Origin of the sequence: Nitratireductor mangrovi (assembly GCF_007922615.2) — a bacterium.
GTDB lineage: Bacteria > Pseudomonadota > Alphaproteobacteria > Rhizobiales > Rhizobiaceae > Mangrovimarina > Mangrovimarina mangrovi.
This window is the reverse complement of sequence record NZ_CP042301.2, coordinates 3,604,001-3,659,020: the sequence shown is the minus strand read 5'-3', so window position 1 is coordinate 3,659,020 and position 55,020 is coordinate 3,604,001. Positions and strand designations below refer to the sequence as shown.

56 protein-coding genes (2 of these 56 only partly in view) are annotated in these 55,020 nt (G+C 64.9%); 25 read left to right on the top strand and 31 right to left on the bottom strand.

The window, feature by feature from the left end; genetic code table 11:
- Positions 1–321 carry the 5' portion of a methyltransferase family protein gene (locus tag FQ775_RS17850; protein WP_146298729.1) on the bottom strand. Its footprint begins 126 nt before the window's first position, so the window shows 321 of its 447 coding nt (coding positions 1–321); it begins with the start codon at positions 319–321; its stop codon lies beyond the left edge, outside the window.
- 165 nt (positions 322–486) lie between these two features.
- Here FQ775_RS17850 and rlmN point away from each other — a divergent pair, with 165 nt between their 5' ends.
- The 3 genes from rlmN to FQ775_RS17835 all read left to right on the top strand — a co-directional run bounded on the left by rlmN (position 487) and on the right by FQ775_RS17835 (position 4,591).
- Positions 487–1,722, top strand: a complete 1,236-nt coding sequence (gene rlmN, locus FQ775_RS17845; protein ID WP_146298728.1) for a dual-specificity RNA methyltransferase RlmN — start codon at positions 487–489, stop codon at positions 1,720–1,722.
- Positions 1,719–2,192: a hypothetical protein gene (locus FQ775_RS17840; protein WP_146298727.1), complete on the top strand. Its 474-nt coding sequence runs from the start codon at positions 1,719–1,721 to the stop codon at positions 2,190–2,192. The genes rlmN and FQ775_RS17840 overlap by 4 nt, the downstream gene beginning before the upstream one ends.
- 98 nt (positions 2,193–2,290) lie before the next feature.
- A complete protein-coding gene (locus FQ775_RS17835; RefSeq protein WP_146298726.1) occupies positions 2,291–4,591 on the top strand; it encodes a mechanosensitive ion channel family protein in 2,301 nt (766 codons plus the stop codon).
- Here the strand turns inward: FQ775_RS17835 and FQ775_RS17830 are convergent.
- Positions 4,572–5,213, bottom strand: a complete 642-nt coding sequence (locus FQ775_RS17830) for a LysE family translocator (RefSeq protein WP_146298725.1) — start codon at positions 5,211–5,213, stop codon at positions 4,572–4,574. The two genes, FQ775_RS17835 and FQ775_RS17830, sit on opposite strands and share 20 nt — an antisense overlap.
- Positions 5,214–5,398: 185 nt before the next feature.
- Here FQ775_RS17830 and FQ775_RS17825 point away from each other — a divergent pair, with 185 nt between their 5' ends.
- The 4 genes from FQ775_RS17825 to FQ775_RS17810 all read left to right on the top strand — a co-directional run bounded on the left by FQ775_RS17825 (position 5,399) and on the right by FQ775_RS17810 (position 8,805).
- On the top strand, positions 5,399–6,523 hold the full coding sequence (locus FQ775_RS17825; protein WP_146298724.1) for a TRAP transporter substrate-binding protein: 1,125 nt from the start codon (positions 5,399–5,401) through the stop codon (positions 6,521–6,523).
- Between the two features lie 97 nt (positions 6,524–6,620).
- Positions 6,621–7,241 (top strand): TRAP transporter small permease subunit, encoded by a 621-nt coding sequence (locus FQ775_RS17820; RefSeq protein ID WP_146298723.1) that lies wholly within the window; start codon positions 6,621–6,623, stop codon positions 7,239–7,241.
- A complete protein-coding gene (locus tag FQ775_RS17815; RefSeq protein ID WP_146298722.1) occupies positions 7,238–8,590 on the top strand; it encodes a TRAP transporter large permease in 1,353 nt (450 codons plus the stop codon). The genes FQ775_RS17820 and FQ775_RS17815 overlap by 4 nt, the downstream gene beginning before the upstream one ends.
- 41 nt (positions 8,591–8,631) lie before the next feature.
- Entirely contained in the window at positions 8,632–8,805 is a 174-nt protein-coding gene (locus FQ775_RS17810; protein ID WP_167812705.1) for a hypothetical protein, read from the top strand.
- A gap of 7 nt (positions 8,806–8,812) precedes the next feature.
- On the opposite strand, the gene FQ775_RS17805 is transcribed toward FQ775_RS17810, so the two are convergent.
- Positions 8,813–9,637, bottom strand: coding sequence for a hypothetical protein (locus FQ775_RS17805; protein WP_146298721.1), 825 nt, complete (start codon positions 9,635–9,637; stop codon positions 8,813–8,815).
- 282 nt (positions 9,638–9,919) lie between these two features.
- On the opposite strand from FQ775_RS17805, the gene FQ775_RS17800 reads away from it, so the two are divergent.
- Together FQ775_RS17800 and FQ775_RS17795 are read left to right on the top strand one after the other, a co-directional pair.
- Positions 9,920–11,143 (top strand): argininosuccinate synthase, encoded by a 1,224-nt coding sequence (locus tag FQ775_RS17800; protein ID WP_146298720.1) that lies wholly within the window; start codon positions 9,920–9,922, stop codon positions 11,141–11,143.
- A gap of 102 nt (positions 11,144–11,245) precedes the next feature.
- Positions 11,246–12,433, top strand: a complete 1,188-nt coding sequence (locus FQ775_RS17795; protein WP_246730166.1) for an MFS transporter — start codon at positions 11,246–11,248, stop codon at positions 12,431–12,433.
- Here FQ775_RS17795 and FQ775_RS17790 read toward each other — a convergent pair.
- Complete coding sequence (locus FQ775_RS17790) at positions 12,418–13,305, bottom strand: LysR family transcriptional regulator (RefSeq protein ID WP_146298719.1); 888 nt, start codon at positions 13,303–13,305, stop codon at positions 12,418–12,420. The two genes, FQ775_RS17795 and FQ775_RS17790, sit on opposite strands and share 16 nt — an antisense overlap.
- 101 nt (positions 13,306–13,406) lie before the next feature.
- Between FQ775_RS17790 and FQ775_RS17785 the strand changes: the two genes are divergently transcribed.
- Entirely contained in the window at positions 13,407–14,363 is a 957-nt protein-coding gene (locus tag FQ775_RS17785; RefSeq protein ID WP_167813038.1) for an NmrA family NAD(P)-binding protein, read from the top strand.
- A 4-nt stretch (positions 14,364–14,367) separates the two neighbouring features.
- On the opposite strand, the gene FQ775_RS17780 is transcribed toward FQ775_RS17785, so the two are convergent.
- From FQ775_RS17780 to FQ775_RS17755, 6 genes are all read right to left on the bottom strand, one after another.
- Complete coding sequence (locus tag FQ775_RS17780) at positions 14,368–14,526, bottom strand: DUF3309 family protein (RefSeq protein ID WP_146298717.1); 159 nt, start codon at positions 14,524–14,526, stop codon at positions 14,368–14,370.
- A 93-nt stretch (positions 14,527–14,619) separates the two neighbouring features.
- Positions 14,620–17,787 (bottom strand): efflux RND transporter permease subunit, encoded by a 3,168-nt coding sequence (locus FQ775_RS17775; protein WP_146298716.1) that lies wholly within the window; start codon positions 17,785–17,787, stop codon positions 14,620–14,622.
- A gap of 10 nt (positions 17,788–17,797) precedes the next feature.
- Positions 17,798–18,937: an efflux RND transporter periplasmic adaptor subunit gene (locus FQ775_RS17770; protein WP_146298715.1), complete on the bottom strand. Its 1,140-nt coding sequence runs from the start codon at positions 18,935–18,937 to the stop codon at positions 17,798–17,800.
- A 193-nt stretch (positions 18,938–19,130) separates the two neighbouring features.
- Complete coding sequence (locus FQ775_RS17765) at positions 19,131–19,718, bottom strand: hypothetical protein (RefSeq protein ID WP_246730165.1); 588 nt, start codon at positions 19,716–19,718, stop codon at positions 19,131–19,133.
- A 14-nt stretch (positions 19,719–19,732) separates the two neighbouring features.
- The gene (locus tag FQ775_RS17760; RefSeq protein WP_146298713.1) at positions 19,733–22,009 is read right to left on the bottom strand and encodes a xanthine dehydrogenase family protein molybdopterin-binding subunit; all 2,277 of its coding nucleotides are present in this window, start codon (positions 22,007–22,009) and stop codon (positions 19,733–19,735) included.
- A 3-nt stretch (positions 22,010–22,012) separates the two neighbouring features.
- Positions 22,013–22,477, bottom strand: coding sequence for a (2Fe-2S)-binding protein (locus FQ775_RS17755; RefSeq protein ID WP_146298712.1), 465 nt, complete (start codon positions 22,475–22,477; stop codon positions 22,013–22,015).
- A gap of 109 nt (positions 22,478–22,586) precedes the next feature.
- On the opposite strand from FQ775_RS17755, the gene FQ775_RS17750 reads away from it, so the two are divergent.
- Entirely contained in the window at positions 22,587–23,183 is a 597-nt protein-coding gene (locus tag FQ775_RS17750) for a TetR/AcrR family transcriptional regulator (RefSeq protein WP_246730164.1), read from the top strand.
- On the opposite strand, the gene FQ775_RS17745 is transcribed toward FQ775_RS17750, so the two are convergent.
- Together FQ775_RS17745 and FQ775_RS17740 are read right to left on the bottom strand one after the other, a co-directional pair.
- Positions 23,174–24,304 carry a patatin-like phospholipase family protein gene (locus FQ775_RS17745; protein WP_146298711.1) on the bottom strand — a complete coding sequence of 377 codons (1,131 nt, stop codon included), beginning with the start codon at positions 24,302–24,304 and terminating at the stop codon, positions 23,174–23,176. The two genes, FQ775_RS17750 and FQ775_RS17745, sit on opposite strands and share 10 nt — an antisense overlap.
- Before the next feature lie 36 nt (positions 24,305–24,340).
- Complete coding sequence (locus tag FQ775_RS17740; RefSeq protein ID WP_146298710.1) at positions 24,341–25,120, bottom strand: 3-hydroxybutyrate dehydrogenase; 780 nt, start codon at positions 25,118–25,120, stop codon at positions 24,341–24,343.
- 176 nt (positions 25,121–25,296) lie between these two features.
- On the opposite strand from FQ775_RS17740, the gene ispG reads away from it, so the two are divergent.
- Complete coding sequence (ispG, locus tag FQ775_RS17735) at positions 25,297–26,550, top strand: flavodoxin-dependent (E)-4-hydroxy-3-methylbut-2-enyl-diphosphate synthase (RefSeq protein WP_146298709.1); 1,254 nt, start codon at positions 25,297–25,299, stop codon at positions 26,548–26,550.
- Positions 26,504–27,397, top strand: coding sequence for a lytic transglycosylase domain-containing protein (locus tag FQ775_RS17730; RefSeq protein ID WP_146298708.1), 894 nt, complete (start codon positions 26,504–26,506; stop codon positions 27,395–27,397). Before ispG ends, FQ775_RS17730 begins: the two co-directional genes overlap by 47 nt.
- Before the next feature lie 6 nt (positions 27,398–27,403).
- On the opposite strand, the gene FQ775_RS17725 is transcribed toward FQ775_RS17730, so the two are convergent.
- Both FQ775_RS17725 and FQ775_RS17720 read right to left on the bottom strand, forming a co-directional pair.
- The gene (locus FQ775_RS17725) at positions 27,404–29,935 is read right to left on the bottom strand and encodes a response regulator (RefSeq protein WP_246730163.1); all 2,532 of its coding nucleotides are present in this window, start codon (positions 29,933–29,935) and stop codon (positions 27,404–27,406) included.
- An 80-nt stretch (positions 29,936–30,015) separates the two neighbouring features.
- Positions 30,016–30,933: a polyprenyl synthetase family protein gene (locus FQ775_RS17720; RefSeq protein WP_146298707.1), complete on the bottom strand. Its 918-nt coding sequence runs from the start codon at positions 30,931–30,933 to the stop codon at positions 30,016–30,018.
- 140 nt (positions 30,934–31,073) lie between these two features.
- Between FQ775_RS17720 and FQ775_RS17715 the strand changes: the two genes are divergently transcribed.
- The 3 genes from FQ775_RS17715 (at position 31,074) to FQ775_RS17705 (ending at position 32,637) form a co-directional block, all read left to right on the top strand.
- Positions 31,074–31,775 (top strand): biosynthetic peptidoglycan transglycosylase, encoded by a 702-nt coding sequence (locus tag FQ775_RS17715; RefSeq protein ID WP_146298706.1) that lies wholly within the window; start codon positions 31,074–31,076, stop codon positions 31,773–31,775.
- 146 nt (positions 31,776–31,921) lie between these two features.
- Positions 31,922–32,104 carry a 50S ribosomal protein L32 gene (rpmF, locus tag FQ775_RS17710; protein ID WP_146298705.1) on the top strand — a complete coding sequence of 61 codons (183 nt, stop codon included), beginning with the start codon at positions 31,922–31,924 and terminating at the stop codon, positions 32,102–32,104.
- 131 nt (positions 32,105–32,235) lie between these two features.
- The gene (locus tag FQ775_RS17705; RefSeq protein ID WP_146298704.1) at positions 32,236–32,637 is read left to right on the top strand and encodes a hypothetical protein; all 402 of its coding nucleotides are present in this window, start codon (positions 32,236–32,238) and stop codon (positions 32,635–32,637) included.
- 4 nt (positions 32,638–32,641) lie between these two features.
- Here the strand turns inward: FQ775_RS17705 and FQ775_RS17700 are convergent, their stop codons facing one another.
- Positions 32,642–33,073 (bottom strand): GlcG/HbpS family heme-binding protein, encoded by a 432-nt coding sequence (locus FQ775_RS17700; protein WP_146298703.1) that lies wholly within the window; start codon positions 33,071–33,073, stop codon positions 32,642–32,644.
- 109 nt (positions 33,074–33,182) lie between these two features.
- On the opposite strand from FQ775_RS17700, the gene FQ775_RS17695 reads away from it, so the two are divergent.
- Positions 33,183–34,772, top strand: coding sequence for a gamma-glutamyltransferase family protein (locus FQ775_RS17695; protein WP_349291486.1), 1,590 nt, complete (start codon positions 33,183–33,185; stop codon positions 34,770–34,772).
- A gap of 4 nt (positions 34,773–34,776) precedes the next feature.
- On the opposite strand, the gene phaR is transcribed toward FQ775_RS17695, so the two are convergent.
- Positions 34,777–35,388 (bottom strand): polyhydroxyalkanoate synthesis repressor PhaR, encoded by a 612-nt coding sequence (gene phaR / locus FQ775_RS17690; protein ID WP_146298702.1) that lies wholly within the window; start codon positions 35,386–35,388, stop codon positions 34,777–34,779.
- A gap of 267 nt (positions 35,389–35,655) precedes the next feature.
- Here phaR and FQ775_RS17685 point away from each other — a divergent pair, with 267 nt between their 5' ends.
- Both FQ775_RS17685 and phbB read left to right on the top strand, forming a co-directional pair.
- Positions 35,656–36,843: an acetyl-CoA C-acetyltransferase gene (locus FQ775_RS17685; protein ID WP_146298701.1), complete on the top strand. Its 1,188-nt coding sequence runs from the start codon at positions 35,656–35,658 to the stop codon at positions 36,841–36,843.
- Between the two features lie 111 nt (positions 36,844–36,954).
- Positions 36,955–37,677 carry an acetoacetyl-CoA reductase gene (gene phbB, locus FQ775_RS17680; RefSeq protein ID WP_146298700.1) on the top strand — a complete coding sequence of 241 codons (723 nt, stop codon included), beginning with the start codon at positions 36,955–36,957 and terminating at the stop codon, positions 37,675–37,677.
- A 27-nt stretch (positions 37,678–37,704) separates the two neighbouring features.
- On the opposite strand, the gene FQ775_RS17675 is transcribed toward phbB, so the two are convergent.
- On the bottom strand, positions 37,705–38,238 hold the full coding sequence (locus tag FQ775_RS17675) for a DUF922 domain-containing protein (protein ID WP_167813035.1): 534 nt from the start codon (positions 38,236–38,238) through the stop codon (positions 37,705–37,707).
- Positions 38,239–38,425: 187 nt separating this feature from the next.
- Positions 38,426–39,115, bottom strand: a complete 690-nt coding sequence (aqpZ, locus tag FQ775_RS17670) for an aquaporin Z (RefSeq protein ID WP_146298698.1) — start codon at positions 39,113–39,115, stop codon at positions 38,426–38,428.
- 399 nt (positions 39,116–39,514) lie between these two features.
- On the opposite strand from aqpZ, the gene FQ775_RS17665 reads away from it, so the two are divergent.
- The 3 genes from FQ775_RS17665 (at position 39,515) to FQ775_RS17650 (ending at position 44,721) form a co-directional block, all read left to right on the top strand.
- Positions 39,515–43,222, top strand: a complete 3,708-nt coding sequence (locus FQ775_RS17665) for a S4 domain-containing protein (RefSeq protein ID WP_146298697.1) — start codon at positions 39,515–39,517, stop codon at positions 43,220–43,222.
- Positions 43,223–43,441: 219 nt separating this feature from the next.
- Entirely contained in the window at positions 43,442–43,780 is a 339-nt protein-coding gene (gene fdxA / locus FQ775_RS17655) for a ferredoxin FdxA (RefSeq protein WP_146298695.1), read from the top strand.
- Positions 43,781–44,148: 368 nt separating this feature from the next.
- Positions 44,149–44,721, top strand: a complete 573-nt coding sequence (locus FQ775_RS17650; protein WP_146298694.1) for a CarD family transcriptional regulator — start codon at positions 44,149–44,151, stop codon at positions 44,719–44,721.
- 298 nt (positions 44,722–45,019) lie between these two features.
- Here the strand turns inward: FQ775_RS17650 and FQ775_RS17645 are convergent, their stop codons facing one another.
- Positions 45,020–45,325 (bottom strand): DUF1244 domain-containing protein, encoded by a 306-nt coding sequence (locus FQ775_RS17645; RefSeq protein WP_146298693.1) that lies wholly within the window; start codon positions 45,323–45,325, stop codon positions 45,020–45,022.
- 17 nt (positions 45,326–45,342) lie between these two features.
- On the bottom strand, positions 45,343–46,140 hold the full coding sequence (locus FQ775_RS17640; protein ID WP_146298692.1) for an N-formylglutamate amidohydrolase: 798 nt from the start codon (positions 46,138–46,140) through the stop codon (positions 45,343–45,345).
- 236 nt (positions 46,141–46,376) lie between these two features.
- Here FQ775_RS17640 and FQ775_RS17635 point away from each other — a divergent pair, with 236 nt between their 5' ends.
- Both FQ775_RS17635 and pyk read left to right on the top strand, forming a co-directional pair.
- Positions 46,377–46,865: a DUF1036 domain-containing protein gene (locus tag FQ775_RS17635; protein ID WP_146301856.1), complete on the top strand. Its 489-nt coding sequence runs from the start codon at positions 46,377–46,379 to the stop codon at positions 46,863–46,865.
- Positions 46,862–48,298, top strand: a complete 1,437-nt coding sequence (gene pyk / locus FQ775_RS17630) for a pyruvate kinase (RefSeq protein ID WP_146298691.1) — start codon at positions 46,862–46,864, stop codon at positions 48,296–48,298. The genes FQ775_RS17635 and pyk overlap by 4 nt, the downstream gene beginning before the upstream one ends.
- 57 nt (positions 48,299–48,355) lie before the next feature.
- Here pyk and FQ775_RS17625 read toward each other — a convergent pair whose 3' ends face one another.
- The 9 genes from FQ775_RS17625 to FQ775_RS17585 form a co-directional block, all read right to left on the bottom strand.
- Positions 48,356–48,757: a hypothetical protein gene (locus tag FQ775_RS17625; protein ID WP_146298690.1), complete on the bottom strand. Its 402-nt coding sequence runs from the start codon at positions 48,755–48,757 to the stop codon at positions 48,356–48,358.
- A 142-nt stretch (positions 48,758–48,899) separates the two neighbouring features.
- Positions 48,900–49,316, bottom strand: coding sequence for a hypothetical protein (locus FQ775_RS17620; protein WP_146298689.1), 417 nt, complete (start codon positions 49,314–49,316; stop codon positions 48,900–48,902).
- A 21-nt stretch (positions 49,317–49,337) separates the two neighbouring features.
- The gene (locus tag FQ775_RS17615; RefSeq protein WP_146298688.1) at positions 49,338–49,532 is read right to left on the bottom strand and encodes a hypothetical protein; all 195 of its coding nucleotides are present in this window, start codon (positions 49,530–49,532) and stop codon (positions 49,338–49,340) included.
- Between the two features lie 525 nt (positions 49,533–50,057).
- Positions 50,058–51,131 carry an alpha/beta fold hydrolase gene (locus FQ775_RS17610; protein ID WP_146298687.1) on the bottom strand — a complete coding sequence of 358 codons (1,074 nt, stop codon included), beginning with the start codon at positions 51,129–51,131 and terminating at the stop codon, positions 50,058–50,060.
- Positions 51,132–51,192: 61 nt separating this feature from the next.
- Positions 51,193–51,777 carry a tetratricopeptide repeat protein gene (locus tag FQ775_RS17605; RefSeq protein WP_146298686.1) on the bottom strand — a complete coding sequence of 195 codons (585 nt, stop codon included), beginning with the start codon at positions 51,775–51,777 and terminating at the stop codon, positions 51,193–51,195.
- Positions 51,778–51,845: 68 nt separating this feature from the next.
- Positions 51,846–51,971, bottom strand: a complete 126-nt coding sequence (gene ykgO, locus FQ775_RS17600) for a type B 50S ribosomal protein L36 (protein ID WP_106570116.1) — start codon at positions 51,969–51,971, stop codon at positions 51,846–51,848.
- A gap of 113 nt (positions 51,972–52,084) precedes the next feature.
- Positions 52,085–53,173 (bottom strand): 5-(carboxyamino)imidazole ribonucleotide synthase, encoded by a 1,089-nt coding sequence (locus FQ775_RS17595; RefSeq protein WP_146298685.1) that lies wholly within the window; start codon positions 53,171–53,173, stop codon positions 52,085–52,087.
- Positions 53,170–53,667 carry a 5-(carboxyamino)imidazole ribonucleotide mutase gene (gene purE / locus FQ775_RS17590; RefSeq protein ID WP_146298684.1) on the bottom strand — a complete coding sequence of 166 codons (498 nt, stop codon included), beginning with the start codon at positions 53,665–53,667 and terminating at the stop codon, positions 53,170–53,172. Before purE ends, FQ775_RS17595 begins: the two co-directional genes overlap by 4 nt.
- Positions 53,668–53,750: 83 nt before the next feature.
- On the bottom strand, positions 53,751–53,954 hold the full coding sequence (locus FQ775_RS17585) for a YdcH family protein (protein ID WP_146298683.1): 204 nt from the start codon (positions 53,952–53,954) through the stop codon (positions 53,751–53,753).
- Between the two features lie 219 nt (positions 53,955–54,173).
- On the opposite strand from FQ775_RS17585, the gene FQ775_RS17580 reads away from it, so the two are divergent.
- A complete protein-coding gene (locus FQ775_RS17580; protein ID WP_146298682.1) occupies positions 54,174–54,350 on the top strand; it encodes a YdcH family protein in 177 nt (58 codons plus the stop codon).
- A gap of 39 nt (positions 54,351–54,389) precedes the next feature.
- On the opposite strand, the gene FQ775_RS17575 is transcribed toward FQ775_RS17580, so the two are convergent.
- Both FQ775_RS17575 and FQ775_RS17570 read right to left on the bottom strand, forming a co-directional pair.
- Positions 54,390–54,653 (bottom strand): ArsR/SmtB family transcription factor, encoded by a 264-nt coding sequence (locus FQ775_RS17575; protein ID WP_146298681.1) that lies wholly within the window; start codon positions 54,651–54,653, stop codon positions 54,390–54,392.
- A 135-nt stretch (positions 54,654–54,788) separates the two neighbouring features.
- Positions 54,789–55,020: the end of an MFS transporter gene (locus FQ775_RS17570; protein ID WP_146298680.1), read on the bottom strand. It continues 1,079 nt past the right edge of the window; 232 of the gene's 1,311 nt are visible here — the last part of the coding sequence; its start codon lies beyond the right edge, outside the window; its stop codon occupies positions 54,789–54,791.

Below are 55,020 nucleotides of genomic sequence, written 5' to 3'. Positions count from 1 at the left end.
CAGATTGGCCGGCGTGTTGAGCTTCACGGCGAAGCCTGCCAGCGCCAGCGCGAAACCCAGATACATCGGATTGCGGCTGATGGAGAACATTCCGTCGGTCACCAGCACGTCGGGCCGGCGAAAGGTGTGGATATTGGTGTTGGCGCGACGGAAACGGTGCGAGCCGGCGAAGGCGAGACCGAGGCCGGCTGCGACGAGCGGAAGGCCGATCAGATAATTGAACGGCTCCGGCAGCATTCGCCATTCAGGCAGCCCGCGGAAGAGAGCGATCATGACCGCGACGACGATCACGAGCAGGACAGGAGGTATCAGCCATTTCATTTCGAAATCCCCTTCGTTTGAAGTCAATTGTGAAAAATGCCTGCTATTATTATTTATTATGAAACAAGGTTGAGGGCAATCTTGGTGCGTGACGGCAATGCGATCTTCTGATATGGCGCGCCCCTAACTGGAAATCGGCCGCCGCCGACCATATCCTTTCCGCCCATGAGCATTTCGATAGACCTCACCTCTCCGGACCAGCGCGCCGCGCTCGCCCAGCGCCATGGGGCGGGCGACAAGCTGACGCTGATCGGCCTGACCCGGACCGAGCTCGCTGCAACGCTGGTGGAGGCCGGCATCGTGCCGCAGCGCCAGGCCAGGATGCGCGCGCAGCAGCTCTGGCACTGGCTCTATGTACGCGGCGTGTCAGACTTCGCCGACATGACCAACATCTCACGCGAGTTGCGCGCCGAACTGGACCGCAATTTCACGGTGACGCGGCCGGAGATCGTCGAAGAGCAGATCTCCGGTGACGGAACCCGCAAATGGCTGTTCCGCTTTCCGCCGCGCGGCGCCGGGCGGCCGGTCGAGATCGAGACCGTCTACATCCCCGAGGAGGGCCGCGGAACGCTTTGCGTTTCCTCGCAGGTCGGCTGCACGCTCACCTGTTCGTTCTGCCACACCGGCACGCAGAAGCTGGTTCGCAACCTGACCTCTGAAGAGATCCTGTCGCAGCTGCTGACGGCGCGTGACCGGCTGGGCGACTTTCCCGACCGGGAGACCCCGATGGGGGCGATCGTGCCGGCCGAGGGCCGCAAGGTCTCAAACATCGTGATGATGGGCATGGGTGAGCCGCTCTACAATTTCGACAACGTCAAGAAGGCGCTGCTGATCGCCTCGGATGGCGACGGGCTCTCATTGTCGAAGCGCCGCATCACCCTGTCGACGTCGGGCGTGGTGCCGGAAATCTACCGCACCGGCGAGGAAATCGGCGTCATGCTGGCGATCTCGCTGCACGCGGTGCGCGACGATCTGCGCGACATGCTGGTGCCGATCAACAAGAAGTACCCGCTGAAGGACCTGCTCGATGCCTGCCGGGCCTATCCGGGCCTGTCGAATGCGCGGCGTATCACCTTCGAATATGTGATGCTGAAGGACGTCAACGACAGCCTCGCAGACGCCAGGGAACTGGTGCGGCTGCTCAGGGGCATTCCGGCCAAGATCAACCTGATCCCGTTCAACCCGTGGCCAGGCTCCAATTACCAGTGCTCGGACTGGGAGACGATCGAAATCTTCGCCGACTACGTCAACCAGGCCGGCTATGCGTCGCCGATCCGCACGCCGCGCGGCCGCGACATTCTGGCCGCCTGCGGCCAGCTGAAGTCGGAATCGGAGCGGCTGAAGAAGTCCGAGCGCCTGGCGCTCGAGGCGATGATGATCGCCGGGCACGGCGAGGCTTGAGCCAGACTTTTGCGATCCTGATCAGGTTTTCGGCGATCATCTTGGGGTTCGCCGCCGCTGCCCTGGCAGCGAGCGCCTTCCTGCATCTCATCCTCATCGGCCCGGGCGAAATGGCGGCTGGCGAGCCTGCGGGCGCCGGCGCCTATGCCTTCTCGGTGGCGTTCGTGGCGCTTCTGGTCGCCTATTTCGCCTTCATGCCGGCCATCACCGCCATCCTCATCGGCGAGTTCATGCCGCAGCGCGGCTGGCTCTATTATTCGCTGTGCGGCGCGGCGATCTCGGCGGTCGTGTCGGCACTCATCTACGGCGCGCGTATGGACGAAGCCGAAGCGCTGGCCGACAAGCCGCTGCTGTCCTTCATCGGCGCCGGTCTCATCGCCGGGATCGTCTACTGGGCCATCACCGGCCGCAACGCAGGGCGCTGGCGCGAGCCGCCGCGGGCCGACACCGGGCCACCGCCTGCCGGCTGAAACCGACCCGGGTAGGATAATATGCCATCACGGACTATGCTGGACGAGGCGCCAGGCGTAGGGCAACGTCCGCTCTGGCCGGGTGATGGGGGCAAGCGATGACCAAGCCACATGTGCGGCAGGCGTTGGCGGTCCTGCTTGCAGGCCTGTTCCTCGCCATCTCGTCGCCAACGCAAGCCCAGATGATGGGGATACCCACATCGTCGGGCGAAACCAGCGAAGAGGTCGCGCTACCCGATCCGCTGACGCCGGAAGCGATCCGTGCGCTGGTAAGCAGGCTGAGCGACGCAGAGGTCCGCGAGCTTCTGCTCCGGCAACTCGATGTCGTCGCCGAGCGGCAGGCGGCGGAAGCGGCGGCGGAGAGCAACACCGTCGCCGGGGTGCTTGGCAACGCGCTGGTCGGCGTCTGGAACGCGGCGGCCGGCTCGGTGCGCGAATTCCCAACGCTGCTCGGCGATCTGCGTCACGGCTTCGAGACCTTCATCGGAAGAGCCGGTTGGGGCGGACTGGGTGTGCTTCTCCTCACCCTCGCAGGTCTCATCCCGGTCGGCCTTGCCGCGGAAAGGCTGGTCAATCGCCAGACCGCCGCATGGCAGCGGCGCATGACCGAGCAGAGCGAACCGGCAACGCTGCGCGCAACGTTGTCCTTCCTGGGCCGACGCTTGTTCGCCGACGTCATCGGTCTTTTGACTTTTCTTGTCGTTACGCGGGTTCTGGCGCCGCTCGTCGTTTCCGCTGACGCGATACCGCTTGCGCATTCGATCATGGTCAGCTTCGTGGTCCTGCCGCGGCTTGTCGCGGCGCTGTCCCGCTTCCTGTTGGCGCCGAAAAGGGCGGATCTGAGACTGCTCAGTGTCGACGACTGGACCGCCAGCTACCTGCATCGCAGCCAGATAGGGCTCGCGGTGCTCGTCGGCGCGAGCGGCTTCCTCGTCAGCTTCATGAATGCCAACGATGCCGCCGGGGCCGCGACGCAGCTGGGCTTCTGGCTGACGGTCGCGGTATTCGGCTGGTTGCTCGTCATCACCATCCGCGCACGTGCCGGCCTTGCCTCAATGGCGCGCGGCTGGGACCCCGATGTCACGCGCCTGGAGGCGCGCCTTGCGGCAGCCTATCCATATGTCGCCATGGTGCTGATCGTGATCGGCTGGCTCGGGATGGAAATCATCTTCACCCAGGGCCGGACGGATCTGCTGGCCGGCGGCAAGCCTTACCTGACACTCGGGCTCATTCTGATGGCCCCGGCCATGGACACGGCCATTCGCGGCCTCGTGCGGCATCTGGTTCCACCCATGCAGGGCGAGGGGGCCGTCGCGGAAAAGGCCTGGCAGTCGACCAGGCGCAGCTACGTCCGTATCGGACGTGTCATCGTCTTCGGTATCGTCGTCATGACGATCGCGCGCATGTGGAGCATCGACTTCACCAACCTGGCCTCGGCCGGCGTCGGCATTCGCTTCGCCGCGAGGCTGATCACCGTGGCGATGATCGTCGCCGCCGGCTATCTGGTCTGGGAAGTGCTGACCCTGCTCGTCAACCGCAAGCTTGCCAACGAGATGTCGGCCTCCGGCGTCGATCCCAATGCCGAGGAACTCGGCGGCGAGGGCGGCGGCGCCGGCGGATCGCGGCTTTCCACCATCCTGCCTCTGGCGCGGCTGGCGTTGCAGACGCTGGTCATCGTGCTCACTGTCCTGATCGCGCTCGGCAATCTCGGCATCGACGTCACGCCGTTGCTGGCCGGCGCCGGTATCGTCGGGCTCGCCATCGGTTTCGGTGCCCAGACCCTGGTGCGTGACATCGTCTCGGGCCTGTTCTTCCTGATCGACGACGCTTTCCGCATTGGCGAGTACCTGGTCATCGACAACATCGTTGGCACGGTCGAGAAGATATCGATCCGCTCGCTGCAACTTCGTCACCACGAAGGCGCGGTTCACACCATTCCCTATGGCGAAATCCCGAGGGTCACCAACAATTCGCGCGACTGGGTGATCGTGAAGATGCGTTTCACGGTGCCGTTCGAGACCGACGTCAACAAGATCAAGAAGATCTTCAAGCAGATCGGCAAGGACATCATGGAGCAGCCCTACGCCGGCGACCTGATCCAGACCTTCAAGTCACAAGGCGTCAACAGCGTCGACGATGTCGGCATCGTGGTGCGCGGCAAGTTCATGTCCAAGCCCGGCAAGCAGTGGGTGATCCGCAAGGATATCTACGCGCGGGTGCAGAAGGCGTTCTCGGAAAACGGCATCGAGTTCGCCCGCCGCGAGGTGCGCGTCAGCATTCCCGAGCTTGGCAACGGCGCGCCGCTCGACGAGGACCAGAAGCGCGCGGTCGCGCAGCAGGCGGCGAGCGCGGCGGCCGAGTCGACGCGCGAGCAGCCCGTCAGCGAGCCTGGGCGGTGAGGATCTTGACCGCGAAGGCGGAAAAGATGCCGGCAAACAGATAATCGACGATCCGGGTGACGCGCGGGCTCTTCCGCAGAAGCCCGGCGAAACTGTCGGCGGCAATCACCATCGGAATGGTCAGCGGCAGCGACAGCGGGATGAACATCAGGCCCAGAAAGAACAGCTTGCCGGACGCATGCGGGTCGTCGACGGAGACGAACTGCGGCAGGAAGGTCATGAAGAACAGGATGATCTTGGGGTTCAGAAGGTTGATGCCGACACCCGTCGCCCAGTTGCGGTAGAGCGATCGCGCCGTGCCCTTGCGCGTCTCCGGCGTGAAGGCGGAGCCGTGGCGGATCGCCTGCCAGGCGAGCCAGACGAGATAGCCGGCCCCGAAGATCTTCAATGCCAGGAACGCTTGCGGCGAAGCAACGATCAGCGCCGACAGCCCGAGCGCCACCATGCTGGTGTGGATGATGACGCCGGTCATGGCGCCGAGCATGCAGGCGAGGCCGGCGGCGCGGCCCTGCGACAGCGCGCGGCCGACGAAAAGCGTCATGTCAGGGCCCGGCGTGATCGCGATGATGAAGGTCGCGATCGCGAACTGCAGCATGATGGAGATGTCGGGAACGAAGGCCATGTGTGGACCGGGTTTCGATGAGGGAAACGGCGCACACTAACGCGCGCCAGGCGGGCGCGCCAGCGGCCAGCGCGGCAATGCCATCTAAGCCAAAAGTCGAATATGACGGTCAGGTTGCTTCCCGGCCTATATCGCCTATTGTTTCGGCGCTGGAATATCACAAAACGAGATTCAGGGAGGAACGGATGACCAGCGACAAACTATCGCGGCGAAGCTTTCTCAAGAATACCTCGATGGCGGGCGCCGGGGCGGCCGCCGCGACAACGCTGGCAGCGCCCGCGGTGCTGGCGCAAGCGCCCATCACGCTGAAGATGCAGTCATCCTGGCCGTCTTCGGACATCTTCCAGGAAATGGCGCAGCAATATGTCGACCGCGTCCACGAAATGTCCGGTGGCCGCCTGCAGATCGACCTGCTGCCGGCCGGCGCCGTGGTCGGCGCCTTCCAGGTACAGGATGCCTGTCATGACGGCGTGCTCGACGCCGCGCACACGGTGCCGGTCTACTGGTACGGCAAGAACAAGGCGGCCTCGCTGTTCGGCACGGGGCCGGTGTTCGGCGCCAACGCCACCGAGATGATCGCGTGGATGTATCATGGCGGCGGCAACGAGTTCTATCGCGAGCTTACCCAGGATATCCTTGGCCTCAACGTCATCGGTTTCTTCGCCTTCGGCATGCCGGCGCAGCCTTTCGGCTGGTTCAAGGAAGAGATCACCAGCGCCGATCAGGTGGCGGGCCTGAAATACCGCACGGTCGGTTTGGCCGCCGATCTGTTCCAGGCGATGGGAGCCTCGGTGGCGCAACTGCCGGGCGGCGAAATCGTGCCGGCGATGGAACGCGGCGTCATCGACGCGTTCGAGTTCAACAACCCGACCTCGGACAGCCGCTTCGGCGCCCAGGACGTGGCCAAGAACTACATGCTGTCGTCCTACCACCAGGCGTCCGAGTCCTTCGAGATCATCTTCAACAAGGACAAATATGAAGGCCTGGAACCCGACCTGCAGGCGATCCTGAAATATGGTGTCGAGGCCGTCCATCTCGCCAATACGGCGCTGGCGCTCAACCAGTATTCGGCGGATCTGGTCAAGCTGCAGACCGAGGCCGGCGTCAACGTCAAGCGCACGCCGGAAGACGTGCTCAAGGTGCAGCTCGACGCCTGGGACAAGATCCTGCCGCCGCTGATGGAAGACGCATTCTTCGCCAAGGTGGTGGAAAGCCAGAAGGCGTGGTGCGAGCGGGTGGTGTTCTACAGCTTGCAGAACGCGCCCGACTACAGGCTGGCCTACCAGCACTACTTCCCGGGCAAGATCTGAGCCCGGCGTGACCTAGAACTGCGGAACGGGGCCGCGCGCCGGCCTCGTTCCTTTTCGCGCGGTCGGCCAGCGCCGTTCCGCGCCGGACGGGCGGATCATGGAAAGCTACATACGGTTTGCCGACAAACTGTCGGCCTGGTTCGGCAAGGTGTTCGCCTGGTGCGTGCTCGTCATGACCTTTGGCGTCGGCTACGAGGTCTTCGTGCGCTATGTGCTGAACGCGCCGACACCCTGGGCTTTCGACCTGTCCTACATGATGTACGGCACCATGTTCATGATGGCCGGCGCGTATACGCTGTCGCGTGACGGCCACGTTCGCGGTGACTTCGTCTACCGGCTGTGGAGGCCGGCGACGCAGGCCAAGGTCGAACTGGTGCTCTATTTCCTGTTTTTCTTCCCCGGCGTGCTCGCGCTGGTTTTCGCCGGCTGGAAATATGCCGGCCGCTCCTGGCGCTATTTCGAAGTCTCGAGCATGAGCCCGGCCAACGTGCCGATCTTCCAGTTCAAGAGCGTCATCATTGCCGCCGGCATCCTGCTCGTCGTCCAGGGAGTGGCGCAGGTGTTCCGCTGCGTCCTGACCATCCGCACCGGCGCCTGGCCGCTCCCCGAATCGGATGTCGAGGAACTCGAAGCGACCTTGCAGAGGGAAGGCGCAGCCGCGCTGCGCCACGGCTCCGAGGCCGTTGATGTCGTCTCGCCCAAGGACAGACCCGAATGACCGACCCGCAGATCGCGATCTTCATGCTCGGCCTGTTCATCTTCCTGATCATGCTCGGCTTTCCGATCGCCTTCACCCTGATGGCGATGGGCATCGGCTTTGGCTACTACGCCTATTTCGACGCCGAGCGCATGCGCACGCTGTTCGACAACAGGATATTCGACCTGTTCGTCAACCAGACCTATTCGGTAATGGCCAACGACGTGCTGACGGCGATCCCGCTGTTCTTGTTCATGGGTTACATCGTCGAGCGCGCCAACATCGTCGACCGGCTGTTCGAGACACTGAGCGTGGCCAGCCGGCGACTGCCGGGCTCGATGGCGGTTGCCGCGCTGATCACCTGCGCGCTGTTCGCCACCGCCACCGGCATTGTCGGCGCGGTGGTGACGCTGATGGGCCTGCTGGCGTTCCCGGCGATGCTCAGGGCGCGCTACGACGAGCGCTTCGCTGCCGGGGTGATTTGCGCCGGCGGCACGCTCGGCATCCTGATTCCGCCGTCGATCATGCTGATCGTCTATGCGGCCGCATCCGGCGTCTCGATCGTGCGGCTTTATGCCGGCGCGTTGCTGCCCGGCTTCCTGCTCGCAGGCATGTATCTGATCTACATCGTCGGGCGCGCGGCGCTGCAGCCATCGCTGGCGCCGCGGCCGGAGGAGCCGGAAGAACCCATTCCGCTGGCGAAGCTCATCGTCATGCTTTTGACCTCGTTCTTCCCGCTGGCGATCCTGATCCTGTCGGTGCTGGGCGCGATCCTGTTCGGGCTGGCCACGCCCTCGGAAGCGGCCGCCATCGGCGCGCTCGGCGGGCTGCTGCTCGCGGCCGCCTACCGGGCGCTCACCTGGGACAGGCTGAGAGAATCTGTCTACCTGACGGTGCGCACCACGGCGATGGTGTGCTGGCTGTTCGTCGGTTCATGGACCTTCGCCTCGGTGTTCTCCTATCTCGGCGGCGAACACATCGTGCGTGACTTCGTCGTCGGCATGGAACTGACGCCGCTGCAGTTCCTGATCCTCGCACAGATCATCATCTTCCTGCTGGGCTGGCCGCTGGAATGGTCGGAGATCATCATCATCTTCGTGCCGATCTTCCTGCCGCTGCTGCCGCTGTTCGATATCGACCCGCTGTTCTTCGGCATCCTGATCGCGCTCAACCTGCAGACCTCGTTCCTGACGCCGCCGATGGCGATGTCGGCCTATTATCTGAAGGGGATCGCGCCGCCGCATGTGCGCCTGACGCAGATATTCTCCGGTTCGCTGCCCTATGTCTTCATGGTGTTCATCACCATGGTCGTGCTCTACGTGCTGCCCGACATCGTGCACGCGCTGCCGAAACTCTTCTATGGACGATGACGAATGACCGTGACACGCGACCCCGGCAAGGGAACTGACTCATGATTGTCGACCGCATCCTGGCCCTTTTGGCCTTTGCTTTGCTGGCGGCTTTCCTCGCGATCATCGCGGTCAAGGTCAACCGCGTCGATCTCTATGTCGCCTGCCTGATCGGGCTGGGGCTCGCCGGCTACGACATGTGGCGGCAGCTGGTGCGCGGTCGCCCCCGGCATTGATCGCGTCCTATTCGGGCGACAGCAGCGCGTAGGTCTCGCCGTCCCAGGACCAGACGAACTCTTCGTCCTCGCCGGGCGGCAGCGTCACCAGCCGCGGCCAGCCGCCCGAGAAACTGGCGCGATCGAGGTGTATGGCGACGCCCTCGGTATTGTACACCTCGCGCCATTCGGGCGCGTAGGTGCTGCTGGCGTGAACTGTGACGTTGCAGCCGGTATCGCCGAAATAGGAACTGGCCCCGCACAGCGAAGCGACGAGCAGCCTTCGTTCACCGGGAAATTCGAGCAAGCCGGCCCTGATCTCCGGTTCCTGCCCCGCGAACTGCTTGAAGCGCCTGATCTCGGCGGCAAGCAGTTCCCGCCCGGTATCCACGGCTTCGCCGGCATCCTCAAGCGCCACCAGTTCGTAGGCCGACATGTCGCGCGGCGTGCACAGCGGAGCGATGGCCTCAATAGCGTTGCGCGAGCCGCGCAACGACAGCCGCGCGAAGGCGCGCGTCTCGCCGTCGCCCAGACTGACGGTCATGGCGCCGCCACTCTTCAGCGGGTCGAGCAGGTCGCGAGGCACGCGCAATTCGATGCCGCGCGGCGACAGGGTCGGCTCCAGTTCGAAGTCCGAGCGGTCGATCCTGAGCGCTGCCGCGCCAAGCGGATCGGGCGCGGCGAAGTCGCCATTGGTGCGCAACAGCATGGTCCAGCGCTGTTCCCGGCAATCGAGCTGCAAGGCGTCCACCCCGCGCGCATCGACCGGGATGGGTGCGAACGCGACGGCGCCGATCGCCGCGACACTCCAGCGATCGGAAGCGGCGGCTGCCGCCGTCGCCCCAAGGAGCATTGCCGTCGAAAGAAAAGCCAGCCATCCGCCAGCCTGAGCTGACGCGTGCCCAGCGCGTTGAAAGTTCGTCTGTCCCATTGCCTCTGCCGTCGCGAATCGGCCCCGCAAAACATTAGCCGGTCATGGATGGAGAGCAAATCCGACCGACACGGTCACGAGGCCGCAGCGACGGAACGGCCCCGGCGGCGGCCTTGCCCGGCGCTGTGTTCGCCAGTAAAGGTCAGCCGGATTTTCAAAGGGCGCCGCAGCTTGCCAGGCGCCGGCCAGCACGAAAGACATCCCATGACCAAGTGGAAAGACGTCAAGAAGGTGGTTCTTGCCTATTCGGGCGGGCTTGACACCTCGATCATCCTCAAATGGCTGCAAACGGAGTTGGGCGCCGAAGTCGTGACCTTTACTGCCGACCTAGGGCAGGGCGGTGAACTCGAGCCGGCGCGCAAGAAAGCCGAGCTGCTGGGTATCAAGCAGATCTACATCGAGGACGTGCGCGAGGAGTTCGTGCGGGACTTCGTCTTCCCGATGTTCCGCGCCAACGCACTCTACGAAGGCACCTACCTGCTAGGCACTTCGATCGCGCGGCCGTTGATTTCCAAGCGCCTGGTGGAGATCGCCGAGGAGACCGGCGCCGACGCAATCGCTCATGGCGCGACCGGCAAGGGCAACGATCAGGTACGCTTCGAACTGTCCGCCTATGCGCTCAACCCGGACATCAAGGTGATCGCGCCGTGGCGCGACTGGGATTTCAAATCGCGCACCGCCTTGATCGATTTTGCCGAGAAGCACCAGATCCCGATCGCCAAGGACAAGCGCGGCGAGGCGCCGTTCTCGGTCGACGCCAACCTGCTGCACTCTTCCTCCGAGGGCAAGGTGCTGGAGGATCCATGGGTCGAGCCACCCGAATATGTTCACCAGCGCACCATCTCGCCGATGGACGCACCCGACTCGCCGACCGAGATCACCATCGGCTTCAGGAAGGGCGACGCGATCTCGCTCAATGGTCAGGCGAAGTCACCGGCCGCCATGCTGACCGCCCTCAACGAGCTTGGCCATGACAATGGCATCGGCCGTCTCGACCTGGTCGAAAACCGCTTCGTCGGCATGAAATCGCGCGGCGTATACGAGACGCCGGGCGGGACGATCCTGATCACCGCGCACCGGGCGATGGAATCGATCACGCTCGACCGGGCCGCGGCGCATCTCAAGGACGAGCTGATGCCGCGCTACGCCGAACTCATCTACAACGGTTTCTGGTTCTCGCCCGAGCGGGAGATGCTGCAGGCGCTGATCGACAAGAGCCAGGAGGACGTCGAGGGCGAGGTGCGGCTGAAACTCTACAAGGGCAATGTCATCGTCACCGGCCGCCGTTCGCCGAAATCGCTCTACTCCGACGCGCTGGTGACCTTCGAGGACGACCGCGGCGCCTATGACCAGAAGGACGCCGAGGGCTTCATCCGGCTCAACGCGCTTCGGCTCAGGACGCTGGCGGCACGCAACCGGCAAGGTTGAGGCCGCGGCTTGCAACTGGCCCAACCGATTTCAGCAGCTAGCGCGTTGATGATGACTTAAATCGATTTAAGCTGGATCGCTGTTTTGCCGGAGTCGTCCCTTATGGCTGACAAGATGAGCTTGGCGTTGCGCCGCGGCCGCTGGGCCGTCGCGGCCATCTTCCTCGTCAACGGTTTTCTCGTCGGCTCGTGGGCGCTTCAGATACCCGTCATGCTCGATCGTCTCGCGATCGGCGAGTTCACGCTCGGACTGCTGATCCTGGGCTTTGGCGCCGGGGCGCTGGTGGCGATGCCGACGGCGGGCTACTTCATCTCTCGTCACGGTTCGCGCGCGGTGGTGCGGGCGCTGGCGCTGGCCTGTGCATTCGGATTGCTCATCGTGGCGGCAGCGCCGGGGCTGTGGTCGGCGGCGGTCGCGCTGGTGCTGTTCGGCGCATTGATCGGCGGCACCGACGTTTCGATGAACGCGAATGCGGTTGCGGTGGAGCGGCGCCTGGGCCGCGCCATCATGTCGTCCTCGCACGGCTTCTGGAGCCTCGGCGGCTTTGCCGGCGGCGGGTTCGGCGGGCTGGCGATCGTCGCCTGGGGTCATCTCGGCCATGCCGTGATTGTCACGGCCGCAGCCTTCATCGTCACCGCCGTCGCCATACGCTTCCTTGCTGGTGAAACCGAACCCGAGGCCAGCAGCGGCGTACGGTTTTCGCTGCCGCGGCAGCCGCTGGTCTATCTGGTCGGCATCATCGCGCTGTTCTCCATGGTGCCGGAAGGCGCGGTGCTCGACTGGGCGGCGCTCTATCTGCGCGAGGAACGTGGCGCGGGGCTGGCGATGGCAGGCTGGGCTTTCGCCGGGTTCTCCGGAGCCATGGCGCTGATGCGGTTTGCCGGCGATGCCGTCCGCGACCGCTTCGGTGCGGTCACCACCTTGCGCGTGTCCGGGCTGGTGGCGGCGGCAGGCATGCTGACCGCGGCCCTGTCGCCCAGCCCGCTGCTGGCGATCGTCGCCTTCGCGTTCTCCGGGCTCGGCATCGCCAACATGGTGCCGATCGCTTTTTCGGCCGCCGGCAACCAGGACGGAATCTCTTCCGGCGCCGGACTTAGCCTGGTCACGACGATGGGCTATTCGGGGCTGCTGGTGGCGCCATCCGTCATCGGCTTCATTGGCGAGCGGACAGGTTTTGCGCCAGTGTTCGCGACGCTTTCGGTGCTGCTGGTCGTCGTCGTGTTGATGGCGGGACTGGCGCGCTCGGCGGAGTTCCGTGCGACCGATGCCGCCGTTCAGCCGGCGACGTAGCGCGTCAGGCGTTCATGGAGGAAATCCGCGGTGCGTCTGACGCGCGCGCTGGTCCTGACGTCGCGGTGCATGGCGAGCCACATCGGCAATGCCGGCAGCCGCAGATCGGGAAGCAGGGCCTCCACCAGGGGTTCGTTCGCGACCAGCGGTTCCTGGAAGAAGCCGATGCCGTTGCCGGCGAGGATCGCCTGCCAATAGACGATCTGGTTGTCGGTGCGAAACCGGAAGGCGTGGCGGTCGACGTCGAGCCCGAACTGCGCGAAGCCGTCGATGATGCTGTCGTCGCGGTCGAAGCCGACGAGGTCATGGGCGGGAAGATCTTCCTGCCCAGACAGTCGACCGCGACGGTCGAGATAGGAGACGGCCGCACAGGCGACCAGCGGGATGTCTGCGACCTTGCGCGCGACCAGGTCAAGCTGCGTCGGCTCGACCATGCGAACCGCGATATCGGCGTCACGCCGCAGCAGGTTTTCGACCTGGTTAGAGGCGACGATCTCGACCTCGATGCCCGGTTCCTCCGCTGCAAGATCGGCCAGGATCGCGGGCAGGGCGTAGGCCGACATCACCTCGCTGGCAGCAATGCGAACCGTGCCGGACACGTGTTCCACAGCGCCAAGCGCGAGCCGCGAGAAGCCGGCTGCGTGCTCGCGCATGGCTAGCGCTCGCCCGAGCAGCGCTTCACCCTTGTCGGTGAGTGCGTAGCCTCCACGGCCGCGCCGGAACAGCGTGACGCCGAGCCGGCGCTCCAGTTCGGCAATGTGCCGGCCCAGCGTCGGCTGGCTGGATGACAGCGTGCGTGCTGCTGCTGACAGGCTGCCGGTCTCTGCCACCGTCGCAAAGGATCGGATCAGGTTCCAGTCCAGTTCGGTCATGTCGACCTATTCAAGAATGAATGATCTTTGTGCACCAATCAGCGATTTCCATACAGAAACAGATACATCACCTTAGGGCCGACAACACAAGGAGATCCGACATGAAAACCATCGTCATTCTCGGTGCTGCCGGCCGCATCGGCGATGCCGCGGCGCGAGCCTTCGTCGAGGCCGGTTGGCGCGCAAAGGGAGTAGCGCGCGGCGCCAAGGGGGCGCAACTCGCGCCGGGCGTCGAGTGGGTGGAGGCCGACGCCTTCGACCGCGCGTCGTTGGTCGCCGCCTGCGCGGGCGCCGATGTCGTGCTCAATACGCTCAACCCGACCTATACCGAATGGGAAGAAAAGGTGCTGCCGATGGCCGAAAACGTCATCGCGGCGGTAGAGTCCGCCGGTGCCACCCATCTGCTGCCGGGCAATGTCTATAATTTCGGCCATGACATCGGCATGGCCACCGCCGAGGACGCGCCGCAGGTCGCGTCGACGCCGAAGGCGCGCATCCGCATCGCGATGGAGGAGCTTTTCCGCCGCCGCGCGGAGGAGAAGGGCGTGCAGACCATCGTGCTGCGCGCCGGCGACTTTTATGGCGGCCACAAGCGGGAAAGCTGGCTCGACATCTTCATCCTCGCCAAGCTGCGCAAGGACATCTTCACCTGGCCTGGGCCCATGGACGTGCCGCACGCCTTCGCCTACCTGCCGGATCTCGCCCGTGCCTTCGTGGCGCTGGCGGAAAAGCGGCACGAACTAGGAGCTTTCCAGCGGTTCCACTTCGCCGGCCACACGCTGACCGGCAGCCAATTCAAGGCTGCCACGGAAAAAGCGATCGGCCGCGGCCTCACGCGTCGCGGCGTGCCCTGGACGCTGCTGCGCGCCGGCGGGCTGGTGATGCCGATCCTGCGCGAGGTGGCGATCATGTCCTACCTCTGGCGCACGCCGCATTCGCTCGACGGTACCAGGCTTGCGGCGACGGTTGGCGGCCTCGCCGAAACCGAACCGGCGGACGCGATCAGGCAGGCGGTCGCCGACCTTGGGCTCGACAGCCAACGGCGCAAAGCAGCGTGAGGCGCTAGATCCGGCCCAGCAATGCCAGGATCAGCAGCACCAGAAGGATGACACCGACGATACCGGACGGACCGTAGCCCCAGCCGCGCGAATAGGGCCAGGCGGGAATTGCGCCGAGCAGGATCAGGATCAGGATGATGATCAGAATGGTGCCGAGTGACATGATGCTGCCTCCGGAAGTGTGGATGATAGCCATCAATGCGCCGGAGGGCGGGAGGTTCCCGATCTTCAGCGCGTCACGTCCCGGATACGACGTCTACTCCGCCGCCTTGGGGTAGCCCTGCGAGGTGTCAACGTCGGGCGTAGCGGTCTTCTTGTCCGTATCTTCCGCCGTTTTCCTGCGGCGGAAGATACGGTTGAGGAAAGCGTAGACCCTGGAGTTGTTGCTGCGCGTGAAGATCATCAGCAGCGACGGCGTCACCACCAGCGTCAGCACGGTCGAGAAGGCGAGACCGAACACGATGGCACTGGAAAGCGCGATCCACCATTGTGTCGACGGTGCGCCATACGTGGTCTCGTGATTGAGAATCTCGAGATTGACGCCGAAGGCGATCGGCAACACGCCGAGGATCGCGGTGACCGCGGTCAGCACGACCGGGCGGGCGCGCTCGCGGCAGGTCTGCAGCACCGCGTCCATCTTGTCCCAGCCTTCCTGTCGCAGCCGGTCATAGGTGTCGATGAGAACGATGTTGTTGTTCACCACCACGCCGGCGAGCGCGATGATGCCGATGCCGGTCATGACGACGCCGAAGGGCTGCTCCATGATCAGCAGGCCGAGCAGCACGCCAATGGTCGACATTACCACCGCCGAAAGCACCAGTCCGACCGACATGAACTTGTTGAGCAAGGCAAGAAGCACCACGAAGATAAGGAAGATCGCGGCGCCGAACGCCTTGGAAAGAAATTCGCCGGCGGCCTTCTGTTCCTCGTCCTCGCCGGCAAGCTTCCAGCGGATACCGTCGGCGGGCAGATTCATCTCTTCGAGATTGGCCACGACCTGCTGGCGCACGGCGTCGGCCTGAACGCCCTCGCGAATACCGGCGTCGACAGTGATGGTGCGCACACCGTCGATGCGGGTCAGGATGCCGGTGCGCTGGGCCGGTTCGCGGCTGACGAAGTTCGAGATCGGCACAGCGCCCTGCGCGGTCTGGACCCGCAGTTGGTCGAGGCTGGCCAGCGTGCGCCGGTCCTCGGGCAGGCGCAGGCGGATGTCGACGGCGTCGTCGGAACCTGCCGGCCGGTAGTCGGAGAGCTTGAGTCCCGTGGTGACCAGCTGCACAACGGTGCCGACCGAACCGGGCCCGATGCCGTATTGCGCCGCCTTGGTGCGGTCGACTTTGATCTCCCAGTCGATGCCGGGTGGCGGCAGGCCGTCGCCGATGTCGATCACATCGGGCACGGTGCCGAGCATGCCGGCGACATTCTGCGCGACCTGATCGAGACCTTCAGGGTCGTCGGCCGAAAGCTGGATCTGGATCGCCTTGCCGGTCGGCGGGCCGGCGTCGGGAACCGACACCTCGATATCGGCGCCCGGAATGCCGGTCATGGCGACACGCAGATCATCGAGTATCTGGGTCGCCGGCTTGCGTTCGCGCCAGTCGACGAATTCGTACTGGATCACGCCGACGACGTCCTCGTCGACCTCGGCACCGCCGCCGCGGACGCTGCCGACACGGGTATAGACGGTCTTGATGCCGGGCCAGCCGAGGATGCGATCCTCCGCCTGGGTCACGAGCGCGTCCTGTTCTTCCAGCGAAAGGTTGCCGCGGGCATGCACGTAGAGCAGCCCGTATTCCGGCTCGACATTGGGGAAGAACTCGACGCCCTTGCCATAGGTGCCATAAGCCATCGGTACTGCCACGAGGGCGGCGATGGTGACGGCGGTGACAATGAAGGGATGGCGTACGGCACGGCGGGCAAAGCGCATATACCAGCCATCGCGCTGCTCTTCCTCGACCACCGGCTTGGCAAACAGCGCACCAAGCGCTGGCGTAAAGACGAGCGCGTAGATCAGCGAGGACGATAGTGTCACGATCAGCGTGATCGGCATGAACTTCATGAACTCGCCGACGATGCCGGGCCAGAACAGCAGCGGCGAGAAGGCGGCGACGCGCGTCGCGGTCGCGGCGACGACCGGGCCCGCCATGCGCTTGGCGGCGAGCGAGAACGCTTCGCCTTTCGGCATGCCCTCCGACATGCGCCGTTCGGCGAACTCGGTGACGATGATGGCGTCGTCGACCAGCATGCCGACGGCCAGGATCAGCGAGAACAGCACGACGATGTTGACCGTGTAGCCGGCCAGCGCCAGCCACATGATGCCCATCAGGAACGAGGCCGGAATGGCAAGGCCGATCAGCATCGATGCGCGGCCGGAAAGGGCATAGAGGATGACCACGAAAACAAGGATGACGGCGGTCAGGACACTGTTTTCGAGGTCGCCGAGCAACTGCCGGATGACGGTCGACTTGTCCTGGCTGAACGAGACTTCGGCGCCCTCCGGCAAGAGCGCCTGAAACTCGTTGGCCACGGCCTTCACGCGGTCGACCGTCTCGACCAGATTGGCCCCGGTGCGCTTGGAAACCTCGATGGCGATCGCCTGCTTGCCGTCGAGCCGGGTGATGGTCTCGGCATCCTTGAAGGTCGAGCGGATGGTGGCGAGGTCGCGCGCCCTGACGACCGCGTTGGGGCCGGCGACGATCGGCAGGTTGGCGACGTCCTCGACGGTCTCGATGAGCGAGGGAACCTTGACCGCGTAGCGGCCTTCCTCGCCCTGCAAGGCACCGGCGGCGACAAGCGAGTTGTTGGCATTGACGGCGGTGACCAGTTCCTCAAGCCGCAGCCCGTAGGAGGAGAGCTTGACCGGATCGATGATCACCTCGACCAGGTCTTCGCGCGCGCCGCGCAGGGCGGCGTCAAGCACGCCGTTGACCTCTTCGAGCCGGTCGCGCAACTCGCGGGCGGCGGCCGTCAGCGCCCGTTCCGGCACGTCGCCGGCCAGCGTGACGACCAGGACCGGGAACTCCGAGATGTTGACCTCGTTGACGCTCGGCTCGTCGACCCCCTGCGGCAGGTCCTGCTCGGCGTCGGAGACCTTGTTGCGCACGTCCTCCAGCGCCTTGTCGAGATCGGCGCCGGCCTGAAACTCGACCACGACATTGCCGCCGCCCTGATAGGCAGAGGACCGCATCTCCTTGATGCCGCTGATCGATTTCAGCCGAGTCTCGACCGGGCGCAGCAAGAGCCGTTCCGAATCCTCGGGCGAGATGCCCTGATAGGTCAGGCTCACATAGATGATCGGGATCTGGATATCCGGCTCGGCTTCCTTCGGGATCGACTGATAGGCCATCGTCCCGGCGATCAGGAAGAAGAGCAGGATAGAGATCGTCAGCCGCGCATTGCGTATGGCGTAGTCGACAATGCCCATCAAAGCACCATCAATTGACCGGTCCGGCCATCTGCCCGACCAGACGGTTGATCGTGTCCTGATCGGCCTCGACGGCGTTGACCTTGTCGCCTTCCTTCACAAGGTCCTGACCGGCGACGATGATGCGCGCGTCCTGCGGGACGCCGCCAAGCGCCAGGCCCTGCGGCGTGTCGTCGATGATGTCGATCGGCACGAAGGCGACCGTATCGTCCGGCTTGACGATGCGAACACCGAGATCACCCTTCTCGGACAGGGTCACGACCGAGCGCGGTAGGAACACCGCGTCGACCTTGTCGGCGCGCAAGGTGATCTCGGCCGTCATGCCGGCCGGGATGCGGCGGTCGGGGTTGGGAATGGCGATCTCGACGCGGAAGGTGCGCGTTTGCGGAGAGGCGTCGCGGCTGACATAGCGAAGCGTGCCGTCGACGCGTGTGCCGTTGACGAGCCTGATCTCGGCCTTGTTGCCGATCTCCAGTTCTGCAAGATCATGCTCGCTGACCTCGCCAACGGCGAGGATGGGGTCGAGGCTGAGAATGGTCGCGACCTGCGCGCCCTGCATGACGGAACTGCCCTGCTCCACGGGAACCCGGTCTACAAGACCGTCGAACGGTGCGCGCACCTCAGTCCATTCGAGTTCGGCACGTGCGGTTTCCAGCTGCGAGCGTGCCGCCGCCAAGGCCGTGCGGGCGTTGTCGAGTTGCAGCTTGGCCATGTTGCCGCTCTTGGCCAGCCGCTCGGCCGCGGCGCTTTCCGCCTCCCGCTGGGCAAGCATGGCCTCGGCCATGTTGACGGCCGCGGCCTTGCCTTCGGCGTCGAGGCGCATGATGAGGTCGCCCTTCCTGACCTGGCTGCCCTGCTTCACCGGGAGTTCGCCGGCGATGCCGGAGATGCGAGCGGCAAGATTGCTGCGCGCATTGGCTTCGGTCGTGCCCGACATGCGGATGGCGCGGGCATGCTCGGCGCGTGGCGGGTTGACAACAGCGACGGTACGCGGCGGCGTCTCGACCGCCACGGTTTCGGAGTCGGGCTCGGAGGCAGTTTCGGGCGCGACGGCGCTGCCGACGGAGGAAAACTCGCCGGTGACGATCCACGCTGCCGTTGCGGCAAGCACCATCACCGCGACAAGCTTGTGAAACCTGAATTTCGCCATCGAGGAGTTCCGCGCAGTTGTTCGCCATCGGCGCGCCGTGGCCTGGCGCGGGGCACATGTGGTCCTTTTTGCCGTTGAGTTCAATCAACGGGCATCGTCAGATCTCCCCCGGCGGCGGTTGTGTACTCCAAATGTTCCCGCGGCAAAAGACACTTTTGTTGATGCCAGACCGCGAAAGGCGTTGATGCCAGCGTCAGCCTTCGGGACAGGGAGCGCCGGCGGCACGCCAGCGTTCCAGCGCCGCGAAGGTCTCCTCCGCGGAGCCAGGCGCAGGCTCGCGGCCCGGTCCCGGCGTCCATCCCCATCCGACGAGGGGATCGTCGCGGACATGTTCGGCGACCTCCTCCAGCGTTCGGTCGCCATTGCGTTCCGGGTCCTTGATCTGGGCGCAGATCTCGGCCGAACTCTTCTGCCACCAGACCATCTCGGCCGGAGCCAGGTGCCATAGCGGTGCACCGGGAGGGCCATGCAACTTGCTGGAATTGCTTTCGAAATGGCAGGTCGTGCAGCGCAGGCCCGGGTTGCCGAAGCCCGAGCCGTCAGTGCCGCGCGTGACGTTGAAGGCATGAATCCGGGTTTCGCCGTAATGGGGGCCCGACCAGCGCGGATGCTCGTCAGCGACGTGGCAGTTGGCGCAGCGCGGATGGGAAAAGACCGCGAAAACCTTTTCCCATTCGGGCAATCCGGCCTCGCGGTCGACGGCGGGCGGTTGCTCCGGTGCCGCCTCCTGCGCAAGCGCCGGTCCCACCGTCAGCATGAGGCTGACAGCAACTGTCAGCAATCTCGCATTTACCCTCATGCGAAGTCGACCTCGCGCGACAGTGGCAACCGGCGCACGCGCTTGCCGGTGAGCGCAAAAACAGCGTTGGCCAGCGCCGGTACGGCGGGCGGGGTGCCGATTTCGCCGGCGCCGCCCATCTTGTGATAGTTTTCGAGGATCGCGACCTCGAACGCCGGGCATTGGTTGATCCGCATGGCGTCGAAGTCGTGGAAATTCGACTGTTCGACCATGCCATCGGCGATGGTGATCTCCTGGCCCATTGCCGAAGAAAGACCATAGATGGCGCCGGAGGTGAGCTGCGCTTCCACGATGCCGGGATCGAGTACCTGGCCGAGGTCGGCGGCGATCCACACCTTCTCGATTCTGATGCCGGCGTCCGTCTGCGCCACCTGAACGACCTCGGCGACCCAACTGCCGAAGGAGAGGGTGAAAGCGAAGCCCTTTGCCTTGCCATCAGGCAGCTGTTCGCCCCAGCCGGACATTTCGGCCACCCTTTCGACCACCTTCACGGCGGCCGGATGGGCGGCCATCAGCTTCACCCGCATGGCGACCGGGTCGACGCCGCCGGCGACCGCCAGTTCGTCCATGAAGCTTTCGTGGAAGAAGCCGTTGAAGGAATTGCCGACCGAGCGCCAGAACCCGACCGGCACGCCGGTATCGGCCTTGATCGCCGCGACGCGGTAGTCGGGGATGGTGTAGGGCTGGTCGAACGCGCCCTCGATAACGGTCTTGTCGGGCCCGAGCGGGGAAATCGACGGGAAGGTACGCCGCAGCGTGCTGGCGATCGTCGAGGCCGAGGCGATCTTCATGTCGACGGCTGCTGGCATGCCGTCCTCGCCGATGCGGGCTCGGAAGCGCCCGGCGGCCGCCGGCCTGTAAACGTCGTGGCGGGTATCCTCCTCGCGGGTCCAGGTCACCTTGACCGGGCGTCCGCCGGTTTCCTTCGCCAGAAGCGCCGCGAACATGGAATAGTCCATCTCGCCGCGCCGGCCGAAGCCGCCACCCATGAAGGTCGTATGGACGTTGCAGTTGTCGGTGTCGACGCCGGCCAGCCCGGCGCAGAGCTGGCGCGTGAAGGTCGGCATCTGGTTCGGCGACCAGACGTCAAGCACGCCGTCCCTGAGCCGGGCCGTGGCGTTCATGGGCTCCATGCAGGCATGGGCGAGGAACGGCACTTCGTAATCCGCTTCGACGAGGCGCCCGGCCGGTGCGTCGGCAAAAGCGGTGTCGACGTCGCCGTCATCGCGCAACGCGTCGCCGCCGCCGGCCGCGATCGCGTCCCATAGCAATTTCGACATGCCGTCGCTATCGGAAGGATAGTCGGCGCCGCCCCATTCGACCTCGATGGCGTCGGCGGCCTGGAAGGCAGCCCAGCTATTCTCGGCGATGATGCCGAAGCCGTGGCCGTAGGTGGTGTCGATCGGCACGATCTTCACCACGCCGGGCATCTGCTCGGCCTTCGAGAGATCTGCGCGCACCGGTTTGGCCCAGAAGCGCGGGCTCATTTTCACGGTGCCGTAAAGCATGTCCGGCAGGCTGACATCGACGCCGAAGATCGGCGCCCCGGTCGCCTTGGCCTCCATGTCGGTTCGCCTTTGCGGCTTGCCGAGCAGGGTCCAGTCCGATGCCGGCTTCAGCCTGACGTCCGACGGAGGGTCGAGGCGCGCGGCGTCGGCGGCGACTTCGCCATAGGTCACCGACCGCCCTGATGCCTCGTGCAGGATCGTGGCGTCGCGCGTCACCAGTTCCCGGTCGCTCACGTTCAGCCGCTCGGCCGCTGCGGCGACCAGCATCTGGCGCGCGGCGGCGCCGGAGGTGCGCATCTTCTCAAAACCGTCGCGAACGGAGGATGAGCCGCCTGTGCCCTGGAAGCCGAGGAACTTGCCGAGCGCGCCCATGCCGCCACGCATCATCTCCGAAACGAATCCCTCCTCGAAGAAGGGAAACGGGCCGCCCTCGGCCAGCATCTCTGAATTGTAATAGGCGTAGCAGGCAGGCCCGTGCTCGACCCTGACCTTGTCCAGCCCGACATCGAGCTCTTCGGCGACCAGCGCGGCCAGCGTGGTGGTCACGCCCTGGCCCATCTCGGCGCGCGGCACGATCGCAGTGATGGTGTTGTCCGATCCTATGATGACATAGGGATTGAAGGTTGCCTCACCCTCCGCCAGTTCGTCCTCGAGCGGGTTGGGATAGGGGCGGCGGTAGAAATAGTAGCCGACGGCCACACCGCCGGCGATCGCGGCGGCGCCGATCAGGAAGGTGCGGCGGGCGATCTTTCCGATGCTGGCCATGGTTCAGGCTCCCATCCTGGCTTTCTCGACCGCCGCGCGCTTGATGGCGGCCCGAATGCGCGGATAGGTGCCGCAGCGGCACAGATTGCCGGCCATGGCGTTGTCGATGTCGGCGTCGCTAGGGTCCGGGATTTCCTCCAGCAAGGCGTGGGCGCTCATGATCTGGCCGGCCTGGCAGTAGCCACATTGCGGCACCTGTTCCTCGATCCAGGCCTTCTGAACGACGGAAAGGCCCTCGTCGGTCGTCAGCCCTTCGATCGTGGTCACTGCACCCTCGACGGCCCCGACAGGCAATGAACAGGAACGTACCGGCACGCCGTCGACGAGTACCGTACAGGCGCCGCAAGCGGCGATGCCGCAGCCGAATTTGGGGCCGAGGATGCCGGCCAGATCGCGCAGCGCCCACAGGAGCGGCATCTCCGGGTCGGCGTCGATGTCGATGGCATTTCCATTGACGGTAAGGTGCATGGGGATACCCTTCGTTGTCGTCCATGGGCGCTGGCGGCGCATGACCGCACGATGAACATCTTGACAAATTCTGTAATTTTGTCAAGAGACGTTCGAACGGAGCAGAAACTTGAACGAAGCGGCAGCAAGCATCGAGCGGGACCGGCGCACGCGCATCCTCGAGGGCGCGATGAAGGTCTTTCTCGCTTACGGCTTCCAGCGCACGACGATGGACGACATTGCGCGCGCGGCCGACCTTTCGCGCCCGGCGCTCTATCTCGTCTTCAGGAACAAGGGCGACATCTACCGGGCCATCGCGACCGGCTTCTTCAGGGATTCACTGGCCAAGGCGCAACTGGCGCTTGCCGGCGACGATGGCTTCGCGGCCCGGCTTTCCCGGGCGATCGACGATGGCTTGCTCGAAATCATGGCTCCGATCCTGGCGTCGGAGCACGGGGCCGAAATTCTCGACATGAAGAACAGCCTCGCCGCCGACCTCATGGCCGAGTGGCGGCAGGGCTTTGCCGGGCTGATGGCCGCGGCGATTTCCGCCGAAGCGGACGCCAGGCAGGTCGACCTATCCGAGCGGGGGTTCTCCGCGGACGGCCTTGCGGCACTTGTTCTCGATGGGCTCGAGGGCATGAAGATGCGCGTCGCTGATGCGGCCGAGCAGCGCCGGTTGGCGGGGCAGCTGGTGCGGCTCGCCGCCCTTGCCGTTCAGCCGTGACGGCCGCGCATCGCGGCCGGCTTTTCGCGCCGGGCCAGGAATTCGCGGACGCGCTTGCCGAGCTGGCGCGGCCGGATCGACGGTGACTTGTCCAGCTCTTCCTCGATCGGCAGGGTCTGCCTCACGCCGAGTGCGTCAAAATTCTCTGCCAGCCAGTCCTGGGCCGCGGAACGGCCGAGATCGCGCAAATATTCGAGGAAGGCCCATTCGGCGTTGACTTTCGAGGCCGCAGTCAGATCCTTCAGCGCCTCGTCGGCGTCGATGCGGTGCATGCGGATGTCGCGATACTCGCTCTGACCGAGGCGGCCCGCGGCGATCAGTTCCTTGACGAAGGCGATGGCGCGAAACTCGCTCAGAAGGGAGGCGTTGAAGGTGATCTCGTCGATCCTGTTCTGGATTTCGTTCGCGGTCAGCGGCACCGCCTCCCGGTTCACCGGGTTGATCTGGACCAGCAGCACGTCCTCGACGTGATTGGCGCCGAAAAACGGATAGATCGCCGGGTTGCCGCCATAGCCGCCATCCCAGTAGGGCGTGCCGTCGATCGTTACGGCCTGAAACAGGTGCGGCAGACAGGCCGACGCCATCACCACGTCGCGCGACAGTTCCGACGTCGAAAACACCTTCAGCTTGCCGGTCTGGACATTGGTCGCGGAGATGAAAAGCTGCATGGCGTCGCAGGAGCGGACACTGCCAAAGTCGATCTCGCGTTCCACCACCTCGCGCAGCGGGTTGATGTTGAGCGGATTGGCCAGATAGGGCGAAATCGTGCGCGAGATCGCGTCGAACCACAGATAGCCTGGCGTGTTGGCGACCGACCAGTTGCCCATCAGCATATCCCACGGGTTGCGCTGGACCGGGCTGAAGCGCCCCTTTACCGCCACCGCGCGCCAGAAATCGTAGAGCTTCTGGCGGGCGCCGTCGGCCCCGCCGCGCACCCAGCCGTCAGCGAGCGCGACCGCGTTCATGGCACCGGCGCTGGTCCCGGAAATGGCGGCGAAACCGATCCGGCCATCCTCAAGCAGGCCGTCGAGCACGCCCCAGGTGAAGGCGCCGTGCGAGCCGCCGCCCTGCAGCGCGACGTTGACCTGTTTGATGTTCTTGCGTTTTTCCTCAGGCATCATCTGGCAGCCTCCGCACGCTGCGGCGCCCTTGATCGCTCACGCCGCGGTCCAGCCTCCGTCAACCGAAATGTGGGTGCCGGTGATCTGGACGGCGGCGTCCGAGGCCAGGAACGCGGCGGTGGCCGCGATCTGTTCGACCGTCGCGAACTCACTGGTCGGTTGCCGGTCGAGCATGACCTCCTTGATGACGGTCTCACGGTCCATGCCGTGCGTCTTCATCTGATCCGGAATCTGCGACTCGACGAGGCGCGTGAGCACATAGCCGGGACAGATGGCGTTGCAAGTGACGCCGCTGGTGGCGAGTTCCAGCGCCACCGTCTTGGTGAGACCCATGATGCCGTGCTTGGCCGCGACATAGGCGCTCTTGTAGGGCGAGGCGACGAGGCCATGCGCCGAGGCGACGTTGATAATGCGGCCGCTGCCGGCCTTCTTCATCAGCGGCACCGCGGCAGCAATGGTGTGAAATGCGGAGGAAAGGTTGATCGCAATGATTGCGTCCCATTTCGCGGTCGGAAAATCCTCGATCGGCGCGACATGCTGGATGCCGGCATTGTTGACCAGAACGTCGATACCGCCGAAACGCTCCGCAGCCTCGGCGACCAGGCGCCGGCACTGGTCGGGCTTCGACATGTCGGCCTGAACATAGGCGACGTCGGTGTCATGCCTTGCCGCGAGGTCGCGGGCAATCGCATGATCTTCCTCCCCGTCGGAGTAGGAGTTGATGACCACGGCGAAGCCATCGGCCGCAAAACGCTCCGCGACGGCCAGTCCGATACCCGAGGTCGAGCCGGTGATGATTGCGGTCTTGCGTGCCATGGTTGTGACTCCGTTTCACTCGTGTCGTTCGGTGGCTCGCAATATAGGAGATTGTGCGCTGCAAAAAAGACAGTGGTACTACGGTTGCCGAAAGGCCGCGCCGGGGATGCGGAGTTGACAGGAGAGCCTGCCTTCGCCACCTGATGGCCGAAAGCAATTCGTTCGGGAGACCGGTCATGACCGGCTATCTGACCACGCCCCTGCCGCGCCGGCCCTCGGTCGGCGTCAATGTGGGCGGTGTCGTCGTTGGCGGCGACGCACCGGTCGTCGTGCAGTCGATGACGAATACCGACACCGCCGATGTCGATTCGACCGTGGCACAGGTGGCGGCGCTGCACCGCGCCGGCTCGGAACTGGTGCGCATCACCGTCGATCGCGACGAGAGTGCGGCCGCGGTACCGAAAATCCGTGACCGCCTTGCCCGACTCGGAATCGATGTGCCGCTGATCGGCGATTTCCACTATATCGGCCACAAGCTCCTGGCCGACCATCCGGGTTGCGCAGAGGCGCTCGCCAAGTACCGCATCAACCCCGGCAATGTCGGCTTCCGCGAAAAGCGCGACCGCCAGTTTGGCGCCATTGTCGAGACGGCGATCCGCCACGACAAGCCGGTCCGCATCGGCGTCAACTGGGGGTCGCTCGACCAGGAACTGCTCACCCGGCTGATGGATGAAAACCAGGCCAAGGGTTCGCCGCTGACGGCGGCCGAGGTGATGCGCGAGGCGATCGTGCAGTCGGCGCTGATCTCGGCCGAACTGGCCGAGGAGATCGGGCTGCCGCGCGACAGGATCATCCTGTCGGCCAAGGTCAGTCAGGTGCAGGACCTCATCGCTGTCTATGCCGAACTGGCGCGGCGTTCCGACCATGCGCTGCATCTCGGCCTCACCGAAGCCGGCATGGGCACAAAGGGCATCGTTGCCTCTTCGGCGGCGATGGGCATCCTCTTGCAGCAAGGGGTCGGCGATACGATCCGCATCTCGCTGACACCCGAACCGGGCGGTGACCGCACGCGCGAGGTGCAGGTGGCGCAGGAACTGCTGCAGACGATGGGGTTTCGCCAGTTCGTGCCGGTGGTGGCGGCCTGTCCAGGATGCGGCCGCACCACGTCGACTGTGTTTCAGGAACTGGCGCAGAAGATCCAGGAAGACCTGCGCCGCAACATGCCGGTCTGGCGCGACCGCTATCCGGGCGTCGAGGAACTCAAGGTCGCCGTCATGGGCTGTATCGTCAACGGCCCCGGCGAATCCAAGCATGCCGATATCGGCATCTCGTTGCCCGGTACGGGCGAGACGCCTTCTGCGCCGGTCTTCATCGACGGCCGCAAGGCCGCCACGCTGCGGGGCGCGGGAATTGCCGAGGAATTCGAAAAGATGGTGGCGGATTATGTCGAGCGCCGCTTCGGGCAGGGTGCACGTAGCGCCGCCGAATAGGCTTGCCCGCTGGTGTGCGGCTGCGCTGCTCGCATGCGTCGGCTCCACGGCTGCCGACCCGCCGAAGCCGGCGCCGACAATTCCTTTCTCCATCGCGCGCATTTGCGATCTTGCCGGGCTCCATGCCCGGCGCGAGCGGCTTCCGGAGGCCTTCCTTGCCCGCCTGCTGTGGAAGGAAAGCCGCTTTGACGCGGCAGCGGTGAGCCCGGCAGGCGCCGAGGGCATCGCGCAATTCATGCCCGGCACCGCGAAACTGCGAGGACTGGACGACAGCTTCGACATCGAACAGGCCATACCCGCCTCCGCACGCTATCTCGGCATCCTCAGGGACAAGTTCGGGAACCTCGGTCTGGCGGCCGCCGCCTACAATGCCGGGGAGGAGCGGGTGCGGCGCTGGCTTGCCAGCGGAGGCTTCCTGCCGCTGGAAACAGAGAACTACGTGCTCGACATTCTGGGAGAGCCGGCCGATGCCTTCGTGGCGCGCACGGCGCCGGTTGCAGTGCGGCCGCTCGACGGCAAGAAGCCGTTCGCCGCGGCGTGCCGGGCGTTGCCGTCAGAAGGCGCCGATACGGTTGCCATGGCCAGTGTGCATCGACAGCCATGGGGCATCCAGGTTGCCGGCGATTTCCGCCGTGCCGTGGCCGTGAGACAATATCAGCGGCTGCGATCGCGGTTCGCAAGCCAGATCGGCGATCAGGAACCTGTGGTCAGCCGCATCCGAACGCCCCGCGGGCGGCGCGGGCTTTACGCTGTCAGGATCGGCGCGGCCACGCGCCAGGCAGCCGACGCGATCTGCCACTCGCTGCGGCGTGCAGGCGGTTCGTGTATCGTGCTGCGCAATCGCTGACTTGGCTCAGGCGGTGCGTGCCATTTCTCCGCCGCCAAGCCAGGTCTCGATCTTCACCGAAAGCTTGTTTGGCGAGACCGGTTTCGACAGATAATCGTCCATGCCGGCTTCGAGGCATTTCTCGCGGTCGCCCTTGAGGGCATGGGCGGTGATGCCGATGATCGGGGTACGGTGGCCGGTGTCCGCCTCGGCCTCGCGGATGGTGCGAGTTGCCTCGAGCCCGTTCATTTCGGGCATCGACACATCCATCAAGATGATCTTTGGCTTCAGGGCGCGGTTCATGTCGACGGCGGTGCGGCCATTGCCGGCGATGCGATAGGAAACCCCGAGCCCATCCAGTATCTGGGAGAAGACGAGCTGATTGACCTCGTTGTCCTCGGCGACAAGGACGTCGAGTGAAGCCGGCTCCCTGAGGCTTGCGGCAGAAATCCTGCGCTCTGCGACCGGCGCCGGCCTGGGTCGTTGAGGGGTCGGGAACGGGATCGGATTGGCCTTCACCTCCAGCGGCGCCGAAGACGCTTTGGACGACTGCAGCACGGAGACCAGGGTTTCCAAAAGGGCCGAGGAGCGAGCCGGCTTGTGGAGCTGGGCCGAGACGCCGCATTCGGCGGCCAGCCGACCGATTTCGGACTGGTCGACCGAGGTCAACAGCACGATCGGCATGCGCGCGGTTCTGGGATCGGACGTAATGGCGCGCGCCGTCTCGGCGCCGTTCATGCCCGGCATCTGGAAGTCGAGAATGACACCGTCGACATGGCTTCCCAATTCGGTGGCGCGCGAAAGGAACGCCAGCGCGGTGGCGCCGCTCTCGACGGCCGCGCAGTCGAAACCCCAACTGCGCAGCTGCTCGACTAGGATGTCGCGGTTGATGGGATTGTCGTCGACGATGAGGATGCGCGACCCCGAGACATCGAAGGGTACCGGCTTCTCGCCGTAGCCGGATTCGTCGACAGGCAGCGGGACCGTGAACCAGAAGGTGGAACCCTTGCCAAGCACGCTCTCGGCGGAGATTTCGCCTTCCATCAGTTCGATCAGGCGCGACGCGATGGCAAGGCCTAGACCCGTCCCTTCGTGGCGCCGCGTCGAGGAGGCATCGACCTGGGCGAACTTGTCGAAGACCGAAGCGAGCTTGTCGGCAGGGATGCCGATGCCGGTATCCTCGACCCGCACCGTCACCTGCAGGACGCCATCCCTTTCCTCGCCGGAAACGTCGACGAGCACGTGGCCTTTCTCCGTGAATTTCACCGCGTTGCCGACCAGATTGGTGGCGATCTGGCGGAAACGGCCGACATCGCCGACAACGGTCGACGGCAACGTCGGGTCGACGCGAACGATCAGCTCGAGATCCTTCTCGGCCACTCTGGCCGAGACGAGCGTTGCGACGTCCTCGATCGCCTCGCCGAGGCGGAACGGGGCCGGGTCCAGCTCGAGCTGGCCGGCATCGATCTTCGAGAAGTCGAGAATGTCGTTGATGATGGTGAGGAGCGCGTTGCCCGATTTGAGGATGACGTCGACGAACATCCCCTGCCGCTTGTCCAGCTCCGAGCGGCTCAAGAGCTCAGCCATGCCGAGCACGCCATTCATCGGGGTGCGGATTTCATGGCTCATATTGGCGAGGAACTCGGACTTGGCGCGGTCGGCCGACTCGGCCTTGACCTTGGCTTCCTCGACCGTTTCCTTGGCCTGCCGCAGGTTCTCGTGCGCGGCCTGGATGTTTCGCATCATCGGGTCGAAGACGCGCAGGGCGAGCAGGCCGCCTGCCGAAATGATCGTGACGGCGACCAGCAGCAGGGTGAATTGCAGGGTGCCGTAGGTTCCGGTCATCTCGTTGTGGAGCTCGTGCAGGGTGCGCGACAAATTGGGCCTGACGCGATCGTTGGCGAGTGTTTTCAACTGCTTGAAGACGCGCTGCGCGACAGGTTGGGTGAGGTCGCGAAAGATTGCCAGCCGGTCCGCATGGGTCAGCACTTCCTTGACGTCGCGTTTCAAGGAGTGCTGGTTGTCGTCGCCGATCCAGATCGCGGCCACAGATGCCGGCGGCGTGAGGCCGGCAATCGACGCCAGCGTAGCGTTGTCGTAGCGCCCCGTGTCGGCGCCGCCGGCCTGTTCGGCGGCGGTGATCATCTTGCTTTCGCCCATGTTCACGTCGCCCTCGACCGCGAGCTGAAGCGCGTCATTGGCGTCGGCGAGGCGCGCCAGGGCGGCGTCGAGGTCGGAGCGGATTTGCGCTACCAGTTCCTTGCTGGCGGTCGGCTTCGTCGGCTCGATCTTGCGCGCGGCAGGCGTGGAGCCGTCGACATTGTTGCTGATGTCCTGAGGAGGGGCGATACGCGTATTGTCGAGACGGAGCGAGTGGTAAAGCACGTCACTTGTCGCATCGGCCATGTAGGCGATGACGGCGCCGAACTTCACATCGGTCTTGGCCCTCTCCGCCTGCCAAAGCATGATGCCGGTGCCGGCTGCGATCGCGACCACGAACCCGGTCAGAACGACATAAAGCCGGCCGCGCATATAGGCGCGCGTAATCTTCGAGGACATGAACTCGTCCACCCCGCACTCGAACTGATGGCTAAATATCGAACGAGCGGATTAAGTTGGGCTTAACGCTGCGGCAGCCGTCAGGAGCGGCGGTCGGCGATGAAGTGCGCAGCCGCGCGCAACATCAGTGCGTCTGCGCCGAAGGGCTGCAGGAGTTCTTCCGCCTGGCGCACCAGACCGGCAAGCTGTCCGCGGGCCCAGCCCTCGCTGTGGAGCCCTACCAACGTGGCCTTGCCGGCACCGGCGTCCTTGCCGGTCGCCTTGCCCACAGTGGCGGCATCGGCGGTCAGGTCGAGAAGATCGTCGGCCATCTGGAATGCGAGGCCGATCGCGGTGCCGAATTCGGCGAGCCTTTCCCGTTCGGCCTCTCTGGCGCCCGACATGATCGCACCGGCCTCGCAGGCGAAGCGCAAGAGCGCACCGGTCTTCATGGCCTGCAGGGTGAGCACCCCGTCTTCTCCGGGGTTCGTGCGCGCCGCCTCGAGGTCCAGCGCCTGACCGCCGACCATGCCGCCCATTCCGGCCGCGCGCGCCAGGCCCGCGATCAGGCCCAGCCGGGCCGTATCGGACAGCAAAAGCCTCGAATCGGACAACATGTCGAAGGCGAAGGTCAAAAGCGCGTCGCCGGCCAGAATCGCGGTTGCTTCGTCATAGGCGCGATGCACCGTCGGCTGGCCGCGGCGCAGGTCGTCGTCGTCCATCGCCGGCAAATCGTCATGAATCAGCGAATAGCAGTGGATACACTCGAGTGCGGCGGCGACGCGTAGCGGCGTTTCGCCGGAGAGCCCGAAAAGTGCGGCGCTTTCCATGACCAGAAAGGGGCGCAGCCGTTTGCCGCCGTTGAGCACACCGTGGCGGATGGCCGCCATGAGCCGAGGCGGGCGGGTGACCTCGCCATCCAGCGGCCGGTCGCCGAGCAGGCCGCGCAGCAATGTCTCCACGGCGGTGGCGTGCATGGCGCGGGTTTCTTCGAAGAGCAGCGCGATCTGATCGTCCATGGCGGCGAGCGATGGCCGCAATTGGCGGCGCGGTCAAGCCTGTCCTGCCAGGCATGAACGCTCCGCCGTTGCAAGGGGCGAAGCTGCCCTCTATTGCGGGAGGGCGCTGTTTCGGCGAAGGCGGCATGGCGGAGAAGGCAATGGCAAGGCGCAAGCCGCGCAAATCGAAGGGCAGGATCTGGCTTCGCCGCATCGTCGTCGCCGGACTGCTCCTCGCATTGCTGCCGGTGGCGCTTTCGGCGCTCTACATCGCTCCCTTCGTCCACCCGCTCTCCACGCTGATGATGAAGGATCTCGTGACGGGCAGCGGCTACGACCGGCGATGGGCGGCGATCGGCGACATTGCCCCGGTGCTCGTTCATTCGGTGATGATGTCCGAGGACGGCCAGTTCTGCTCTCACCGTGGCATCGACTGGGGCGAACTCAACGTCGTGATCGACGATGCGCTTTCGGGCGAGCCGACGCGCGGCGCGTCGACCATTCCGATGCAGACCGTCAAGAACCTTTACCTCTGGCACGGCCGTTCGCTGCTGAGAAAGGCGATCGAGGCGCCGCTGGCGATCGTCTTCGACGCGATCGTGCCCAAGAGGCGGATCATGGAGATCTATCTCAATATCGTGGAATGGGGGCCGGGCGTCTATGGCGCCGAAGCCGCGGCACAGCATCATTTCGGACGCTCGGCCAGCGACTTGTCGCGCCGGCAGGCGGCGCTGCTCGCGGTCACGCTGCCCAACCCGCGCGAACGCAATCCTGGCAAACCCACCAAGGCGCTCAACAGGCTTGCTGCCACCATCGAAAAAAGGGCAGCGGGCGCTGGCGATTACGTCGCCTGCGTTCGCTGACCGACGCTCAAAAAAAGTAGGCGCCGCGGCTGGTCAAATGCCGCATCAGCGTGTATAGGCACGCGACTTCCGAGACAACGCCTGCCGAAACGGTCCTTTTTGAGAAGGGCGCGGCGGGCACCGACTTGAGTGATGGAGCAGGATCCATGGCTGTACCGAAACGAAAAACCTCACCGTCGAAGCGAGGCATGCGTCGCTCCGCCGACGCGATCAAGGCTCCGACCTATGTCGAGGACCGCAATTCCGGCGAACTGCGTCGCCCGCACCACATCGACCTGAAGACGGGCATGTATCGCGGCCGCCAGGTTCTGGAGCCCAAGGAAAGCTGATCGCTTTTCTACGCGGGGATTGAGATGGCCGGCTTCGCGCCGGCCTTTTTCGTTGGCGCCGGCGCGCTGGCGCTTGACGGAACGGACGCGGCGGCTACACCGGTGGCACGGAACTGCCACGGAGCCGCGCCATGCTGGGCCACGTCCCCCTGCTGATCATTCCTTTCATTCTTTACAATCTCGGCCTTGCCGGCATGTTCGGCGGCGGCGCCGATCCGTGGGCGCAGCCGATGATCTCGGTGCCGATGATGTCCGGCGGTGTCTTCGCCATGACGCTCGGCGACCTGATGATCGTGATCGGGCTCGTGCTCCTGTTCTTCGAGATCATGAAGTCGACCCGGACATCAAATGCCTCGGTTCTCGACCATCTGCTGTCGACCTTTGTCTTCGTTGCCTTTCTGGTCGAGTTCCTGCTGGTGCGCGGGGCGGCGCATTCAGTGTTTTTCATCCTCACCGTGATTACTTTGGTCGATCTGGTCGCCGGGTTCTCGGTGTCGATCCGCTCGGCCGGGCGCGACGTCAGCTTTCACTGAGGCGTCAGCCGCCGTCGGCGGCGAACCCCGCGGCTTCGATCGCAGCCCTGGCGGCGGCCTCGTCATTGTCGGAGGTATCGCCGGTGACGCCGACCGCGCCAATGACCTCGCCCGCCGCGTTCTTCATCAGCATGCCGCCCGGTACCGGCACGATGCGGCCGCCGGAAACGTCGGAAAGGGCTGCGATGAAATGCGGGCGATCGCGCGCGGCGCGGTCGATGGCGCGCGAGCCCATGCCGAGCGCCAGTGCGCCATAGGCCTTGCCGAAAGCGATCTGAAAGCGCATCAGCGACGAGCCGTCCTGCCGTTGGTAGGCGACCAGATGGCCGCCGGCGTCGAGGACGGCGACCGCAATCGGCTTTAGGGCAAGCCGCGCCGCCTCCTCGAAGGCTGAACTTATGATCGCGTTTGCCGTTTCCAGTGACAGCATGTTCATCCTGGCCCTCCCTTTGGCTGGAGGTTAGGTCTATCGAAGCCGCCCGCGAAACTGTAGGCGCGTGTCGTGTAAATAGTTTCGCCGTATCGTCGGCAATCAGAGGGCAAGCATGATGCGTGATTTTGACAGGACGGGCCGCTCCCCGGTGATTGCGGAAAACGGCATGGCGGCGACGTCACATCCGCTGGCGACAATGACGGCCCTTTCAATCCTCAGGGATGGCGGCAATGCGGTCGACGCCGCGATCGCGGCCGCGGCCACGCTCGCGGTTGTCGAGCCGCACATGACCGGGATCGGCGGCGACTGTTTTGCCATCATCGCCGAGCCGGACGGATCGGTGCACGGACTGAACGGGTCCGGGCGGGCGCCGAAGGCAGCGAGCGCGGCGCGTTATCGCGAGATGGGGCATCGCCAGATGCCGCAATCCGGAGCGCTGAGCGTGACGGTGCCAGGCGCCATCAAGGCATGGGAGACGTTAGCGGCGCGCTTCGGTACACGCGGGCTCGGGGTCCTCCTTTCGGACGCGATCGGGTACGCCGAAGAAGGTTATGCCGTTCACCCGCGTGTTGCCCGCGACTGGCAAGGCCTTGTCGAGGGTCTCGCGGCCGACGCAGGCGGTTCGCGCCACTATCTGGCCGGCGGCCGGTCGCCCAAAGTGTTTTCACGTCATCGCGTGCCGGCGCTCGGGCGTACCTTGCGCGCCATCGCGGGCAAAGGAGCGTCGGCCTTCTATGAAGGCGCGATCGCAGCGGAGATGGCGGCCGTCGTACGGGCGGGCGGTGGGTTCCTCGACGAGGAAGATCTGGCCGCCGTCACCGCCGACTGGGTTGAACCGATCGGGACCCGCTATAGAGACTACGACGTTCTGGAAATCCCGCCCAACGGGCAGGGCATCACGGCGCTGATCCTGCTCAACCTGTTTGCCGCCACGGGGGCGGGCCGGCTGGCCGCCGACAGCGCCGAGCGCTACCACCGGATGATCGAATGCGCGCGAGCAGCCTACAATGTCCGCGATCATCTGGTTGCCGACCCGGCCGCGATGGCGGTGTCTCCCGAGACATTGTTGTCGCCGCAAGTCACGGCCTCACTTGCCCGCAACATCGACCCCGGCGGCCGCAACCCGCATCTGGAGCTGCCGCCGCTCCCCGACTCAGACACGGTCTATCTCACCGTCGTCGACCGCGACCGCCGCGCGGTCTCCTTCATCAATTCGCTTTATGCGGGTTTCGGCGCCCGGCTGGTGACGCCGGAATCGGGCATCGCGCTGCAGAATCGTGGCGCCTGCTTCACGCTGGAAGAAGGCCATCCCAACGAGCTTGGACCGGGCAAGCGGCCGATGCACACCATCATTCCCGCCATGGTCATGAAGGATGGTCGCGCGGCATGTTCCTTCGGCGTGATGGGCGGGGCCTATCAGCCGATGGGGCATGCGCATGTGCTCTCCAACATGCTCGACCACCAGATGGACCCGCAGCAGGCGCTCGACCATGCCCGCATATTCTGGGGCGACAGCGAGGTGTTGGGCGCGGAGAGTGGAATCCCGGGCGCGGTGCGCGGGCGGCTCGCAGAGCTGGGCCACCGCGTGGCCGACGCGCCCAATCCGCATGGCGGCGGGCAGATCGTCGCGATCGACCATGAGAGCGGGTTTCTGATCGGCGGCTCCGACCCGCGCAAGGACGGGCTGGCGCTCGGCTGGTAGACCGTCAGTCCTTGCTCATGGAATCGATCTTGCGCTGCATGGCGGCGATCTGATCCTTGAGCTCGCGCAAATCGTCGGCGGGCTGGTCGTCCGGCTGCACGTCTTGCTCTTCGCCGTTCGCCTCGCCGGTGCCGGCGGGCGGGAACGGCGTGAACATGCGCATGGCGTTCTGGAACATCTCCATGTTGCGGCGGGTCTGCTCCTCGATCGCCTTCATCGGCGTCGACATGTTCATCATTTCCATCGGCGACTTGCCGAGGGCCGTCTTCATCTGCTCGCGAAAGCGCTCCTGCTCCTTGGCAAAGGCGATCATCGACTGCTCGAGAAAGCTCGGCACGATCATCTGCATCTGGTCGCCATAAAACGAGATCAACTGGCGCAGGAACGAGACGGGCAGCATGTTCTGCCCTTCCTTGTTCTCAAGCTCGAAAATGATCTGGGTCAGCACCGGGTGTGTGATGTCGTCGCCGGACTTGGCGTCCTGTACTGTGAAGTCCTCGCCGCGCTTCACCATTTCGGCCAGGTCTTCCAGCGTCACATATGTGGACGTGCCGGTGTTGTAGAGGCGGCGATTGGCGTATTTCTTGATGATCACCGGATCGTCCTTGCCTGGCACGCGAACCTCCCTGATTGCCGAACGAAGCTTCGTCGGCGGTCACGACATGTCGCACATTTCAGGATAGGCGGAAACCCGCATCGATTGAAAGCGGTTTGTGCAGTGCAGGAGACAGGGTGCCGCGCCGCATCAAGCACCATGTGTGCCAGTCCGGTCTGCACGCGAGGCTTATGATCGGGTGGCTGATTTCCCGTTTGACTCATGTCATGGTACGGGCAAGAAAAGTCATGGCCCATGCCGGCCAACTCGACAGAACGGGAGACAGTGATGTCCGCTTCCAATGCCATCGTCATCGCCGCCGCGGCCCGCACGCCGGTCGGTTCCTTCAACGGTTCCTTCGCCAATACGCCCGCCCATGAGCTTGGAGCCGTGACGTTGAAGGAGGTCATGGCACGGGCAGGCGTCGATGCCGGGGAAGTCGACGAGGTGATCCTGGGCCAGGTCCTGACCGCCGGGCAGGGCCAGAATCCGGCCCGCCAGGCCTCGATCGCCGCGGGCCTGCCGAAGGAGACGACCGCCTGGGGTCTCAACCAGGTTTGCGGCTCGGGCCTGCGGGCGATTGCCATCGGCATGCAGCAGATCGCAACCGGAGACGCCAAGATCATCGCCGCGGGCGGCCAGGAATCGATGTCGCTGTCGCCGCACTGCCAGCATCTTCGCGCGGGCGTGAAGATGGGCGACTATGCCATGATCGACACCATGATCCGGGACGGCCTGTGGGACGCCTTCAACGGCTATCACATGGGCATCACGGCTGAGAACGTGGCGCGCCAGTTCCAGATCACCCGCGACGATCAGGACGCCTTCGCGCTTGCCTCGCAGAACAAGGCCGAGGCGGCCCAGAAGGCGGGCAAGTTCAAGGACGAGATCGTGCCGGTGACGTTGAAGACCCGCAAGGGCGACGTCGTCGTCGAGAACGACGAGTATATTCGACACGGGGCGACCATCGAGGGCATGCAGAAATTGCGTCCCGCCTTCGACAAGGAAGGTTCGGTGACCGCAGCCAATGCCTCCGGCATCAATGACGGCGCCGCCGCCGTGATCCTGATGAGCGAGGAAGAGGCCACGCGGCGGGGCGTCACACCGCTGGCCCGCATCGTTTCCTGGGCGACCGCCGGCGTCGACCCCAAGATCATGGGCACCGGCCCGATCCCGGCCTCGCGCAAGGCGCTCGAAAAGGCCGGCTGGAAGGCCGAGGACCTCGACCTGGTCGAAGCCAACGAGGCCTTCGCGGCGCAGGCCTGCGCGGTCAACAAGGACATGGGCTGGAACCCGGAAATCGTCAACGTCAACGGCGGCGCGATCGCCATCGGCCATCCGATCGGCGCCTCCGGCGCGCGCATCTTCAACACGCTCGTCCACGAGATGAAGCGCCGCGGCGCGAAGAAGGGGCTGGCGACGCTGTGCATCGGCGGCGGCATGGGCGTCGCGATGTGCGTCGAGGCGATGAACTGAGGCAGTAAGGCAATAGGGGAGTAAGGCCGTAGGAAAGGGAGGCGAAGCGGCAGCGCAAACATGCTGCCCTGCTGCCCTACTGCTTTACTCCCGCTACATGGGAGGAACCACATGTCACGAACGGCACTCGTCACCGGAGGCTCGCGCGGCATCGGCGCAGCGATCTCCGTCGCGCTCAAGAAAGCCGGCTTCAACGTTGCCGCCAACTATGCCGGCAATGACGAGGCGGCGTCGAAGTTTACCGCCGAGACCGGCATCAAGACCTACAAATGGTCGGTAGCCGATTACGACGCGTGCGCCGACGGGATCGCCAAGGTCGAGGCCGAACTCGGCCCGGTCGACGTGCTGGTCAACAATGCCGGCATCACCCGCGACGCGCCGTTCCACCGCATGAGCCGCGAGCAGTGGATGGAGGTGATCAACACCAACCTCAACGGCGTCTTCAACATGACGCATCCGCTCTGGAACGGCATGCGCGAGCGCAAGTTCGGCCGCGTCATCACCATCTCCTCAATCAATGGCCAAAAGGGGCAGTTCGCGCAGGCCAACTATTCCGCTTCCAAGGCCGGCGATCTCGGCTTCACCAAGGCGCTGGCCCAGGAAGGCGCGCGCAACGGCATCACCGTCAACGCGATCTGCCCCGGCTATATCGCCACCGACATGGTGATGGCGGTTCCGGAGAAGGTGCGCGAAGGCATCATCGCGCAGATACCGGTCGGTCGCCTGGGCGAGGCCGACGAGATCGCGCGCTGCGTGGTGTTCCTGGCCTCGGACGAGGCCGGCTTCATCACGGGATCGACGATCTCGGCCAATGGCGGGCAATATTTCGCCTGATCGTCGAGCGTCTCGGAGGGCGGACACCTAAAGCAGCCGCTTGATGCCCTTGCGGGTCCGGTTGTCGAAGGCGCGCTGGCTGCCGAGGTGTTCCTTCTTGTGGCGGGCGATCAGCTCGTTCGCCTTTCGGCGTAAAATCCAGCAATTGTCCTCGGCGCGCATGCGGGACAGCGCCTGGGCCATGCGCCGGGCGTGGCGCTTGGCGATCTTCACATGCTGGAATTCATGGGCCCGGATGGCACGCTCGAAGCGTGCGGCGAGCCGCTTCACCGAACGCGGCGCGTCGTCCGGCCCCTTCCATTGCGGCAACTTGAGCGCGATGCGCAGCCCGACATCGGCGTCCCTGATACGGCACGCGCCGCTCTTCGTCTCGAAGCGGTAACCGGGAAAGAAGTCGATGAAGCCGATGCCGTAAGCGGAGCCGCCACGCGGGCCGTGGCGCTTGACCGAGGCCAGCAACTCGGCGTGAGAGCGTCCGGCGATCGGGTAATAGCGCTCCGTGACTTCGGTGCCCTTGACGGTCCAGCCGCCAAGGAACAGCAAGCCGGCAAGCAGCCCCACGGCCGTGCTGCCAAGCCGGCCTCGCCGGAGGTCACCGGCCTGTGCGGCCGGATGTGTTCTAGCCACCCCGCGCATGTCGGCGTGTCGCCTCCCTGCCTATGGCCATCATGGACCACAGGCAGGGTATTGCCAACCGTTGGGTGGAACCTCAGCCGGGCCGCGGCGCGCCCCGACTGAGGTCGACGGCTCAGTCGTCGCCGAAGAGGACGCGATGGACAATTCCGGCCAGCGCAGCGCCGACGATGGGGGCGACCCAGAACAGCCATAATTGCGCCAGCGCCGGCCCGTCCGCGAACAGCGCGACGCCGGTGGAGCGCGCCGGGTTCACCGAGGTGTTGGTGACCGGGATCGACACAAGGTGGATCAGAGTCAGCGCCAGCCCGATGGCGATCGGGGCGAAGCCGGCCGGCACGCGATCCGTCGTCGCACCCAGAATGATGATCAGGAACATGAAGGTCATGACGACCTCGATGACCAAGGCGGACAGAAGCGAATATCCACCCGGGGATGCTTCACCATAACCGTTGGAGGCAAACCCGCCGACCGACACGAAGTCAGCCTTGCCGCTGACGATGACATAAAGAACGATCGCTGCGACGATAGCGCCGATCACCTGAGCGATGACGTAGGGGATCAGATCCTTGGCCGCGAAGCGGCCGGCAACCAGAAGTCCGATAGAGACGGCAGGGTTGAAGTGGCCTCCGGAGATGCCGCCGACGGCGTAGGCCATGGTCAGCACGGTGAGGCCAAAGGCCAGCGCCACACCCAGCAACCCGATCCCCACCTCGGGGAAGGCCGCCGCCAGAACGGCGCTTCCGCAGCCAGCAAATACGAGCCAGAACGTGCCGAGAAACTCGGCCGCAAGACGCTTCGACATGGTGTCCCTCCAAGGAAGTCTGACGAGAGCGGCCCAGGCAGAGAATCAGCCGCGCAGGGACTTTAGTCAGTTTCCGCAACGGCAACCATAGAGGGAGATCAGGGTGGCGCCTCGCGAAGCTGAAATGTCGGCGCTGGGCCGATTTTCGATCCGCCAGCCGCCGTGTTCAATTCCTTTCGGCGGGCACCGCGAACAAACCATGAATCAGCCCGAGTCAGCGATTCGTTCCAGACTCGTTCCAGACTCGTTCCGGTTGTGGCCGTGTTCTCGCGGGTGTTCGCGATTGAGTTCTGGCGGGAAAGCCCCTATGTCTGGCCGCGACACGGCGCGGCCGGCGGGCCGGAACCTCACCGGGCGACTTGACGGGGCAATGGCACGAAGGGCCTATCTGCCGATCCGATGAACATCCAGCAGAAACAGAATGCGCCGCTGATTCTTTCCGGGCGGGACGTCACAGCCGTGCTCGGACCGACCAACACCGGCAAGACGCATCTCGCCATCGAACGCATGGTGGCGCACGAGACCGGCGTTATCGGCCTGCCGCTCAGGCTGCTGGCCCGCGAGGTCTATCAGCGTGTCTGCGACAAGGTCGGCGCCCAGCACGTCGCGCTGGTGACCGGCGAGGAAAAGATCCAGCCGCCGGGCGCGCGCTATTTCGTCTGCACGGTGGAGGCGATGCCGCGCCAGACCGATGCCGCCTTCGTCGCCATCGACGAGGTGCAGCTTGCCGGTGACCTCGAGCGCGGGCACATCTTCACCGACCGTATCCTGCATTTGCGCGGCCGCCAGGAAACGCTGCTTCTGGGCGCGGCTACCATGCGCGGCATCCTCGAGCGGCTGCTCAAGGGGCTGTCGGTCGTCACCCGGCCGCGCATGTCGCATCTGGCCTATTCAGGCTCCAAGAAGATCACCCGGCTGCCGCCGCGCTCGGCCATCGTGGCGTTTTCGGCGGACGAGGTCTACGCCATCGCCGAGCTGATCCGCCGCCAGCGCGGCGGCGCGGCGGTGGTGCTCGGCGCGCTCAGCCCGCGCACGCGCAATGCTCAGGTCGCGCTCTACCAGTCCGGCGATGTCGACTACCTGATCGCCACCGACGCCATCGGCATGGGGCTTAATCTCGATGTCGACCACGTCGCCTTTGCCCAGAACCGGAAATTCGACGGCTACCAGTACAGGCAACTGACCGCGGCAGAACTCGGCCAGATCGCCGGTCGCGCCGGGCGCCACATGCGCGACGGCACCTTCGGCGTCACGGGTCAGGTCGATCCGCTCGACGAGGAACTGGTGACCAAGCTCGAAGGGCACGATTTCGAGCCGGTCCGGGTACTGCAATGGCGCACTGCCGATTTCGATTTTGCCAGCGTGGAAAGCCTGCAGCGCTCGATCGACACGACGGCTCCGGTCGAGGGACTGACACGCGCGCCGCCCGCCGTCGACCAGCAGGCGCTCGAGCATGTCCTGCGCGACGATCGCATACGCGGCCTCGCAGACAGGCCGGCGCGTGTCGAACTGCTGTGGGAGGCCTGCGCACTGCCGGACTATCGCAAGATCGCGCCGGCCCAGCATGCCGACCTGATTGCAGCGATCTTTTCCGACCTCGCGCGGCGAGGCCATGTCGACGAGGACTACCTGGCCGAGCAGGTGCGGCGCGCCGATTCCACCCAGGGCGAGATCGACGCGCTGTCGCAGCGCATTGCCCAGATCCGCACCTGGACCTTCGTTTCGCACCGGCCCGACTGGCTGGCCAATCAGGCACACTGGCAGGAAAAAACGCGCGAGATAGAAGACCGGCTGTCGGATGCCCTGCATGAGCGGTTGACGAAACGCTTCGTTGACCGCAGGACTTCCGTCCTCATGAAGCGCCTGAGAGAAAACACGATGCTTGACGCTGAGATCAATCCGGCCGGCCAGGTCCTCGTGGAGGGCCATCATGTCGGCGAGTTGCAGGGCTTCCGCTTCACCGCGGACCAGTCCGCCGGCGGCGAGGATGCCAAGGCCGTGCGCGCTGCGGCGCAGAAGGCATTGGCACAGGAGTTCGAGGCGCGTGCCGACCGTTTCGCCGCGGCTGCCAATGGCGATCTGGCGCTCGGCTCCGACGGGGTCATGCGCTGGATCGGCGCACCGGTGGCCACGCTGGTCGCAAGCGAGGAGCCGCTCAGGCCGCGCGCCGTGCTGCTGGCCGACGAACAACTGACCGGTCCGGCGCGCGACAAGATCGCTGCCCGGGTCGATCGCTTCGTCACCTATCAGGTCGACACCCAGCTCAAGCCGCTTGCCGATTTGCGCGGTGCCGAACATCTTTCAGGCATTGCGCGCGGCATCGCCTTCCGCCTGGTGGAAAATCTCGGCATTCTCAATCGGCGCGACGTCGCCGAGGACGTGCGCTCGCTCGATCAGGATGCGCGTGCCGCGTTGCGTCGGCTCGGGGTACGGTTCGGGGCCTATCACATCTTCGTTCCCGCACTTTTGAAGCCAGGTCCGGCCGGCATGCTGACGCTGCTGTGGGCGCTTCAGAACGACGGCAAGGACAAGCCCGGCTTCGGCGACGTCGTCCATGCGCTTGCCTCTGGGCGCACGTCGCTCGCCTTCGAGCCGTCATTCGAGAAAGAGTTCTACCGGCTGGCCGGCTTCCGACTGCTCGGCCGGCGCGCGGTGCGCATCGACATTCTCGAACGGCTTGCCGATCTCATCCGCCCGGCCCTCGGCTGGCGTCCCGGTACCGGCGCGCGGCCGGATGGCGGCTACGACGGCAACGCCTTCGTCGTCACCCCGGCCATGATGTCGATCCTCGGAGCCACTGCCGAGGACATGGAGGAGATACTCAAGGGCCTCGGCTATCGGGGAGAGCCGCGTCCCGCCGAAGAGGTCAAGGCCAAGATCGCGACACTCGACGCCGAGGCTGCTGCGGCGGCCACCGCCGCCAGCCAGGCGCGCGCCGAGGCCAGCACCGAAGAGGTCGCGCAGGCACCCGTAGCGGAGCCGGCTTCAGATGGCGGTGAAGCCGCCGAGACGGTGGCTGACACGGCAGCGAGCGATACCGATGCGTCTGTCGTGGAAAGTGCGCCTGTCGGCGCCGAGGCCCCGGATGCTTCCGCTGCGGCTGTCGCTGCGTTGGATGTTGGGACCCAGGTCAATCAGGGGACCGAAGCCGAACCGGTTGCGAATGCCGAGGCGGATGCGAGCCCTGCGGCTGCGACAACCGTGGCCGAAGCGCCAGCAGCGGAGGAGGCGCAGCCTGAACCGGCCATTGCGGCCGCGGGCGACGGAGCGGCCGTTGCCGACAATGTCGCGCCGGCGACCGCCGGGGAAACGGTACCATCCGCCGCAGTCACCAACGGGGCGGCATCCGAGGTGGGGGCGCCTCTAGAAGCGGCGGTTGCAGAGGCGGCGGTGGAGTCGAGCGTTGGCTCGGACGATGAGGTGGAGGAAGCCAAGCCGATCATCCTCTGGCGGCCCGGGCAACGGCAGCGCGGCGGCCGTCCGCAGCACCAGCAGCGCAACGCGCGCCCCGATCACGCCCGCAAGCACGGCAAGCCGCGCTTCAAGGGCAAGGGCGGTCAGGCAGCGCAGGGCGACGGCGCGGATGGCAAACCCAACCGGCAGCAGCGCGGCGGCAACCGCAAGCCGTCGTCGCGCCCGCGCGAGGAGCGTCCGCAGCGCATCGATCCCGACTCGCCCTTCGCCAAGCTCGCCGCGTTGCGGGACCACCTGAAAAAAATAGCGGCGATGGCAGGCCCGGAGCGCCAGCGCATCGACAAATGGCTGTTCTTCGCGCGCGTGGTGAAATCGCGTTCGCTGGCGGCACGGCTGGCGCAGTCAGGCGCGGTTCGGGTCAACAGCATCAAGATCGACCAGGCGGCGCATCAGGTGCGGGCCGGCGACGCTCTGACCATAACCCTGGAGCGGCGTATCCTCGTCTACCGGATTGTCGACACCGGGACCCGCCGCGGTCCGGCCGTCGAGGCGCAGGCGTTGTATGAAGATCTGACGCCGCCGGCACCGACGACCGCAGCACCCAAAGCCGGCTCCGCGCTCCGTGACGCAGGCACTGGCCGGCCGACCAAGAAGGAGCGGCGCCAGCTCGAGCGGTGGCGCGACGGTCACTAGCGGCTCTCTTTCGAGATTTGCCTTCGGCTGATATCGACCATGGTGGCCCGCCGCGCCGCCAGGGTTGCGGCGGTGGCACTGCCGGTGCGTGTCGGCGCACGGTGGAAAAACCATTCCGCCTGGCACAGGAAACGCGGCAAAGCGCCCCTTGCGCGCCTATGGCAAAGGCGCTACCTCACCGCCGAATGCGCCAGAAGGCGGACTGCCCGGAGCTCCCGAATGACCTATGTCGTCGTCGATAATTGCATCAAGTGCAAATACATGGACTGCGTCGAGGTTTGCCCGGTCGACTGCTTCTACGAAGGCGAGAACATGCTCGTCATTCATCCCGACGAGTGCATCGATTGCGGCGTGTGTGAGCCGGAATGCCCGGCCGACGCGATCAAGCCGGATACAGAACCCGGGCTCGACGACTGGCTCAAGGTCAACGCCGAATACTCGGAGAAATGGCCCAACATCACCGCCAAGAAGGACGGTCCGGCAGACGGCAAGGACTTCGACGGCGTCGAAGGCAAGTTTGAGAAGTATTTTTCTCCCGAGCCCGGCGAGGGCGACTGAACTGGATTTTCCGGTCTGCGTTCGGTCCGCGTTAACTTTTTGCCGATCTTAAGCATGAGCGGAGGGGTTCCCTTCGCTTCTGCGGCAAGTTGTTGATTCTTTCGCATAATTATGATATAGCTACCCATCACACTGACGCTACACCGTCTTTTGATGGCGCGAAGACATTAATCATCGAAAGGTGCTCACAGTTTCCGGCCCGAGGCGACTTGGCCAGGCACAAGCCTATTGTGCGCCAGTCCGCCGTCCCTATCCCGGAAGCGTGCGGCTTTGCGTCCTGTTGAAGGTTTCGGACAGCTCCTGCGCTGCCCGACAATAAGATGCCGGCTTCCCGGAGCCGGTACCGTAAAACAAGGAGTTTAGGGCGTATGGCAACCCAGCAGAAGAAGACAGCAACCCGCAACGGCTTCAAGACCGCGGAATATATCGTCTATCCGGCGCACGGCGTCGGCCAGATCGTCGCGATCGAGGAGCAGGAGGTTGCCGGACACAAGCTGGAACTGTTCGTTATCGACTTTCAGAAGGACAAGATGCGGCTGAAGGTGCCGGTCGCCAAGGCAACGTCCGTCGGCATGCGCAAGCTCGCCGAGACCGATTATGTCGACCGCGCGCTCAAGGTCGTGCAGGGTCGCGCCCGCGTGAAGCGCACCATGTGGTCGCGCCGCGCGCAGGAATATGACGCCAAGATCAATTCGGGCGATCTGATCTCGATCTCGGAGGTCGTGCGCGATCTCTTCCGGGCGGAGAACCAGCCCGAGCAGTCCTATTCCGAACGCCAGCTCTACGAGGCCGCGCTCGACCGCATGGCGCGCGAGATCGCAGCGGTCAACAAGATGTCGGAAACCGAGGCGATCCGCCTGATCGAGGCCAACCTCGCCAAGGGGCCGCGCCGCGGCGCCAAGGCCGACAACGAGGATTCCGAGCAGGAAGAGGCGGCATAAGCGGTCACTTCCCGCGGCCGGACGATCACGGCCATCTCAAACAAGCCCCCGAAGGTTGGCGACAACATTCGGGGGCTTTCGTTTGTCCGGTGCGGTGGGGACAAGGATCGCAAAGAGCTCTGGGCAGCGCCGTCAAGTTCGCTCAGCAATGCATTTCGCCGCATCGCCCGGAGAATGGGCGAAGCCGCTGTGCTGGCTGCGGGATTGCGGATGAGGCCTTGCAGGGGCCTCCGGCTGAAGATTTGAGCCGCCGACCATCGCCTCACTTCCGCACCAGACGAATGTGCGGACGCGACGCTCAGTGGTCCTTGGGCCGGTTGTCCTGAAAGGCCGCCTTCTGGTCGGCGGACGCTTCGCGCTGGTATCTTTCGCGCCACTCGTCATAAGGCATGCCATAGACGATCTCGCGCGATTCTTCCTTGGAGAGCGCGATGCCGGCCTCGTCGGCGGCGTCGCGGTACCAGTTCGACAGGCAGTTGCGGCAGAAGCCGGCAAGGTTCATCAGGTCGATGTTCTGGACGTCGGTGCGCTCGCGCAAATGGGTCAGAAGCCGCCGGAAAGCGGCCGCCTCGAAGTCGCGTTGCTGTTCGTGCGAAAGTTGCATGGCGTGCTTCCTCGATCTCAGATCGGCCCGGTGCGCGAACCGAACTTCTTCACCTCATGGATATCGTCACGGGCATTGATCGCGTCAAGGACCGGCGCCAGCCGGTCGGCCCAGCTTGCGGCGTCAACTTCGCTTGCGATGAGGTCCTGGCGCAGCTCGATCAGGATATGGGCATAACCGTTGACGATGGCGTGGCGGAACATGGTGTCACCGCGCAGCGCGCCGTCATAAGGCTCGTTGTCGCCGATGACGAGATCGGGCTCGTCCGCGAATGCTTCGAGCATCGGCCGGACGGCGCGGTCGTCGCTGTCCCACAGTATGCCGACATGCCAGGGGCGCGCCCGGCCTTGCATGGCCGGCGTGAAGGAATGAACCGATACGATGAAGGGCGCGCGTTTCGAGGCCGCCGCGACCGAGGCGATCATGGCGCCGACGGCGTCGTGATAGGGCCGGTAGAAGCGCTCCAGCCGGCGCTCGCGCTCCTTGCGGCTCATCGGATAGTTGCCTGTGATGACGGTACCGTCATAGAGCTGGCGGATCAGCGTCGGGTCGTCCTCGCCGCGGTTGGGGTCGATCAGCAGGCGCGAAAAGCCGGCAAGCACCGCCGGCGCGCGAAGCTTCCCGGCGAGGCGGCGAACGACGGTCTCTACGCCGATGTCATAGGCAATGTGGCGCTCGAACTCGGCTGCGGGCAGGCCGAGGTCGCCATATTCGTCGGGCAGCGCGTTGCGGGCATGGTCGCCTAGGACAACCATGCCGCGGGCGCGGTCGCCGTCGACGATCTCGAAAGGGGAAAAGACGGCGCTGCGTGTCATCGTTCCTGGCATCCCGATTGCCGGGCGGGCCTGTCGCCGCCGGGCGCTGCATCTCCTTTCATGGCTCGGCGGCCAAGGCAATGCCGTTGTTTCGACATGGTTCTGGCCGATGCCGGGGGCGGTCGAAGGCAGCGGCAATCCGCCCGAAACGCGCGTCGCGGCGCGTTGACACGGGCGCGCAGTTTGCCGAAAAGGGAGGAACGGACATGTTTCGTTCACGGGTGAGGGACAGCGTTATGGGTTTTGCAGGCGTTCGATCTGCAGTCCGCCTGGCGACGGCGTTCCCGCTCCTGTTGCTTGCCTTCCTCGCCATTGCCGCCACCACCACGGCCGCGCGCGCCGATTTCCGGGTCTGCAACGCCACCCAGAACCTGGTCGGCGTGGCGATCGGCTACCGCGCCAGCGCCGGCTGGATCACCGAGGGCTGGTGGCATGTCGAGGGCTCGACCTGCAAGACCCTGATCGAGGGCCAGCTTTCGTCACGCTATTATTATCTTTATGCGGAAGATGCGGAACGGGGCGGACGCTGGGACGGGCCGATCAACATGTGCATCGCTGACAAGGAATTCAAAATCGTCGGCGTGGAGAACTGCATCCCGCGCGGCTTCCAGCGCGCCGGCTTCCAGGAATATGACACGGGGGAGCAGGCGAGCTGGATGGTCCAGCTGACCGACGAACCCGCAACCGACGGCACCGCCGCCGTCACCGGAACGGGTTCTCAATGAAGCGCAGCCGCAAGGTCAGGATCCTCGCAACACTTGGCCCCGCCTCCTCCGACGAGGCCATGATCCGCAAGCTCTACGAGGCCGGCGCCGACGTCTTCCGCATCAATATGAGCCATGCCGACCACGAGCTGATGCGCACGCTGGTCGGCCGGATTCGTGCGGTGGAAAAAGAAGTCGAACGGCCGATCGGCATCCTGGCCGATCTGCAGGGGCCGAAGCTGCGGGTGGGCAAGTTTGCCGAGGGCGGCGTCGAGCTCGAGGTCGGGCAGACCTTCACGCTCGACGACGACAAGACGCCCGGTGACCATAAGCGCGTCCACCTGCCGCATCCGGAAATTCTGCGCTCGGTCAAGGCCGGCGACCGGCTGCTGATCGACGACGGCAAGCTGCAGCTGAAGGCGGTAAAGAACACCGGCAAGGCGATCACCGCGGAAGTGGTCGCCGGTACCAAGATCTCCGACCGCAAGGGCGTGAGCCTGCCCGACACCGATCTGCCGGTCGGGGCGCTGACCGACAAGGACCGCCGAGACCTCGACGCCGTGCTGCAGGCCGGCGTCGACTGGATCGCGCTTTCCTTCATCCAGCGGCCGGAGGATCTGGCAGAGGTGCGCAAGGTGGCGCGCGGACGCGCGGCGCTGATGTCGAAGGTGGAAAAGCCGCAGGCCGTCGCCCGGCTCGGCGAGATCATCGAGCTTTCCGACGCGCTGATGGTGGCGCGTGGCGATCTCGGCGTGGAGATGCCGATCGAGGCGGTGCCCGGCATCCAGAAACAGCTGACACGCGCGGCGCGACGCGCCGGCAAGCCGGTGGTGGTCGCCACCCAGATGCTGGAATCGATGATCTCGTCGCCGGCGCCGACCCGCGCCGAGGTTTCCGACGTCGCCACCGCCGTGTTCGAGGGCGCCGACGCGATCATGCTGTCTGCGGAATCGGCGGCCGGGCAATATCCGGTCGAGGCGGTGTCGATGATGAACGCCATCGCCGAGCGGGTCGAGCGCGACCCAACCTATCCCGGCATCATCAACGCGCAGCGCAGCGAACCGGAGGCGACCGGGGCCGACGCCATTTCGCTGGCGGCGCGCCAGATCGCCGAGACCCTGAAACTGTCGGCGATCGTGTGCTACACCTCGTCGGGCACCACCGGGCTGCGCGCGGCCCGCGAGCGGCCGCAGGTGCCGATCATCGCGCTGTCGCCGGTGGTGGAGACGGCGCGCCGGCTGTCGCTGGTGTGGGGCACGCATTGCGTGGTGACGCCTGATGCCAACGATCTCGACGACATGGTCGACCGCGCCTGCCGCATCGCGTTTTCGGAAGGGTTCTGCAAGCCGGGCGACCGCATCATCGTCACCGCCGGCGTGCCGCTGCGGACGCCCGGCGCCACCAACATGCTCAGGATTGCCTATATCGGCTCGGACGGGCTGAGCGGGATTTGAGGGGGCCCGGAACGCGTCTAATCACGACTGCCCTGCTAAGGCTTGCGTGCTGTGAACCTATGGTGCGGCATGCATCGGCGCGATCTTCTTGTATGTTCGCCGCACCCTTTCTTTGTTTGGCTCAAAGAAGCCTCCGGCTTCGTCAAAAAACGCGTCTATGAGGCGATGTCTAATGCCGGTCGTCTTATGCATGTAAATGAAAAGCCAGCATTTTTCATCTGCGCCGCAGCCTGAGTTGCATATTTGTTCGATCGCGCGGCTGCCGGTTTTCACACAGTTGTCCCGGTCGCCGACCCTGGAATAACACTCGGCAGCCAGAAAATGGTGCCGCCAACCATCTGGCTGCAGATTTTCGATCGATTCGTATAAGGCAATGGCTTCTTCATATTGCCGGTGAGCCATTCGTTCGATCATCGAGGTGTATTTGAAGGCGTATCTGATCGCCTTGACCAATCTCATCTATGTCCTCTGGGGCTAAGCTCCGCCCAGGCGCGCCGGCCACCTTCGTAGTCTGTGATTTAAGCGGCGGCCTTGGTTTCTGCGCGGCTCTGAAATCCACGGCTTCCTGATCGACGCCTATACGGGACGACGACCGCCACTATCACTCTACGACGAACCCTGCGCGTATGCTGTTTTTGGTATCCGCCTCTTTCTCGCAAAATTCCCTTACGACCGCGCGTGACGTAGCCTTACTCACCAGATAATGGCGGCCGTCGCTCTTAAACGGGTGATCGAGTCCGTTCAGGATTTGCTGAAGACGGCTATCATCGGCGTGGCTTGATTCAACCTCGAACCGGTCGTCACCCCTGTATATTATTCTAATACTGTTCGAGAGCAGTGTATTTGATGCCACTATCCCCACGCCCGGTCTGGCCGCATCAAGGATCCGGTTCGCGTATTCGATCGCCTTCCCGCAATCCAAGGGGATCCCGTATTTCTTGGTTTGTCTGTGAACGCGAACGACGAAAACAACTACGAATGACAACAGAACGGCCAATAGCAGCAGAATTGTAAGCATATGGACCACGTTCTAAACCACCTACCCGGTCGACTTGCCCTTGCCCAAGCGAATGCACATCACGACGATGTTGGCAACGGCATGATATTGCGTCTTCGGCAGGCGCGTCCAAATCGCCGGCCCTTCGATGAAAACCTCAGGGAGTTTAGAACCATAGAACACGTCGGTTGCATCATCATCGGAATGGAAATCTAAGGCGCAGCTTACCTTTGTCATATGCTGTCGCGATATGCCGCGCTAGGTTGTCTATGCTTCGCTCATCGTCCAAACATATCGCGGCAGAGGGAGTACTGTCATCTTTTTCGCCAAGCAATGCATGGCGTAGCTTTTCGTCATGAAGTGCGGCCAATAGGTTATCGTTCTCGAAGATAATTTTGGCTATCATGGACATATTATTATTTAGTATTTCCACATAGTCATTTTGTTTTTCTATTTTGTCGAAGCCCAAGGCATATTCTTTTCAATAATACATCACTATAGCCGATCCCCTTCTTGCGGGATCGGATGCCTAGGACAATTAAGATCAGGACAAAAAGAACGAGCGCTGCTGCGGTCAGTGTTAGGTAGATCATTAGTCAGTCGCTCTAGAGTCAATCGATCAATCCTTAGCAAATTTCCCTGTCCTCCCAACCTGCTAAATGCCACGTGATAGCGGAATTCCGGGTGCGCGATGGGAAACGAAACACCCCGTGCCAGTGTGATGCCCGCCGGCAAAACCGGCTCGTAAAGCCGGTCGCAACCCTAACCCCCCGCGGCCATCGCGCTCGGGTCGGGCTTTTCGTCGGGGCAGTTTGCGATCGGGCCGAAGGCATCGCCGGCGATGCGGGCTTCGACCGCGCGGGCGAGCGCCTGAAGATCGCGGTTTTTGCCGGCGGCCTTCTCGATGGCGGCGACGGCAAGGTCGGGGACGATCCAGTCCGGCTTGTGGCCGAGATTCTTGACCCAGACCAGTTCGGCGCCGGGGATGTCGCGGCCGAGACCCGTCGAATGGATCTCCTCGTAGACCACCGTGTCGCGGGTGCCGGAAATGACGACCGTGGGTGCGGAAATCTCGCCATAACGCGGCGCGACGGTCTTCACATAGTCGTAGAGGCCGGCGACGTCGCGGGAATTGGCGCGGAAGGCCGCCGGCCTGAGCACGAGGGCGATCGCCGCGTTGCGGTCATAAGCCTCGGGCAGCCGGTTGGGCGCAAAGACGCAGGCCGAGGCGGCGGCCATGCGCAGGGCGCCGCCGGGATAGGCGAGCGTCTCCGAAAAGAGCGGGCCGATCAGCGGCGTCGCGGTGAGTTCGTAATACCAGGAAGTTTCGCCGCCCGGCCAGGGATGCGAGACGGCGGCAAGCAGCACCACGCCGCGGGTCCTGGCGGGCTGTTCGAGCGCGAAGGTGGCGGCGATCGCGCCGCCGAAGGAATGGCCGACGATGATCGCGTCCTCGATGCCGAGTTCGTCCATCAGCGCGGCGACCGTTGCCGCCTGACCGTCGGGGCGGCCGTTTGCCGCCGGGCCGCGCCCTGACCAGCCATGGCCGGGGCGGTCGACGAAAAGCAGTTCGGCGCGGCCTTCGAGCAGCGGCCGCAGCGGCAGCATTGGATCGAGCAGGTTGCCGCTGGCGCCGTGGATGAAGACCAGCGGCGGCAGGTCGGCGTCGTCGCCGGCGGGCACATGCACGTAATGCAGGCGGGTGTCGTTGACGGTGGCGAAACTGCCCGAGGGCGGGTGGCGGCGCTCGATCAGCCAGGCGCCGACGCGGGTGACGCCGACCAGCACAAGCACCAGGGCAAGAAGGAACGCTGCGAACGCGTAGGCGAGGTTCATGCGGAAGCCGGGCGAGGTTGCGAAACGGGGTGTGGCCGCGAGGGCGGGGACGGCGGACGGCTCAAATACCTTCGCCGGCCAGTTCTTCTGTCAGATTGACGACCTCGGTCTGCGCGTTGCGCATCATCGGGTAGATGTCGAGCACGCGCTCATAGGCGTTGAGGGCGAGGTGCTTGCGGCCGGTGGCCTTGAGGATGGCGCCCATGCCGGACAGCGCGCCGAAATGGCGCGGCTCGAGGCGCAAGGTGCGCTCGATGTCGGCCATCGACTTGGAATAGCTGTCCATCATGAAATGCACGGTGGCGCGGCGATTCCAGCCCTCGGCGTAGCCGGGCTGAAGCAGCACGATCTGGTCGAGGAAATCGAGCGCGACGGAAAATTCCTTCTTCTGGGTGGCCTCGTTCGACCATTGCATCATCAGGTCGATCGAGGCGGAGCCCGACTTCATCCATTCCTGCCAGATGCGGTCGGCGATGCGCTGCGCGGCCTTTTCGTTGCGCTCGCGCTTCAATTCGCCGAAGAGGGTGTCGATCCGGGCGGCATCGTCCTGCGCGGCCGGCTTTTCGCCGTCGGCCGGCGCGGCGAAGGCCTGGGCGGCGCCAAGGGCGACCAGGAACGGGAGCACGAATCGCAAAACGTTCCGCATGACCGGAAGCCTAGCTGCCGATCGCGGAACGTCAAACTGAATTTGCCGTGAAGCGGCGCGTGCGGCCCCTAGCCCTGGCGGGCCTTGAAGCGCGGATTGGCCTTGTTGATGATGTAGATGCGGCCCTTGCGGCGAACCATGCGGTTGTCGCGGTGACGGCTCTTCAAGGCCTTGAGCGAGTTCTTGATCTTCATTGTCCTGACCCGTCGATGTTGGCCGCGCGGGCCCAACATGAAAGGCGCGCCAGAGGGCGCGCCGCAAACTTGGCGGCTGAATAGACGATGTGACGGGACGATGTCAACCGCGCTCAGGAGTGTGGCGGCGTCGAAAGCCGAGTGAAATGGCCCATCTTGCGGCCTGGGCGGGTCTCGTGCTTGCCGTAGAGATTGAGCAGCAGCCGCGGCTCGGCCAGCAGCGCGGTGGCTTTGGCGACCTCGTCGCCGATCAGGTTTTCCATCACAGCGTCGGAATGGCGCGCCGGATCGCCAAGCGGCAGGCCGGCGACGGCGCGGATGTGCTGTTCGAACTGGGAGACGTCGCAGGCGGCTTCGGTCCAGTGCCCGGAATTGTGGACGCGCGGGGCGAATTCGTTGGCGAGGAAACCGCCGGCGGGGAGCGCGAAGAACTCGACGCCGATGACGCCGACATAGCCGAGCGCCTCAAGCAGGGCCACGGTGGCGTCGCGGGCGGAGGCCAGCGTCGCCGGGTCGAGGCCAGAGGGGACCACGGAGCGGCGCAGTATGCCGTCGCGATGCTCGTTGCGCGCCGCCTCGTAGGTGGCGGTTTCGCCGTTCAGGCCGCGGGCGGCGATGACGGAGAACTCGGCCGAGAAATCGACGAACGCCTCGAGGATCAGCGGCACGCCGCCCATGGCGGCGAAGACGCCTTCGGCATCGGCGGGCGACGCGTTGCGGAAGACACGCTGGCCCTTGCCGTCATAGCCAAGGCGGCGGGTCTTCAGGACGCCGCAGCCGCCGGTTTCGGCGAGGGCCGCGGCGAGGTCGGCATCGCTGTCCACAGAAAAGTGGCGGGCTGTGGATATCCCCGCCTCGGTGAGGAAACGTTTCTCGACCAGCCGGTCCTGGGCCACCTCCAGCGCGCGCGGCGGCGGGAACACCGGCACATGATCGGCAAGGTGACGGGCGGCGCCGACGGGAACGTTTTCGAACTCGTAGGTGACCACGTCGCAGCGGGCGGCAAGCGTGGTCAGCGCCGCATGGTCGTCATAGGCGGCGACGATCTGGCTGGAGGCGAGCTGGGCCGCCGGGCAGTCGGCCTGGGGTTCGAGGATAACGGCACCGTAGCCGAGCCGACCGGCGGCTGCCGCCAGCATGCGGCCGAGCTGGCCGCCGCCGATGATGCCTATCGTCGCGCCGGGCGCGAGCGGCTTCTTCATGTCTCGTCGGTCGGCGCCGGCGCCACCGCGTCGGTCTGCTCGGCGCGGAAACGGTCGAGCCGTTGGGCAAGGGCGGCGTCGCCGAGGGCCAGCACGGCGGCGGCGAGGAGGGCGGCATTGACGGCGCCGGAACGCCCGATCGCCAGCGTGCCGACCGGGATGCCGGCCGGCATCTGGACGATCGAGAGCAGTGAGTCCTGTCCCGAAAGCGCTTTCGATTCAACGGGAACGCCGAAGACCGGCAGTGGCGTGAGCGCCGCCGTCATGCCCGGCAGGTGGGCGGCGCCGCCGGCGCCGGCGATGATCACCTTGTAGCCCTTGTCGCGCGCGGAACGGGCGAATTCGTAAAGCCGCTCCGGCGTACGGTGGGCTGAAACGATCAACGCCTCATGGGCGACGCCCAGCCTGTCGAGCGTGTCGGCGGCATGGCGCATGGTCGGCCAGTCGGACTGGCTGCCCATGATGATGGCGACATCGGCGCTCTGATCGGCCAAGAATCCGTCCTGCCCTGCCAAGGATGAGGCGCCTTAGCGGAATTGGACCGGAGCCGCAAGCGCGGCAGGCGAGTGCTGCGCTGTCAGGCGATGATATCGGGGATGATGCGGTCTTCGAGTTCGCGCAGACGATCCTTGATCGACAGCTTTTTCTTCTTCATGCGCTGGACCTGGAGGGGATCGCAGCCGGTGGCGATCATGGCGTTGATGGCGACGTCAAAATCCGCATGTTCCTGTTTCAAGCGCGCAAATTCGAGACGAATTTCGGCTTGGTCCTGATCTGCCATTCAAAGATTCCCCGGCGCTGCAGCCCGCCCTGAAGCGGGTCCGACGGGTGCTGCATCGCTGTCGGGCCTATAGCACATTTCGGCCTTTCAGAAAATGCTACCACCCGCCATTCGACTTGCCCGGAAAGTGGTGGCACACTGTCATCGCAATGTCACGAGTCGCTTTTGCGAGCGGCCCGCGGCAACGCTTCGAGGAAACGATGGAAGGGAATGGCACTGATGTCTCTAGCATCCCATCTTGAGGAATTGCGGCGCAAGCATGGTGAACTCGAACGCGAAATCGACGACGCGCTGACCCACCCGTCAGTCGATACTTTGGAAATCAACCGCCTCAAGCGTCGCAAGCTGGCGCTCAAGGATGAGATCGAAAAGCTGACCGTGCCCACGAGGCACTGACCAGACAGCTTCGACCCGGGCGAGGTGAGCCGCGGCGGCTCACTCGCGCCAGAACTGGTCAAGCCAGATATTGAGTTTCAGGAAGCCGCCGTCATTGACGGCGTAGAGACGACGTGTGCCCTGGGCGCGCGCGACGACCAGTCCTGCGTCGAGCAGCACCTTGAGATGTTGTGAAACCGCAGGCCGCGAGACGGGCAGCCCGGCGGCAAGCTGGTTCACCGTTTTCGGCCCACGCCGAAGCTCTTCGAGAAGGTGGCGCCTGTTGGCGTCGGCGATGGCGGTAAAGGGGTCGGCGGAACTCATCGCGGCGACGTTAGATCAATTACGCGGAAAGGGGAAACCGCTATTCCGAGGCCGGGACCGGTCCGGATAACCATTGCCGCGTTGATGACTTCGCGTCGGACCGACAGAGTCGACCGGCATTGGTCAGCCAACCGGTCAGCCGCCGTCGCGTGGCGCTTCCTCGTCCGGTGCGTTCGTTTCCGGTTCCGGCTCCTGCATGATGTCCTCGGCGCCGGCCTCGCTGCGCGGATCGAGATGCAACGCTTCCGGAGTCAGCGCACGTTCGGCCGGGTGGGTGGTGAAGGTCTCGCGTTCGTCGAGCGGCACCGGAGCGCGGCGGGTTATGCGCAGCAGTGTGTAGGCGGCCAGCGCGAGATGGGCGAGGCCC

Bases quoted from the DNA above. Each gene is read 5' to 3' on its own strand.
- FQ775_RS17685 (WP_146298701.1), top strand. From the start codon at position 35,656: ATGTCCGCTTCCAATGCCATCGTCATCGCCGCCGCGGCCCGCACGCCG.
- FQ775_RS17790 (WP_146298719.1), bottom strand. From the start codon at position 13,305: ATGACCGAACTGGACTGGAACCTGATCCGATCCTTTGCGACGGTGGCA.
- aqpZ (WP_146298698.1), bottom strand. From the start codon at position 39,115: ATGTCGAAGCGTCTTGCGGCCGAGTTTCTCGGCACGTTCTGGCTCGTA.
- FQ775_RS17720 (WP_146298707.1), bottom strand. From the start codon at position 30,933: ATGGACGATCAGATCGCGCTGCTCTTCGAAGAAACCCGCGCCATGCAC.
- FQ775_RS17730 (WP_146298708.1), top strand. From the start codon at position 26,504: ATGTCGAGCGCCGCTTCGGGCAGGGTGCACGTAGCGCCGCCGAATAGG.
- FQ775_RS17645 (WP_146298693.1), bottom strand. From the start codon at position 45,325: ATGCAACTTTCGCACGAACAGCAACGCGACTTCGAGGCGGCCGCTTTC.
- FQ775_RS17745 (WP_146298711.1), bottom strand. From the start codon at position 24,304: ATGATGCCTGAGGAAAAACGCAAGAACATCAAACAGGTCAACGTCGCG.
- FQ775_RS17725 (WP_246730163.1), bottom strand. From the start codon at position 29,935: ATGTCCTCGAAGATTACGCGCGCCTATATGCGCGGCCGGCTTTATGTC.
- FQ775_RS17575 (WP_146298681.1), bottom strand. From the start codon at position 54,653: ATGAGTTCCGCCGACCCCTTTACCGCCATCGCCGACGCCAACAGGCGC.
- FQ775_RS17785 (WP_167813038.1), top strand. From the start codon at position 13,407: ATGAAAACCATCGTCATTCTCGGTGCTGCCGGCCGCATCGGCGATGCC.
- fdxA (WP_146298695.1), top strand. From the start codon at position 43,442: ATGACCTATGTCGTCGTCGATAATTGCATCAAGTGCAAATACATGGAC.
- FQ775_RS17580 (WP_146298682.1), top strand. From the start codon at position 54,174: ATGTCTCTAGCATCCCATCTTGAGGAATTGCGGCGCAAGCATGGTGAA.
- rlmN (WP_146298728.1), top strand. From the start codon at position 487: ATGAGCATTTCGATAGACCTCACCTCTCCGGACCAGCGCGCCGCGCTC.
- FQ775_RS17700 (WP_146298703.1), bottom strand. From the start codon at position 33,073: ATGAACATGCTGTCACTGGAAACGGCAAACGCGATCATAAGTTCAGCC.
- FQ775_RS17665 (WP_146298697.1), top strand. From the start codon at position 39,515: ATGAACATCCAGCAGAAACAGAATGCGCCGCTGATTCTTTCCGGGCGG.
- FQ775_RS17715 (WP_146298706.1), top strand. From the start codon at position 31,074: ATGGCAAGGCGCAAGCCGCGCAAATCGAAGGGCAGGATCTGGCTTCGC.
- FQ775_RS17795 (WP_246730166.1), top strand. From the start codon at position 11,246: ATGGCTGACAAGATGAGCTTGGCGTTGCGCCGCGGCCGCTGGGCCGTC.
- FQ775_RS17780 (WP_146298717.1), bottom strand. From the start codon at position 14,526: ATGTCACTCGGCACCATTCTGATCATCATCCTGATCCTGATCCTGCTC.
- ykgO (WP_106570116.1), bottom strand. From the start codon at position 51,971: ATGAAGATCAAGAACTCGCTCAAGGCCTTGAAGAGCCGTCACCGCGAC.
- FQ775_RS17695 (WP_349291486.1), top strand. From the start codon at position 33,183: ATGATGCGTGATTTTGACAGGACGGGCCGCTCCCCGGTGATTGCGGAA.
- FQ775_RS17705 (WP_146298704.1), top strand. From the start codon at position 32,236: ATGCTGGGCCACGTCCCCCTGCTGATCATTCCTTTCATTCTTTACAAT.
- FQ775_RS17605 (WP_146298686.1), bottom strand. From the start codon at position 51,777: ATGCGGAACGTTTTGCGATTCGTGCTCCCGTTCCTGGTCGCCCTTGGC.
- FQ775_RS17805 (WP_146298721.1), bottom strand. From the start codon at position 9,637: ATGCTCCTTGGGGCGACGGCGGCAGCCGCCGCTTCCGATCGCTGGAGT.
- FQ775_RS17620 (WP_146298689.1), bottom strand. From the start codon at position 49,316: ATGCTTACAATTCTGCTGCTATTGGCCGTTCTGTTGTCATTCGTAGTT.
- FQ775_RS17830 (WP_146298725.1), bottom strand. From the start codon at position 5,213: ATGGCCTTCGTTCCCGACATCTCCATCATGCTGCAGTTCGCGATCGCG.
- FQ775_RS17635 (WP_146301856.1), top strand. From the start codon at position 46,377: ATGGGTTTTGCAGGCGTTCGATCTGCAGTCCGCCTGGCGACGGCGTTC.
- phbB (WP_146298700.1), top strand. From the start codon at position 36,955: ATGTCACGAACGGCACTCGTCACCGGAGGCTCGCGCGGCATCGGCGCA.
- ispG (WP_146298709.1), top strand. From the start codon at position 25,297: ATGACCGGCTATCTGACCACGCCCCTGCCGCGCCGGCCCTCGGTCGGC.
- FQ775_RS17775 (WP_146298716.1), bottom strand. From the start codon at position 17,787: ATGGGCATTGTCGACTACGCCATACGCAATGCGCGGCTGACGATCTCT.
- FQ775_RS17755 (WP_146298712.1), bottom strand. From the start codon at position 22,477: ATGCACCTTACCGTCAATGGAAATGCCATCGACATCGACGCCGACCCG.
- FQ775_RS17800 (WP_146298720.1), top strand. From the start codon at position 9,920: ATGACCAAGTGGAAAGACGTCAAGAAGGTGGTTCTTGCCTATTCGGGC.
- FQ775_RS17585 (WP_146298683.1), bottom strand. From the start codon at position 53,954: ATGGCAGATCAGGACCAAGCCGAAATTCGTCTCGAATTTGCGCGCTTG.
- FQ775_RS17610 (WP_146298687.1), bottom strand. From the start codon at position 51,131: ATGAACCTCGCCTACGCGTTCGCAGCGTTCCTTCTTGCCCTGGTGCTT.
- FQ775_RS17640 (WP_146298692.1), bottom strand. From the start codon at position 46,140: ATGACACGCAGCGCCGTCTTTTCCCCTTTCGAGATCGTCGACGGCGAC.
- FQ775_RS17770 (WP_146298715.1), bottom strand. From the start codon at position 18,937: ATGGCGAAATTCAGGTTTCACAAGCTTGTCGCGGTGATGGTGCTTGCC.
- FQ775_RS17760 (WP_146298713.1), bottom strand. From the start codon at position 22,009: ATGGCCAGCATCGGAAAGATCGCCCGCCGCACCTTCCTGATCGGCGCC.
- FQ775_RS17835 (WP_146298726.1), top strand. From the start codon at position 2,291: ATGACCAAGCCACATGTGCGGCAGGCGTTGGCGGTCCTGCTTGCAGGC.
- FQ775_RS17740 (WP_146298710.1), bottom strand. From the start codon at position 25,120: ATGGCACGCAAGACCGCAATCATCACCGGCTCGACCTCGGGTATCGGA.
- FQ775_RS17810 (WP_167812705.1), top strand. From the start codon at position 8,632: ATGATTGTCGACCGCATCCTGGCCCTTTTGGCCTTTGCTTTGCTGGCG.
- FQ775_RS17595 (WP_146298685.1), bottom strand. From the start codon at position 53,173: ATGAAGAAGCCGCTCGCGCCCGGCGCGACGATAGGCATCATCGGCGGC.
- FQ775_RS17820 (WP_146298723.1), top strand. From the start codon at position 6,621: ATGGAAAGCTACATACGGTTTGCCGACAAACTGTCGGCCTGGTTCGGC.
- pyk (WP_146298691.1), top strand. From the start codon at position 46,862: ATGAAGCGCAGCCGCAAGGTCAGGATCCTCGCAACACTTGGCCCCGCC.
- rpmF (WP_146298705.1), top strand. From the start codon at position 31,922: ATGGCTGTACCGAAACGAAAAACCTCACCGTCGAAGCGAGGCATGCGT.
- FQ775_RS17815 (WP_146298722.1), top strand. From the start codon at position 7,238: ATGACCGACCCGCAGATCGCGATCTTCATGCTCGGCCTGTTCATCTTC.
- FQ775_RS17650 (WP_146298694.1), top strand. From the start codon at position 44,149: ATGGCAACCCAGCAGAAGAAGACAGCAACCCGCAACGGCTTCAAGACC.
- FQ775_RS17625 (WP_146298690.1), bottom strand. From the start codon at position 48,757: ATGAGATTGGTCAAGGCGATCAGATACGCCTTCAAATACACCTCGATG.
- FQ775_RS17615 (WP_146298688.1), bottom strand. From the start codon at position 49,532: ATGACAAAGGTAAGCTGCGCCTTAGATTTCCATTCCGATGATGATGCA.
- FQ775_RS17825 (WP_146298724.1), top strand. From the start codon at position 5,399: ATGACCAGCGACAAACTATCGCGGCGAAGCTTTCTCAAGAATACCTCG.